This is a genomic window from Variovorax boronicumulans NBRC 103145 (genome assembly GCF_001591345.1).
In the GTDB taxonomy this organism is placed as follows: domain Bacteria; phylum Pseudomonadota; class Gammaproteobacteria; order Burkholderiales; family Burkholderiaceae_C; genus Variovorax; species Variovorax boronicumulans.
In genome coordinates, this window is record NZ_BCUS01000019.1 from 1 (window position 1) to 55,877 (window position 55,877).

Annotated in this window: 53 protein-coding genes and 1 pseudogene (1 of these 54 running past the window's edge); 32 read left to right on the forward strand and 22 right to left on the reverse strand. The window is 69.1% G+C overall.

Features of this window, described 5'->3' with window-relative positions; genetic code table 11:
• The 10 genes from VBO01S_RS07950 to VBO01S_RS07995 all read left to right on the forward strand — a co-directional run.
• Positions 1-775 (forward strand): amino acid ABC transporter ATP-binding protein (locus VBO01S_RS07950; protein WP_062472816.1); only part of this gene is annotated, 775 nt, incomplete at its 5' end.
• A 40-nt stretch (positions 776-815) separates the two neighbouring features.
• Positions 816-1,739 (forward strand): ABC transporter substrate-binding protein, encoded by a 924-nt coding sequence (locus VBO01S_RS07955; protein WP_062472818.1) that lies wholly within the window; start codon positions 816-818, stop codon positions 1,737-1,739.
• A 12-nt stretch (positions 1,740-1,751) separates the two neighbouring features.
• A complete protein-coding gene (locus VBO01S_RS07960) occupies positions 1,752-2,678 on the forward strand; it encodes an ABC transporter substrate-binding protein (RefSeq protein WP_062472820.1) in 927 nt (308 codons plus the stop codon).
• 19 nt (positions 2,679-2,697) lie between these two features.
• Positions 2,698-3,741, forward strand: coding sequence for an LLM class flavin-dependent oxidoreductase (locus tag VBO01S_RS07965; RefSeq protein ID WP_062472821.1), 1,044 nt, complete (start codon positions 2,698-2,700; stop codon positions 3,739-3,741).
• A gap of 119 nt (positions 3,742-3,860) precedes the next feature.
• Complete coding sequence (locus VBO01S_RS07970) at positions 3,861-4,811, forward strand: sulfurtransferase (RefSeq protein WP_062472823.1); 951 nt, start codon at positions 3,861-3,863, stop codon at positions 4,809-4,811.
• A 126-nt stretch (positions 4,812-4,937) separates the two neighbouring features.
• Positions 4,938-6,149: a YeeE/YedE family protein gene (locus VBO01S_RS07975; RefSeq protein ID WP_062472825.1), complete on the forward strand. Its 1,212-nt coding sequence runs from the start codon at positions 4,938-4,940 to the stop codon at positions 6,147-6,149.
• A gap of 164 nt (positions 6,150-6,313) precedes the next feature.
• Positions 6,314-7,903 (forward strand): ABC transporter substrate-binding protein, encoded by a 1,590-nt coding sequence (locus VBO01S_RS07980; protein WP_062472827.1) that lies wholly within the window; start codon positions 6,314-6,316, stop codon positions 7,901-7,903.
• A 9-nt stretch (positions 7,904-7,912) separates the two neighbouring features.
• A complete protein-coding gene (locus VBO01S_RS07985) occupies positions 7,913-8,878 on the forward strand; it encodes an ABC transporter permease (RefSeq protein ID WP_062472829.1) in 966 nt (321 codons plus the stop codon).
• A 20-nt stretch (positions 8,879-8,898) separates the two neighbouring features.
• Positions 8,899-9,840, forward strand: a complete 942-nt coding sequence (locus VBO01S_RS07990; protein WP_062472831.1) for an ABC transporter permease — start codon at positions 8,899-8,901, stop codon at positions 9,838-9,840.
• A complete protein-coding gene (locus VBO01S_RS07995; RefSeq protein ID WP_062472833.1) occupies positions 9,837-11,597 on the forward strand; it encodes a dipeptide ABC transporter ATP-binding protein in 1,761 nt (586 codons plus the stop codon). The genes VBO01S_RS07990 and VBO01S_RS07995 overlap by 4 nt, the downstream gene beginning before the upstream one ends.
• 7 nt (positions 11,598-11,604) lie before the next feature.
• Here VBO01S_RS07995 and VBO01S_RS08000 read toward each other — a convergent pair whose 3' ends face one another.
• The 3 genes from VBO01S_RS08000 to VBO01S_RS08010 are packed head-to-tail and all read right to left on the reverse strand — an operon-like array spanning position 11,605 to position 17,267.
• A complete protein-coding gene (locus VBO01S_RS08000) occupies positions 11,605-13,503 on the reverse strand; it encodes an esterase/lipase family protein (protein ID WP_062472835.1) in 1,899 nt (632 codons plus the stop codon).
• Positions 13,500-14,513: an Lnb N-terminal periplasmic domain-containing protein gene (locus VBO01S_RS08005; protein WP_062472837.1), complete on the reverse strand. Its 1,014-nt coding sequence runs from the start codon at positions 14,511-14,513 to the stop codon at positions 13,500-13,502. The genes VBO01S_RS08000 and VBO01S_RS08005 overlap by 4 nt, the downstream gene beginning before the upstream one ends.
• A 60-nt stretch (positions 14,514-14,573) precedes the next feature.
• A complete protein-coding gene (locus VBO01S_RS08010; protein ID WP_062472839.1) occupies positions 14,574-17,267 on the reverse strand; it encodes a bifunctional acetate--CoA ligase family protein/GNAT family N-acetyltransferase in 2,694 nt (897 codons plus the stop codon).
• 319 nt (positions 17,268-17,586) lie between these two features.
• Between VBO01S_RS08010 and VBO01S_RS08015 the strand changes: the two genes are divergently transcribed.
• Positions 17,587-18,948: a homoserine dehydrogenase gene (locus tag VBO01S_RS08015; RefSeq protein WP_062472840.1), complete on the forward strand. Its 1,362-nt coding sequence runs from the start codon at positions 17,587-17,589 to the stop codon at positions 18,946-18,948.
• Between the two features lie 7 nt (positions 18,949-18,955).
• Here the strand turns inward: VBO01S_RS08015 and VBO01S_RS08020 are convergent, their stop codons facing one another.
• From VBO01S_RS08020 to VBO01S_RS08035, 4 genes are read right to left on the reverse strand one after another with little or no spacing between them, the layout of a single operon-like run.
• Positions 18,956-19,663 (reverse strand): MOSC domain-containing protein, encoded by a 708-nt coding sequence (locus tag VBO01S_RS08020; RefSeq protein WP_062472842.1) that lies wholly within the window; start codon positions 19,661-19,663, stop codon positions 18,956-18,958.
• Complete coding sequence (locus VBO01S_RS08025; protein ID WP_062472844.1) at positions 19,660-20,352, reverse strand: glutamine amidotransferase; 693 nt, start codon at positions 20,350-20,352, stop codon at positions 19,660-19,662. The genes VBO01S_RS08020 and VBO01S_RS08025 overlap by 4 nt, the downstream gene beginning before the upstream one ends.
• 22 nt (positions 20,353-20,374) lie before the next feature.
• A complete protein-coding gene (locus VBO01S_RS08030) occupies positions 20,375-20,896 on the reverse strand; it encodes a peroxiredoxin family protein (protein WP_062472846.1) in 522 nt (173 codons plus the stop codon).
• A 31-nt stretch (positions 20,897-20,927) separates the two neighbouring features.
• Complete coding sequence (locus tag VBO01S_RS08035) at positions 20,928-21,476, reverse strand: carboxymuconolactone decarboxylase family protein (protein WP_062472848.1); 549 nt, start codon at positions 21,474-21,476, stop codon at positions 20,928-20,930.
• Positions 21,477-21,571: 95 nt separating this feature from the next.
• Between VBO01S_RS08035 and VBO01S_RS08040 the strand changes: the two genes are divergently transcribed.
• The gene (locus tag VBO01S_RS08040) at positions 21,572-22,456 is read left to right on the forward strand and encodes an AraC family transcriptional regulator (protein WP_062472850.1); all 885 of its coding nucleotides are present in this window, start codon (positions 21,572-21,574) and stop codon (positions 22,454-22,456) included.
• A gap of 4 nt (positions 22,457-22,460) precedes the next feature.
• Here the strand turns inward: VBO01S_RS08040 and VBO01S_RS08045 are convergent, their stop codons facing one another.
• Complete coding sequence (locus tag VBO01S_RS08045; protein ID WP_062472852.1) at positions 22,461-23,648, reverse strand: M20 aminoacylase family protein; 1,188 nt, start codon at positions 23,646-23,648, stop codon at positions 22,461-22,463.
• Positions 23,645-24,643, reverse strand: a complete 999-nt coding sequence (locus VBO01S_RS08050; protein ID WP_062472854.1) for a tripartite tricarboxylate transporter substrate binding protein — start codon at positions 24,641-24,643, stop codon at positions 23,645-23,647. Before VBO01S_RS08050 ends, VBO01S_RS08045 begins: the two co-directional genes overlap by 4 nt.
• 131 nt (positions 24,644-24,774) lie before the next feature.
• Here VBO01S_RS08050 and VBO01S_RS08055 point away from each other — a divergent pair, with 131 nt between their 5' ends.
• Positions 24,775-25,662, forward strand: coding sequence for a LysR family transcriptional regulator (locus VBO01S_RS08055; protein WP_062472856.1), 888 nt, complete (start codon positions 24,775-24,777; stop codon positions 25,660-25,662).
• An 11-nt stretch (positions 25,663-25,673) separates the two neighbouring features.
• Here the strand turns inward: VBO01S_RS08055 and VBO01S_RS08060 are convergent, their stop codons facing one another.
• The gene (locus tag VBO01S_RS08060; protein ID WP_062472858.1) at positions 25,674-27,992 is read right to left on the reverse strand and encodes an ATP-binding protein; all 2,319 of its coding nucleotides are present in this window, start codon (positions 27,990-27,992) and stop codon (positions 25,674-25,676) included.
• Positions 27,993-28,042: 50 nt separating this feature from the next.
• Positions 28,043-28,720 (reverse strand): response regulator transcription factor, encoded by a 678-nt coding sequence (locus VBO01S_RS08065; protein ID WP_218005385.1) that lies wholly within the window; start codon positions 28,718-28,720, stop codon positions 28,043-28,045.
• A 373-nt stretch (positions 28,721-29,093) separates the two neighbouring features.
• On the opposite strand from VBO01S_RS08065, the gene VBO01S_RS08070 reads away from it, so the two are divergent.
• The 6 genes from VBO01S_RS08070 to VBO01S_RS08095 all read left to right on the forward strand — a co-directional run bounded on the left by VBO01S_RS08070 (position 29,094) and on the right by VBO01S_RS08095 (position 35,662).
• The gene (locus VBO01S_RS08070) at positions 29,094-29,792 is read left to right on the forward strand and encodes a DUF1120 domain-containing protein (protein WP_157627307.1); all 699 of its coding nucleotides are present in this window, start codon (positions 29,094-29,096) and stop codon (positions 29,790-29,792) included.
• A gap of 134 nt (positions 29,793-29,926) precedes the next feature.
• The gene (locus VBO01S_RS08075) at positions 29,927-30,592 is read left to right on the forward strand and encodes a DUF1120 domain-containing protein (RefSeq protein WP_062472861.1); all 666 of its coding nucleotides are present in this window, start codon (positions 29,927-29,929) and stop codon (positions 30,590-30,592) included.
• Between the two features lie 275 nt (positions 30,593-30,867).
• The gene (locus VBO01S_RS08080) at positions 30,868-31,584 is read left to right on the forward strand and encodes a fimbria/pilus chaperone family protein (protein WP_255221077.1); all 717 of its coding nucleotides are present in this window, start codon (positions 30,868-30,870) and stop codon (positions 31,582-31,584) included.
• Between the two features lie 2 nt (positions 31,585-31,586).
• On the forward strand, positions 31,587-34,124 hold the full coding sequence (locus VBO01S_RS08085) for a fimbria/pilus outer membrane usher protein (RefSeq protein ID WP_062472863.1): 2,538 nt from the start codon (positions 31,587-31,589) through the stop codon (positions 34,122-34,124).
• Positions 34,121-34,702 (forward strand): DUF1120 domain-containing protein, encoded by a 582-nt coding sequence (locus VBO01S_RS08090; RefSeq protein ID WP_157627308.1) that lies wholly within the window; start codon positions 34,121-34,123, stop codon positions 34,700-34,702. The genes VBO01S_RS08085 and VBO01S_RS08090 overlap by 4 nt, the downstream gene beginning before the upstream one ends.
• A gap of 87 nt (positions 34,703-34,789) precedes the next feature.
• Positions 34,790-35,662 carry a winged helix-turn-helix transcriptional regulator gene (locus VBO01S_RS08095; protein ID WP_062472866.1) on the forward strand — a complete coding sequence of 291 codons (873 nt, stop codon included), beginning with the start codon at positions 34,790-34,792 and terminating at the stop codon, positions 35,660-35,662.
• Between the two features lie 16 nt (positions 35,663-35,678).
• On the opposite strand, the gene VBO01S_RS08100 is transcribed toward VBO01S_RS08095, so the two are convergent.
• Positions 35,679-36,641: a LysR family transcriptional regulator gene (locus tag VBO01S_RS08100; RefSeq protein ID WP_062472868.1), complete on the reverse strand. Its 963-nt coding sequence runs from the start codon at positions 36,639-36,641 to the stop codon at positions 35,679-35,681.
• Between the two features lie 199 nt (positions 36,642-36,840).
• On the opposite strand from VBO01S_RS08100, the gene VBO01S_RS08105 reads away from it, so the two are divergent.
• From VBO01S_RS08105 to VBO01S_RS33505, 7 genes and pseudogenes are all read left to right on the forward strand, one after another.
• Positions 36,841-38,172: an MFS transporter gene (locus VBO01S_RS08105; RefSeq protein WP_062472870.1), complete on the forward strand. Its 1,332-nt coding sequence runs from the start codon at positions 36,841-36,843 to the stop codon at positions 38,170-38,172.
• Positions 38,173-38,221: 49 nt separating this feature from the next.
• Positions 38,222-38,776, forward strand: coding sequence for a 2-oxo-4-hydroxy-4-carboxy-5-ureidoimidazoline decarboxylase (gene uraD, locus VBO01S_RS08110; protein ID WP_062472872.1), 555 nt, complete (start codon positions 38,222-38,224; stop codon positions 38,774-38,776).
• Positions 38,769-39,281 (forward strand): hydroxyisourate hydrolase, encoded by a 513-nt coding sequence (locus tag VBO01S_RS08115; protein ID WP_062472874.1) that lies wholly within the window; start codon positions 38,769-38,771, stop codon positions 39,279-39,281. The genes uraD and VBO01S_RS08115 overlap by 8 nt, the downstream gene beginning before the upstream one ends.
• Before the next feature lie 48 nt (positions 39,282-39,329).
• A complete protein-coding gene (uraH, locus tag VBO01S_RS08120) occupies positions 39,330-39,665 on the forward strand; it encodes a hydroxyisourate hydrolase (RefSeq protein ID WP_062472877.1) in 336 nt (111 codons plus the stop codon).
• A 19-nt stretch (positions 39,666-39,684) separates the two neighbouring features.
• A complete protein-coding gene (locus VBO01S_RS08125; RefSeq protein WP_062472879.1) occupies positions 39,685-40,176 on the forward strand; it encodes a nucleoside deaminase in 492 nt (163 codons plus the stop codon).
• A 100-nt stretch (positions 40,177-40,276) separates the two neighbouring features.
• Positions 40,277-40,447: pseudogene (locus VBO01S_RS33195) on the forward strand (TetR family transcriptional regulator); the annotation flags it as partial.
• Between the two features lie 21 nt (positions 40,448-40,468).
• Positions 40,469-41,023: an AMP-binding enzyme gene (locus tag VBO01S_RS33505; protein ID WP_370680604.1), complete on the forward strand. Its 555-nt coding sequence runs from the start codon at positions 40,469-40,471 to the stop codon at positions 41,021-41,023.
• Here the strand turns inward: VBO01S_RS33505 and VBO01S_RS08135 are convergent.
• Entirely contained in the window at positions 41,015-41,953 is a 939-nt protein-coding gene (locus VBO01S_RS08135) for a LysR family transcriptional regulator (protein WP_062472883.1), read from the reverse strand. The genes VBO01S_RS33505 and VBO01S_RS08135 overlap by 9 nt on opposite strands.
• A gap of 130 nt (positions 41,954-42,083) precedes the next feature.
• On the opposite strand from VBO01S_RS08135, the gene VBO01S_RS08140 reads away from it, so the two are divergent.
• Positions 42,084-42,494: a RidA family protein gene (locus tag VBO01S_RS08140; RefSeq protein ID WP_062472885.1), complete on the forward strand. Its 411-nt coding sequence runs from the start codon at positions 42,084-42,086 to the stop codon at positions 42,492-42,494.
• 252 nt (positions 42,495-42,746) lie between these two features.
• The gene (locus tag VBO01S_RS08145) at positions 42,747-43,349 is read left to right on the forward strand and encodes a hypothetical protein (protein WP_157627309.1); all 603 of its coding nucleotides are present in this window, start codon (positions 42,747-42,749) and stop codon (positions 43,347-43,349) included.
• Positions 43,350-43,362: 13 nt separating this feature from the next.
• Here VBO01S_RS08145 and VBO01S_RS08150 read toward each other — a convergent pair whose 3' ends face one another.
• The 6 genes from VBO01S_RS08150 to mltG all read right to left on the reverse strand — a co-directional run bounded on the left by VBO01S_RS08150 (position 43,363) and on the right by mltG (position 48,033).
• Complete coding sequence (locus VBO01S_RS08150; protein WP_062472889.1) at positions 43,363-44,043, reverse strand: ankyrin repeat domain-containing protein; 681 nt, start codon at positions 44,041-44,043, stop codon at positions 43,363-43,365.
• A complete protein-coding gene (locus VBO01S_RS08155; protein ID WP_062472891.1) occupies positions 44,040-44,846 on the reverse strand; it encodes a TatD family hydrolase in 807 nt (268 codons plus the stop codon). The genes VBO01S_RS08150 and VBO01S_RS08155 overlap by 4 nt, the downstream gene beginning before the upstream one ends.
• An 85-nt stretch (positions 44,847-44,931) precedes the next feature.
• Positions 44,932-45,315, reverse strand: coding sequence for a PilZ domain-containing protein (locus tag VBO01S_RS08160; RefSeq protein ID WP_062472893.1), 384 nt, complete (start codon positions 45,313-45,315; stop codon positions 44,932-44,934).
• Positions 45,312-46,334 (reverse strand): DNA polymerase III delta subunit-related protein, encoded by a 1,023-nt coding sequence (locus VBO01S_RS08165; protein ID WP_062472896.1) that lies wholly within the window; start codon positions 46,332-46,334, stop codon positions 45,312-45,314. The genes VBO01S_RS08160 and VBO01S_RS08165 overlap by 4 nt, the downstream gene beginning before the upstream one ends.
• Positions 46,331-47,002, reverse strand: a complete 672-nt coding sequence (tmk, locus tag VBO01S_RS08170) for a dTMP kinase (protein ID WP_062472935.1) — start codon at positions 47,000-47,002, stop codon at positions 46,331-46,333. Before tmk ends, VBO01S_RS08165 begins: the two co-directional genes overlap by 4 nt.
• 5 nt (positions 47,003-47,007) lie before the next feature.
• Positions 47,008-48,033, reverse strand: coding sequence for an endolytic transglycosylase MltG (gene mltG / locus VBO01S_RS08175; RefSeq protein ID WP_062472898.1), 1,026 nt, complete (start codon positions 48,031-48,033; stop codon positions 47,008-47,010).
• Positions 48,034-48,171: 138 nt separating this feature from the next.
• Here mltG and ygfZ point away from each other — a divergent pair, with 138 nt between their 5' ends.
• The gene (gene ygfZ / locus VBO01S_RS08180; RefSeq protein WP_062472900.1) at positions 48,172-49,098 is read left to right on the forward strand and encodes a CAF17-like 4Fe-4S cluster assembly/insertion protein YgfZ; all 927 of its coding nucleotides are present in this window, start codon (positions 48,172-48,174) and stop codon (positions 49,096-49,098) included.
• Between the two features lie 146 nt (positions 49,099-49,244).
• The gene (locus tag VBO01S_RS08185; protein ID WP_062472936.1) at positions 49,245-50,174 is read left to right on the forward strand and encodes a hypothetical protein; all 930 of its coding nucleotides are present in this window, start codon (positions 49,245-49,247) and stop codon (positions 50,172-50,174) included.
• Between the two features lie 10 nt (positions 50,175-50,184).
• Here VBO01S_RS08185 and VBO01S_RS08190 read toward each other — a convergent pair whose 3' ends face one another.
• The 3 genes from VBO01S_RS08190 to VBO01S_RS08200 are packed head-to-tail and all read right to left on the reverse strand — an operon-like array spanning position 50,185 to position 52,903.
• Positions 50,185-51,069 (reverse strand): YbgC/FadM family acyl-CoA thioesterase, encoded by an 885-nt coding sequence (locus VBO01S_RS08190; RefSeq protein ID WP_062472902.1) that lies wholly within the window; start codon positions 51,067-51,069, stop codon positions 50,185-50,187.
• Positions 51,066-51,980 carry an alpha/beta hydrolase gene (locus tag VBO01S_RS08195; protein WP_082818040.1) on the reverse strand — a complete coding sequence of 305 codons (915 nt, stop codon included), beginning with the start codon at positions 51,978-51,980 and terminating at the stop codon, positions 51,066-51,068. The genes VBO01S_RS08190 and VBO01S_RS08195 overlap by 4 nt, the downstream gene beginning before the upstream one ends.
• 50 nt (positions 51,981-52,030) lie before the next feature.
• Positions 52,031-52,903 carry a 2-keto-4-pentenoate hydratase gene (locus VBO01S_RS08200; RefSeq protein WP_062472906.1) on the reverse strand — a complete coding sequence of 291 codons (873 nt, stop codon included), beginning with the start codon at positions 52,901-52,903 and terminating at the stop codon, positions 52,031-52,033.
• 63 nt (positions 52,904-52,966) lie between these two features.
• Between VBO01S_RS08200 and gbd the strand changes: the two genes are divergently transcribed.
• Positions 52,967-54,103 carry a 4-hydroxybutyrate dehydrogenase gene (gene gbd / locus VBO01S_RS08205; RefSeq protein ID WP_062472908.1) on the forward strand — a complete coding sequence of 379 codons (1,137 nt, stop codon included), beginning with the start codon at positions 52,967-52,969 and terminating at the stop codon, positions 54,101-54,103.
• Positions 54,104-54,278: 175 nt separating this feature from the next.
• Positions 54,279-55,877: the 5' portion of a type VI secretion system Vgr family protein gene (locus tag VBO01S_RS08210; protein WP_062472910.1), read on the forward strand. 744 nt of this gene lie beyond the right edge of the window; only the first 1,599 of its 2,343 coding nucleotides appear in the window; its start codon is at positions 54,279-54,281; its stop codon lies beyond the right edge, outside the window.

A 55,877-nucleotide genomic window follows, 5' to 3' on the forward strand; every position in this document is an offset into this window, starting at 1 on the left:
CGGCTCGCGCGCCCCGGGCGGCGAGGTGACGATCCACGGCGTGTCCAAGCGCTTCGGCGCGCTGCAGGTGCTCGACGACGTGACCTTCACCGCGCCGCGCGGCAGCGTCACCGTGATCCTCGGCCCCTCGGGCTCGGGCAAGTCGACGCTGCTGCGCACCATCAACCACCTGGAGCGCGTGGACGACGGCTTCATTGCCATCGACGGCGAACTCATCGGCTACCGGCGCGATGCCGACACGCTGTACGAGCTGCACGAGAAAGACATCCTCACGCGCCGCGTCGACGTGGGCATGGTGTTCCAGAACTTCAACCTGTTCCCGCACCTCACGGTGCTGGAGAACATCGTCGAGGCGCCGCAGTCGGTGCGCGGCCTGCCGCGCGCCGAGGCCGAGGCGCTGGCCACCGACCTGCTGGCCCGCGTCGGCCTGGCCGACCGCAAGGACGCCTACCCGCGCCAGCTCTCGGGCGGCCAGCAGCAGCGCGTGGCGATCGCGCGGGCGCTGGCGCTCAAGCCCAAGGTGCTGCTGTTCGACGAGCCCACCTCGGCGCTCGACCCCGAACTGGTGGGCGAGGTGCTCGCGGTGATCGAGGAGCTCGCGAGCTCCGGCACCACGCTGCTCATCGTGACGCACGAGATCGGCTTTGCCCGCGAGGTGGCCGACACCGTGGTCTTCATGGAGCAGGGCCGCATCCTCGAAACCGGCACGCCCGAGCAGGTGTTCAACGCGCCGAGGCACCCGCGCACGGCCGAATTCCTGGCCAAGGTGCTCTGAGTTTTCTTTCCCTTTTCTCCTTTTTCAACCGACCGCTTTCATGACCCATCGACGCCTTCTCCTGTCCGTTCTCCTGGCGGCCTTGCTGCCGATCGCCGCGACGGCCCAGACCGCCCCGGCGCCCGACCTGAGCCCCGAGCAACCCGGTCGCCCGCGCGCGCAGAAGATCGACGAGGCCGTGCGGCTCGCGAAGGACTTCAAGTTCCTCAAGGAAGGCGTGCTCGTCGTGGGCACCACCACCGGCCGGCTGCCGTTCGCGGCCTACGCCACCGACACCAAGACACCCGTGGGCAACGCGCCCGACATCGCGCAGCTCGTGGCCGACAGCCTGGGGCGCAAGCTGGAGCTGGTGTCCACCGCCTGGGCCGACTGGCCGCTGGGCCTGCAGTCGGGCAAGTTCGACGTGGTGGTGTCCAACGTGACCGTCACCGAGGAGCGCAAGGAGAAGTTCGACTTCTCGACCTACCGCAACGACCAGCTGGGCATCTACGTGAAGTCGGACAGCAAGCTCGGCGCCATCAAGGAGCCGAAGGACATCGCGGGCCTGAAGCTCATCGTGACGGCCAGCACCAACCAGGAGCAGATCCTGCTGCGCTGGAACAAGCAGAACATTGCCGCCGGCCTCAAGCCCATCGAGATCCAGTACTACGACGACGATGTGGTGCAGCGCCTGGCCATCCAGTCGGGCCGCGCCGATGCGTACGTGGGCCCCAATGCCATCGCGGCCTACGAGGCGCGCGACGGCAAGACCCGGCTCGCGGGCCTGGTGTCGGGCGGCTGGCCGCTCAACGCCGAGATCGCCGTCACCTCGCGCAAGGGCTCGGGCATTGCCGAGGCCGTGACGCTCGCGCTGAACACGCAGATCAAAAACGGCAACTACGGCAAGGCGCTGTCGCGATGGAACCTGGCGTCCGAGGCCATCGAGGTGGCGCGCACCAACCCGCCCGGCCTGCCGAAGAACTGAGGGGAGGGGACCATGTCGCTCAAGAAGACACTGGGGGCGCTGGCCGCCCTCGGGCTGATGGCGTTCGCGCCGGCGCACGCCGCCGACGCCTTCGACTTCAGCCCCGAGCAGAAGGGCCGCCTGCACACCGGCAAGGACGCCGAGGCCGTCAACGCCATTCCACCGAGCTTCAAGTTCGTGAAAGAGGGCGTGCTCACCATCGCCATCGCGCCGTTCGCGCCGCCGATCTCCACCTATGCCACCGACGCGAAGACGGTGGTGGGCTTCGACCCCGACTTTGCCCATCTCATCGCCGAAGCGCTGGGCCTGAAGCTGGAGCTGCGGCCCGTCGCCTGGGCCGACTGGCCGCTGGGCCTGAGCTCGGGCAAGTACGACGCCGTGATCTCCAACGTGGGCGTGACCGAGCAGCGCAAGGAGAAGTTCGACTTCTCGACCTACCGGCTCGGCCTGCACGGCTTCTACGTGCGCACCGACAGCGCCATCCAGTCGATCAAGGAGCCGAAGGACGTGGCGGGCCTGAAGCTCACCACCGGCGCGGGTACCAACCAGGAGCGCATCCTGCTCGAATGGGACCGGCAGAACGTGGCCGCGGGCCTGAAGCCGGTGTCGATCCAGTACTACGACGACGATGTGACGCGCTGGCTGGCGGTGACGACGAAGCGCGTCGATGCCAACTTCAACCCCAACGCACCGCAGGCCTACGAGGCCGCGAAGAACGGGCAGCTGCGGCTGGCCGGCACCGTGAACGCGGGCTGGCCGCTGAAGTCGGACGTGGCCGTGGCCACGCGCAAGGGCAGTGGCCTGGCGGTGGCGCTGAGCACCGCGGCCAACAACCTGATCCGCAACGGCACCTACGCCAAGGCACTCGCGCGCTGGCGCCTCGCGGAAGAGGCGCTGCCGAAATCGGAGGTCAACCCGCCGGGGTTGCCGAAGTTCTGACCCTGCGAGCGACACGACCATGACCATCCAACACATCGGTTTTCTCACGCCCGGCAATTACGACGAGGCCGACCCGCACGCGGGCCTCGAGGCCGCGCTGCGGCTGTTCGAATTCGGCGAGCGGCGCGGCTTCGACAGCGCCTGGGTGCGCCAGCGCCACCTGGAGCGCGCCGTGTCGTCGGCACCGACCTTCCTGGCTGCCGCCACGCAGCGCACGCGCCGCATCGAACTCGGCGCGGCCGTGATCCAGATGGGCTACGAAAACCCGTTCCGGCTCGCCGAAGACCTGGCCACCGTCGACGTGCTCTCGCGCGGGCGCCTGCAAGTGGGCCTGAGCGCGGGTGCGCCGCCGCACGGCGCCTTGCTGGGCGGTCGCTTCCAGGACGCACCGCCGGCCACGGTCGACTTCACGCACAAGCGCGTGGCGCGGCTGCGCGCCAACCTCGAAGACGTGCTGCTGGGCGATGAAGACACGGTGGTCGAATCCGCCGGCGGGCGCGTGCGTCCGCGTGTGCAGCCTTATGCGCCCGGGCTGGTGGGGCGGCTCTGGTACGGCGGCGGGTCGCTGCGCTCGGCCGAATGGGCGGGGCGCAACGGCTTTCACTTGCTGCTGGGCAATGTGCTCACGGGCGAGACCACCGACGACTTCCTCGAGGCGCAGACCGGCCTGGTCGAACGCTACCGCGCCAGCGAAGTGCCGGGCGCGCGACGCGGACGGATCGCGCTGGGCCGCGTGATCGTGCCGCTCGACGGCGCCGATGCGGCCACGCGACGCCGCTACCGCGCGTTCGCCGCGGGCCGCGTCGAGCGCACGCTGTCGCCGCAGGGCGAACGCCGCACGCTGTTCGCCGGCGACCTCGTGGGCAGCGCCGACGAGATCCTCGAGCACCTGCACCGCGACCCGGTGCTGCCGCTGGTGAGCGAGCTGCGCGTGGAGCTGCCCTACAACTTCGACAGCGAGGCCTACGAGCAGATCCTGGACGACCTGGCGGTGCGCATCGCGCCCGAACTGGGCTGGCGCGTGCGCGCCGAGCTGCCACACGAAGCGCTCGCACTCGCCTGAGCCTCAGACGCTTTGCGCATGCGCTTATCGCAAACGCTTCGTTGGTGATCGCGTGCTGCCTGCCTAGAGTTCGCTCTGATCTGTTTCTGATGTCTTCCATTCAACACAAGGAGTCCCGCATGTCGATCTTCAGCAGATGGTGGCGCGCCGCGTCCCTCGCCACGCTGACCTTCCTGGCCACCGCACCGTCGGCCTTCGCGCAGGCCTCGGCCGACGGCAGCGGTCCGCTGGTCTCCACCGACTGGCTCGAGAAGAACCTGCGCAACCCGAAGCTGCGCGTGATCGAGGTCAGCGTGAACCCGGGCCTGTACGAGCGCGGCCACATCCCGGGCGCGGTGAACTTCTCGTGGCACAACGACCTCAACGACCGCGTGCGCCGCGACATCGTGAGCCAGGCGGAATTCGAGAAGCTGCTGTCGGCGGCCGGCGTCGACAAGGACACCACCGTCATCCTCTACGGCGACACCAACAACTGGTTCGCGGCCTGGGGTGCCTGGGTGTTCGACCAGTACGGCGTGCAGAACGTGAAGCTGCTCGACGGCGGGCGCAAGAAGTGGGAGGCCGAGAACCGCGTGCTCGACAACCGCGCGCCCGAGCATGTCGCCACGCGCTTCAAGGTGACGCAGCCCAACCCGCAACTGCGCGCGCGGCTGGCCGACGTGCTGGCCGTGGCCGAGGGCCGCTCCGATGCGAAGCTGGTCGACATCCGCTCGGCCGACGAGTACAGCGGCAAGATCTTCGCGCCGGCCGGCGCCGCCGAGCTGGCGGTGCGCGCGGGCCACGTGCCCGGCGCGGCCAACGTGCCCTGGGGCCGCGCGGTGAACGAAGACGGCACCTTCAAGTCGGCCGCCGAGTTGAAGGCGATCTACGCGGCCGTGGGCATCGACGGCAGCAAGCCGGCCATCACCTACTGCCGCATCGGCGAGCGCTCGAGCCACACCTGGTTCGCGCTGCACAAGATCCTGGGCTACAAGAACGTGCGCAACTACGACGGCTCGTGGACCGAGTACGGCAACGCCGTCGGCGTGCCGGTCAACAACCCGGCCGGCACGGTGTGGGCGTCCAAATGAATGAGTTGAGGTGAGATGAGTTCGAGGTGAGTCGGCGTTGGAGGGACCTCGCGGCCTCTCTGATGAGCGACATTGGGCGAGCCCTCGGGCTCGCTTTTTTTTGACCCAAAAAAGAGGAACCGGGGCATGTCCGCTTCGTCAATCCATGCGCCGCCCGCGCCGCTTTCTCGCACGGGCCTGGCCGCTGCAGTCGTCGTGTCGTTGCTGATCGCCGCCGGTGTTCATCTGCTCGGCGAGCGCAGCGGTGGCCGCGCGCTGGCTTTCGCGCTCGGGCTGGGCGCGGTGCTCGGCGTGGTGCTGCAGCGCTCGCGTTTCTGCTTCTACTGCCATGCGCGCGACTACTTCGAAGGCGGCGATGCACGCGGCCTGCTGGCCATCGTGGCCGCGCTGGCGGTCGGCACCGTGGGCATGCACGTCGTCATGACCGGCTGGCTGCCGGTGCCGCAGCCGGGCCGGCTGCCGCCCGATGCGCACATCGGGCCGGTCAGCGGCGCGCTGGTGCTCGCGGGGCTGGCCTTCGGCGCGGGCATGGTGGTGTCGGGCTCGTGCATCAGCGCGCACTGGTACCGGCTGGGCGAAGGTTCGCCGACCGCACCCTTTGCACTGCTCGGTGCCGGCGCGGGATTCCTGTTGGGGTTCAGCAGCTGGAACTGGCTCTACAGCGCCACCATCGCCACCGCGCCCGTGGTGTGGTTGCCGCATCACCTGGGCTATGCGGGCTCGGCGGCGCTGCAACTGGCCCTGCTCGCGGCGCTGAGTGCCTGGCTCTGGCGAAAGCTGCCGGCGGGCGAGGCACCGTCGCCCACGCCGCGCCGCTTCATCGACGCCGCGCGCCGCCTGCTGCACGGGCGCTGGCCGTATGCCTGGGGCGGCCTCGCGGTCGGCGCCATCGCCGTGATCGTGGTGCTGCGGCTGCGTCCCCTCGGCGTCACCGCCGCGTTGGGCAGCGCCGCGCGTGACTTCGGCAACGCGCACAGCCTGCTGCCTCAGCGCCTGGACGGGCTCGACGGCTTCGGCGGCTGCGTCACGGCGGTGGTCGAAAGCCTCTGGCAGACGCCCAACGCGTTGCTGGTCGGCGGCCTCGTGGCGGGTGCACTGGCCGCGGCGCTGGCGAGCGGGCAGTTCAGGCCCGCGTGGCCGACCGGAGGGCAGGTGGTGCGTGGCCTCGGCGGGGGTCTGCTGCTGGGGTGGGGCGCGATGACCGGGCTGGGCTGCACGGTCGGCAACCTGCTGTCGGGCACGATGGCCGGCGCGCTGTCGGGCTGGGTGTTCGGTGCGAGCGTGCTGCTGGCGGTGTGGGGCGGGCTGCGATTGAAGCGTCTTGCTGTGAGGGCGTGACCGCCATTCATCGCCGCGCGGCAGGCACCGCATTTCCATATGCGGAGTCCTTCTTTCGGGACGACGCGGGGCAGGGCACAGTCCCTCACGCACAGGCACAGGACAACGCCGCCCCGCGCGGTCGTCCGCCTGTCTTCTCTTCCAAAGAACACCCGAGGGATTCCATGCTCCGACCACTCCTGACCGCGGCCCTGCTGGCCGCCGGCCTGCTGCAGGCGCCTGTTGCCGCCGCCGAAACCGTGCGCTGGGCACGCAGCGCCGACCCTGCCACGCTCGATCCGCATGCGGTCAACACCGGCACCAACTTCGGGTTGCTGCACCAGATCTACGAACCGCTGATCCTGCGCGGCGCCGACAGCAAGCTGCAGCCCGCGCTCGCCACCTCGTGGAAGCTCACGGCCGACCCGACGGTGTGGGAGTTCAAGCTGCGCCCCGGCGTCAAGTTCCATGACGGCGCGCTGCTCACGGCCGACGACGTGGTGTTCTCGCTGCAGCGCGCACAGGCGCCGAGCTCGGCGCTCAAGTCGCTGCTGTCGTCGGTGGCCGAGGTGAAGAAGGTCGATGCGCTCACCGTGCAGGTCAAGACCAAAGGGCCGAACCTGATCTTCCCGAACAACCTCACGAACCTCTTCATCCTCAACGAGGCCTGGGCCAAGGCGAACAAGGCCGAGCAGTCGCAGGACGTGGCCAGCAAGACCGAGAACTTCGCCACCCGCAACGAGAACGGCACCGGCCCGTACGTGCTGGCCTCGCGCGAGGTCGATGCGCGCACGGTGCTCAAGCAGTTTCCGCAGTACTGGGGCCGCGGCCAGTTTCCGCTGGACGTGACCGAGCTGGTCTACGTGCCGATCAAGTCGCCCGCCACGCGCGTGGCCGCGCTGCTGTCGGGCGAGGTCGATTTCGTGCAGGACCTGCCGGCGCAGGACGTGGGCCGGCTCAAGGCCGACAAACGCCTGCGCGTGACCGAAGGGCCCGAGAACCGCTCGATCTTCCTGGGCCTGAACGTGGGCGCGAAGGAACTCAAGTACGCCGACGTGAAGGGCAGGAACCCGCTGGCTGACCCGAAGGTGCGCGAGGCCATCGGCCTGGCCATCGACCGCGACGCGATCAAGGCGGCGGTGATGCGCGGGCTGTCGAACCCCTCGGGCATCATCGCGCCGCCTTTCGTGCACGGCTACGAGAAGGGCTTTGCAGCCTACCCGAAGGCCAATGCCGCGCAGGCGAAGAAGCTGCTGGCCGAGGCCGGCTACCCGAACGGCTTTGCGATCACGCTGCACACGCCGAACGACCGCTACGTGAACGACGAGGCCATCAGCACGGCGGTGTCGGGCTTCCTCGGGCGCATCGGCATCAAGACCACGGTGGCGGCGCGCCCGATTGCGCTGCACAGCACGGCCATCAACTCGGCCGACACCGACTTCTACCTGTTCGGCTGGGGCGTGCCGACCTACGACTCGGCCTACATCTTCGATTACCTGGTGCACACGCGCGGCAAGGACGGCCGCGGCCCGACCAACGCCACCGGCTACAGCAACGCCGAGGTCGACGCGCAGATCGCATCGCTCGCGGCCGAGAGCGACAAGGCCAAGCGCGACGCCACCATCAAAGCTATCTGGCAGACGGTGCAGAAGGAGCGCATCTACATCGCGCTGCACGACCAGGTGCTCAACTTCGCCTCGACCCCGAAGCTGGACATTCCCGTCAGCCCCGACGGCAGCGTGTTCTTCAAGAACGTGAAGGTGGCGAAGCCCTGAGCACACGCCATGTGGGTTCATCTCTTGCGCCGGCTCGGCCAGTCTGTGCTGGTGCTGCTGGCGGTGTCGTTCGTGTCCTTCCTGGTGTTCCGTCACATCGGCGACCCGACCATCAGCCTGCTCGGCGAGGACGCCACGCTGGAAGAGCGCGCCGCGCTGACGGCCGAGCTGGGTTTCGACCGCCCGGTGCTGGTGCAGTACCTGCGCTACGTGGGCCATGCCCTGCAGGGCGACCTGGGCGTGTCGTACCGGCTCAAGCGGCCGGTGGTCGAGCTCATCGCCGAGCGCCTGCCGGCCACGCTCGAACTGGCGCTGGTGGCGGCCGTGCTGGCGGTGGCGGGCGGCGTGGCGCTGGGCGTGTACACCGCGATCCGGCGCGACAGCGTGGCCAGCCGCGCGGTCATGGCGGTGTCGCTGGTCGGCGTGTCGCTGCCCACCTTCCTGATCGGCATCGGGCTCATCTACCTGTTCGCGGTCGAGCTGCGCTGGCTGCCCTCGTTCGGACGCGGCGACACGGTGCAGCTGGGCGGCTGGAGCACCGGGCTGCTCACGGCCTCGGGTTGGGCCTCGCTGCTGATGCCCGCGTTGACGTTGGGCCTGTACAAGATGACGCTGATCATGCGGCTGGTGCGCGCCGAGATGCTGGAGGTGCTGCGCGCCGACTACATCCGCTTCGGCCGCGCGCGCGGGCTGCGCGAGCGCGACCTGAACTACGGCCATGCGCTGCGCAACACGCTGATCCCGGTCATCACCATCACCGGACTGCAGATCGGCTCGCTGGTGGCCTTTGCCATCGTCACCGAGACGGTGTTCCAGTGGCCGGGCGTGGGCCTGCTGTTCATCACGTCGATCCAGGGGGTGGACGTGCCGGTGGTGGCGGCCTACCTGCTGCTGATCGCGCTGCTGTACGTGGCGATCAACTTCATCGTCGACCTGCTGTATGTGCTGGTCGATCCGCGCCTGCGACGCGCCTGACTCCTTTCTTGTTTTTCCGAATGACGTTTCCTTCCCCGACGGGCGCCCCCGCGCCGCGCCGCTGGCGCAACGCCGAGTCGCCCGTGCTGCGCGCCTTCGCACGCTCGCGCACCGTGCAGCTGGCCGCCTTCGTGCTGTTGCTGGTCGCGCTGGCCTCGCTGTTCGCGCCGTGGATCGCACGGCAGGACCCCTTCGACCCAGCCGTGCTCGATCTGATCGACGCCTTCACGCCGCCGGGGCAGCAAGGCGCCTCGGGTGCGTTCTACCCATTGGGCGCCGACGACCAGGGGCGCGACGTGTTCTCGGCCATCCTCTACGGGCTGCGCATGTCGCTGCTGGTGGGCGTGAGCGCGGTGGGGTTGTCGCTGGCCATCGGCGTGCCGCTCGGGCTGGCCGCCGGTTATGCGGGCGGCTGGTTCGACACGCTGGTGATGCGCGTGGCCGACGTGCAGTTGACCTTTCCGGTGCTGCTGGTGGCGCTCTTGATCTTCGGCATTGCGCGCGGCCTGCTGCCCGAGGGCTACCGCGACGACATGGCGGTGTACGTGATCGTGGCGGCCATCGGGCTGTCGGAATGGGTGCAGTACGCGCGCACGGTGCGCGGCGCCGTGATGCTCGAGAAGCACAAGGACTACGTGGCCGCCGCGCAGATCATCGGCCGTTCGCGCACCGGCATCCTGGTGCGGCACATCCTGCCGAACCTGCTGGCGCCGGTGCTGGTGATTGCCACCATCAGCTTCGCGCTGGCCATCGTGGCGGAGTCGACGCTGTCGTACCTGGGCGTGGGGCTGCCGCCCACGCAGCCGTCGCTGGGCACGTTGATCCGCATCGGACAGGGCTTCCTGTTCTCGGGCGAGTGGTGGATCCTGCTGTTTCCGGCGCTGGTGCTGCTGGCGCTGGCGCTGTCGGTCAACCTGACGGGCGACTGGCTGCGCGACGCCTTGAACCCGAGGCTGCAATGAGCGCGCGCGACCCATCGCCATCGCCCCGCGGCGAAACGCCCGTGCTGCGCGTGCGCGGGCTCGACGTGGCCTTCGACACGCACCGGGGCACGGTGCAGGTGCTCGATGGCGTCTCCTTCGAGATCGCGCCGGGAGAAATCCTGGGCGTGGTCGGCGAGTCGGGCGCGGGCAAGTCGATGGTCGGCGCGGCCGTCATCGGGCTGGTGCCGCCGCCGGGGCGTATCGCGGGCGGCACGGTCGAGCTGCACGGCGAACGCATCGACACGCTGCGCGGCGAGGACATGCGCCGCGTGCGCGGGCGCCGCATCGGCAGCGTGTTCCAGGACCCGCTGACCAGCCTGAACCCGGTCTACCCGATCGGCCGGCACCTCATCGAAACCATCCGCACGCACCTGCCCGTGAGCGAGCCCGAGGCGCGCCGGCGCGCGCTGGCGCTGCTGGCCGACGTGGAGATTCCCGACCCCGAAAGCCGCATCGACCAGTACCCGCACCAGTTCTCGGGCGGCATGCGCCAGCGCGTGGCGATTGCGCTCGCGCTGTGCGCCGAGCCGCAGCTGCTGATTGCCGACGAGCCCACCACCGCGCTCGACGTGTCGGTGCAGGCGCAGGTGATCCGCGTGTTCCGGCGCGTCTGCCGCGAGCGCGGCACGGCCGCGATGCTCATCACGCACGACATGGGCGTGATCGCCGAGGCGGCCGACCGCGTGATGGTGATGTACCAGGGCCGCGTGCTGGAGACCGGTCCGGTGCGCCAGGTGCTCGACCGCCCGCGCGAGCCGTACACGCGGGCGTTGATGGCCGCCATTCCTTCGGTGCATGACAGGCTGCATCGGCTGCCGGTGCCGGAGATCGGCGCGGACATCAGCGTGGCCGCCGCGTTGCCGCCCGCGCAGGCCGAGACCGTGGCGCCGCCGGCCGACAGCCCGCCGCTGATCCGCGTGCAGGGCCTGTCGCGCGCGTTCGATCTTTCGGCCGGCTGGCTCGTGCGCACGCTCGCGCGCCAGCCGAAGAAGGTGCTGCACGCGGTCGACGGCGTGAGCTTCGACATCGCGCGCGGCCGCACCTTCGGGCTGGTCGGCGAGTCAGGCTCGGGCAAGTCGACCGTGGCGCGCATGATCGCCGGCCTCACGCGGCCCACGGCCGGCAGCGTGCATTTCGACGGCATCGACCGCTGGGGCGACGCCGCGCAGACGGCCGCGCTGCGGCGGCGCTTCCAGATGATCTTCCAGGACCCGCATGCCAGCCTCAACCCGCGCTGGCGCGTGGACCGGCTCATCGCCGAGCCGGTCGAAGTGCTGGGCCTGGCCGCCAGCGCCGACGAAACCGCCGAGCGCGTGGCCCAGGCGCTGCGCCGCGTGCGCATGTCGCCCGACGACGGGCGGCGCTACCCGCACCAGTTCTCGGGCGGCCAGCGCCAGCGCATCGCCATCGCGCGGGCCCTGGCCAGCCAGCCCGAGTTCATCGTCTGCGACGAACCGACCTCGTCGCTCGACGTGTCGGTGCAGGCCCAGGTGCTGAACCTCATGCGCGACCTGCAGGACGAGTTCGGCCTGACCTACCTGCTGATCAGCCACAACCTCGCGGTGATCCGCCACATGTGCGACGACGTGGGCGTGATGCAGCGCGGGCGGCTGGTGGAGCAGGGCAGTGCGGCCGAAGTGCTCGATGCGCCGAAGCACGCGTACACGCGGGCGTTGATGGCGGCGGTGCCGGACATGCGGCACGCACCGGCCGCTGCCGTGCTCGCCACGACATGAAGTGCCCTCAGGGCACGCGCTGCAGCTGCTCGCGCAGGATGCGCCGGATTTCCAGGATCGCCAGCGGGTGCTCCTGCACGCTGTGCGCCGACGGGATCACCAGCTCCGACACCGCGCCGTCGAGGTGCGCGCTGGTGTAGGGCACGATGCCGTCGCTCGACTCGGCCAGCGGCAGGCCCGGCGTGTCGTTGCCGATGATCGAGTGGTAGCGCACCTTCGGACTCAGCGGCAACCCGGACGACAGGCGCACGAACGCATCGCGGTCGCTGAGGTTGTCGATGCTGTTGGGAATGCGCAGCGGGCCCATGTCCTGCGAGCTGGGCGCCACGCGCATCAGCTCGCGCGAGATGTCGTTGAGCTGGCCCAGCATGGCCACCGGCAGCGTGATGAGATTGGCCACCCAGCGCGAGATGCGCTTGTTGGCGAACGAGGTGCCGCGGTGCGGCGACGCGATGAAGATGGCGTCGCTGACCTGGGGCAGCGGCTCGAAGCGCAGGTAGGGCCCCAGCCCTTCCTCGATGCGGCGGCGCTGCGCGGCGGGCATCGGGTAGCTCTCGCGCAGCGCGTCCCACAGCACGTCGCCCGACGACGACACCAAGAGGCGCGAGAGCACGCCGCCCATGCTGTGGCCGATGAGCGTGACGTTGCGCGAGGCCTCGGCGCGGCCCTGCGGATCGAAGTGCGCCAAGGTCTGCGTGATGGCTTCGCGGATGGCCAGGTTGTTCAGCGGCAGCGGCGCATTCGTGGGGTAGTACACCTGCCAGATCTGGTAGCGGCGGCGCAGCGTCTCGTCGCCCAGCACTTCGTTCGCCACGTTGATCCAGGCCTCGGGGCTGCTGGCCAGGCCATGCAGCATGACGATGGTGCGGCGCTTCGGGTCGTAGGGCTGCATCAGGTAGATGTGCGGCCGGGTCAGGCCCTCGGCGCCGCCGAACAGGCTGCGCAGCGCCTGCAGCGCGAAGTCGGAGCGGGCCAGCCACAGGCCGTAGCCCGAGGTGAAGTTGGCGGCCAGCGGAATCTCCTCGCCGGCCAGCTTGATCGTGCTGGTGCGGTAGGGGTCGAACACGGCGATGCGCAGCGTGCGCGTGGCCAGCACGTCCTGCAGGGTGGCGCCGTCGAACTGCAGCAGCGCGGTGAGGGCGGGGAAGGGCGTTTCGCTGAAGGGCGGGGCGTCTTCGTCGGCCTGTGCCGCGGTCGGACGGTCGTCGCCCGCAGCGACCAGCTCGGCGCCGAAGCCGTCGCGGCGGTAGATGTTGCGCAGGCCCGAGAAGGTCAGCGAGGCGGCGGGAATCAGCTCTTTGGGCGGGGGCGCGTCGGGTGCGAGCTGCAGTGCCGACAGGTCGGCGTCGATGCGCCAGCCGCTCACCTGCGGAATGGCGGCCACCGGCATGTCGCTCTTGCGGTAGCGGCTGAACAGGCCGGTGATGGCGCGCTGCACCGCGTAGTTGTAGTAGTCGCGCACCTGCGTCTGGCGGTCTTCGAAGGCGCGGTCGCGCGGCTTGCGCGCCGTATGGAACAGGTAGGCGTAGGCGTGGCGCGCGGTTTCCAGCCAGGCCTCGATGGCCTCGGGCGCCATGGGCTGCGCGGCCGAGCCGCCGTCGCCGCCCGCCAGCGCGAGCTGCAGCCACACCTCGGACAGCGCCGACATGCGTTGCTCGTCGTTCAGGCCGGCGGAGGTGGCGAGGTTCTGGCGGCAGGCGCGGCCGTCCTTGCGGCACTGGTCGGCATCGGAGCCGATGACGCGAAGCACCTCCTGCGCCGAGCTGCTGAGCTGGCCCGTGGTGAGCACGTCGCCGCGCCGCTGCGCCAGGTAGTCGGCCGGCGAGATGGTGCCGACCGTGACGCCGGCGCAGCCGGTGAGCAGCGACAGCGCCAGCAGCAGCGCGGAGAAGCCGATGCGCCTCATGGCGCAACGCCCGGCAGGCCGTTGCGGATCGCCTGCGAGAAGTTCACGCCGGGCTGCTGGTCGGTGGCAATGGCCCGGTCGGTGATGCGGCCGCCGGCGCGCAGCGCGTCCATGCTCAGGCCGGGCGTCAGGCCGCCCACGTCGTGCAGGTACTCGGGCAGGTAGCCCGAGGCCAGCAGGCGGTAGTCCATCGGCAGGCCGGGCACGACGTGCCTGGCGAGGCTGTAGACGATGGTCGTGCAGTTGGCGGTGAGCGTGTTGTAGAAGCTCGGCGCGCGCGCCAAGGCGTTGGCCTCGCCGACGTAGCCCAGGAACAGCGAACGCATCTCGGCCTGCGGCAGGTGCACGCGGTACATGTAGACGTCTTCGCCGCGCACGTTGGTGCGCACGCGCAGGATGTCGTGCTCGTCGGCGGCCACGAGGCTGTTCTCGAACTGCTTGAAGAAACCGCCCACGGACGAGAAGCTCTCGCCGCGCTCCTTGCGGATTTCGATGGAAAAGGTGACGTACTTTCCGTCGTCGAAGCCGAAGGACACCAGCGTGTGGGCGATGGCCGGGCCGGTCCAGTACGACAGCGACACGTCGACCGAGCGCAGGCGGTCCAGGTCGTAGCGGCGCGTGTCCCAGCGCACGGTGTAGTCGGTGTCGCTGCGCCAGTCGAAGTTGCGCACGTTCTCCATCGTGACCACGCTGCCCTCGACGCGCGGCGTCAGGTAGCGCGCCACGTCGTCGGCCCATTCGCGATGCTGGGAGGGCGCGATGGTGCCCCACCACTCGAGCAGCACGACGAAGCCGATGGCGTAGGCCAGCAGCGAGCGGCCGGCCTTGCCGCGCCACAGCAGCACGATCGCCGCCAGGCCGAAGAGGCCCCACAGCACCATCGCGCCGACCTTGACCGGCAGCGTCGCGGGCAGCTGATACCAGAGGGCCGCGCAGGCCCAGGCGGCCGACAGCAACACGGCGAAGCTCACCAGCAGACGGCCGAGGGAGCGCAGGAGGATTCGGAGCATGAAGAAACGCGGAGGTGGAGGGCGGCCGATTCTCGTCGAGTTGCAGCCGCCGCCGTCGGGCTACAGCGGGTAGGTCACGAGCTTGAAGTCCGGGTCCTCGGGGAAGGACTTCACCGAGAAGCCCAGCCGCCGCACCAGCTTGAGCATGTCGGGGTTGCCGGCCAGCACCAGCCCGTCCATCTCGGAAAGGCCGCGGTCGCGCGCCACGTCGATGATGCTTTCCATCAGGCGCGAGCCGATGCCCTTGCCGCTGAACTCGTCGGCCACCACGAGCGAGAACTCGCAGCTGGTCTGGTCGGGGTTGGTGATGTAGCGCGACACGCCCACGATGCGCTCGCTCTCGAGGATGCTGCCGTCGGGCGCGGTGCTGCGCTCCATCACGGTGGCGACCAGCGCCATCTCGCGGTCGTAGTCGATGAGCGTGAAGCGCGACAGCATCGACGGCGGCAGTTCGTGGAAGCGCGAGACGAAGCGGAACCACCGGCTCTCGGGCGACAGCCCCTGCACCAGCGCCTGCAGCATCTGCGCGTCGTTCGGATGCACCGGCCGCACGACGTACGCGCCGCCACCGGGCAGCGGCCATTCGCGCCGGTAGCGCGCGGGGTACGGCATGATGGCCAGGTGCTGGTAGCCGTTGCCCACCGGGCCCGCCACGGCCTGCGTGCTGCTGTCGACCACGATGCGCGCATCGACCGACACCGCGCCGTGCTCGTCCACGATGATGGGGTTGATGTCCATCTCGCGCAGCTCGGGAAGCTCGCACACCATTTCGGACACGCGCAGCAGCACGTCCTCGATGGCTTCCATGTTCACGGCGTTGGCGCCGCGCCATTCGCCCAGCGTCTCGGCCACGCGCGAGCGCTCGATGAGGTGGCGCGCCAGGAACTGGTTCAGCGGCGGCAGCTCCATCGCGCGGTCGTTCATGAGCTCGATCATGGTGCCGCCCGCGCCGAAGACGATCACCGGGCCGAAGGGCTGGTCGGTGACCAGGCCCACGTAGATCTCGCGCCCGCGCCGCGCGCGCACCATCTTCTGCACGGTCACGCCGTTGATGCGGGCATCGGGTGCCAGGCGCGCCACGCGCTCCATCATCTCCAGGTAGGTGTCGCGCGCGCTGGTGCCGTTCATCACGTTCAGCGCCACGCCCTCGACGTCGGACTTGTGCGAGATGTCGGGCGAGTCGATTTTCAGTGCCACCGGAAAGCCCAGCTGCGTGGCGATCATCATGGCCTCGTTGGCGCTGCGCGCAAGCAGGGTGCGCGTGATCGGGATGTGGAAGCACGACAGCAGCGACTTCGATTCCATCTCGGTCAGCACCTTGCGCCGCTCGGCCAGCACGCTCTCGATGAGCAGGCGCGCGCCGTCGATGTCGGGCTTGGCCAGTGCCGACAGCGGCGGCGGCGTCTGCTGCAGCAGCTGCTGGTTCTGGTAGAAGGCCGCGATGTTGCCGAAGGCACCGACGGCCGCCTCGGGCGTGCGAAAGCTCGGAATGGTGGCCTCGGCCAGCACGGCCCGCGCATTGCCCACCGAGGCATCGCCCATCCAGCACGACAAGAGCGGCTTGGGCATGGGGCGCGGAATGTCGGCCAGCGCGCGCGCCGTGGCGGCTGCGTCGACGCCGGCCTTGGGCGAGAAGATGGCGAGCACGCCGTCGATCTGGCTGTCGGCCGAGGCCGTGTCGATGGCGGCGCGAAAGTGCGCGGGCGTGGCGTCTTCCGACAGGTCGATGAGGTCGGTGAGCGAAGCCAACGCCGGCAGCGAGGGCTGCAGCGAGCGCTGTGCGGGGGCCGAGAGGCGGCCCAGGTCGAGCCCGATCTCGTTGATCCAGTCGGCCGCGAGCACGCCGGGGCCGCCGCCGTTGGTGACCACCGCCAGCCGCTTGCCCACCGGCCGGTAGCGCGAGGCCAGGCACTTGGCGGCCGAGAACAGCTCGACGAAGGAGCGCACCCGCACCGCGCCCGCGCGGCGCAAGGCGGCGTCGAACACGTCGTCGCTGCCCACGATGGCGGCGCTGTGCGTCTGCGCGGCCTCGTTGCCGGCCGGCTTGCGGCCCGCCTTGAGCACCACCACCGGCTTGGCGTGCGAGGCCGAGCGCAGCGCGCTCATGAAGCGGCGCGCATCGGCAATGCCTTCGAGGTACACGATGATGCTGTGCGTGCTCGAATCGTTGGCCAGGAAGTCGAGCACCTGCGGAATGTCGACCGAGGTGTGCGGGCCGAGCGACACCACGCTGGAAAAGCCCACGCCGTTCTGCCGCGCCCAGTCGAGCATCGAGGCCGTGAGCGCACCCGACTGCGACACCAGTGCCAGCGGCCCGGTGCGCGCGAGCGGGCCGGCCACGCTGGCGTTCAGGTGCAGCGGCGGGCGCTGGAAGCCCAGCGAATTCGGGCCCAGCAGGTGCACGCCTTCGCGGCGCGCGATCTTGCGCCACTGCGCGGCCTGCTCGGCGGCGATGCCGGTGGAGATGACCACCGCGGCCTTGCAGCCGATGCGCCCCGCAATCTCGAGGGCAGCCGCCACGTCGTGCGGCGCCAGCGCGATCAGCGCCAGGTCGGCATGCGTCTGCGCCAGCTCTTCGAGCGTGCCCTGGGTGCGCACGTCCAGAAAGCGCAGCGTGCCGTCGAAGCGGTCGGCCCGGAAGGCTTCGCGCAGCGTGCGGCCCAGGGCGGTCTGGCCCCCCGGATCGCTGGGCTGGCCGACGAAGGCCACGATCGACGCCGGGGCGAACAGGGGGGTCAGGAAATGCTTGTCCATGCCCTAGTTTGCCCGGATCGGGGCGTGCCGCAAGCACCGCGTGTACACTCGCCGGCTCATGTCGTGCCTTTCACTTTCCCCCGTTGCAGCATCCAGCGCCGCCGTTGTCGGCCGCACGATGCCGTTCGCCGCCTGCGTGCGAACAAGCGACGCAGTGAATGCACGAATGATTACCACCATGACCGCCGCGGCCCCCTGAGCACGCGCAGGGTGGCCGCTCCGGCAGCCACCTGGTGTCTCTTCTCCCGAATGAACGAAACCCAGCTGGCAGCTGGGTTTTTTTGTTTTTGTCCTGTTCGTTCGTTGTTTGGAGAAGCCCATGTACCGCGATCCCGTCTCGTCCTTCCTGCCCCAGCCCAGCCATCCTGCGGCCATTCGCCCCCTGCGCGTCGGCATGATCGGCATCGGCACCGTGGGCGCGGGCACCTTCCGCGTGCTGGCCCGCAACCAGGACCTCATCGCCGCCCGCGCCGGGCGCGGCATCGAAGTGACGGTGGTGGCGGCGCGCAACCTCGCGCGGGCCCAGGGCATCGTGGGCGAGGGCGTGGCGCTCACGGCCGATCCGATGCAGGTGGCCACCGACCCCGATGTCGACGTGGTGGTCGAAGTGGCCGGCGGCACCGGCCCGGCGCGCGACTGGGTGCTGGCGGCCATCGCCCACGGCAAGCACGTGGTCACGGCCAACAAGGCGCTGCTGGCCGTGCACGGCCCCGAGATCTTCGCCGCCGCCAGCGCGCATGGCGTGGCCGTGATGTACGAAGGCGCGGTGGCGGTGAGCATCCCCATCGTGAAAGCGCTGCGCGAGGGCCTCACGGCCAACCGCATCGAATGGGTGGCGGGCATCGTCAACGGCACCACCAACTTCATCCTGAGCAAGATGCGCGACGAAGGCCTGGACTTCGGCGACGCGCTCGCGCAGGCCCAGGCGCTGGGCTATGCCGAGGCCGACCCGGCCTTCGACATCGAGGGCGTCGACGCCGCCCACAAGACCGCGCTGCTGGCCGCCAATGCCTTCGGCATGCCGGTGCGCTTTGCCGATGCGCAGGTCGAGGGCATCACCGCGCTGCAGCGCCTGGACGTGGCCTGCGCCGAACAGCTGGGCTTTCGCGTCAAGCTGCTGGGCGTGGCGCGCCGACGTGAAGAAGGGGTGGAGCTGCGCGTGCAGCCCGCGCTGGTGCCCGCGACGCACCTGCTCGCGCAGGTGAACGGCTCGATGAACGGCATCATGGTCAAGGCCGACGCGGCGGGCGTCACGATGTACTACGGCGCGGGTGCCGGCTCGGAGCAGACCGCCTCGGCCGTGATCGCCGACCTGGTCGACGTGGCGCGCCTGGACGGCACCCACGCCGGCCAGCGCGTGCCGCACACGGGCTTTCATGCGCATGCGGTGCGCGAACTGCCGGTGCTGCCGCGCGCGGCCGTACGCAGCGCGCACTACCTGCGCGTGCCGGTGCAGGCGACGACCGACATCGCGGCCGTGGCCGAGCTGCTGGCCGCGCAGCGGCTGCCGGTGCGGCAACTGGTGCTGGCGAACGGGCCGGCGGAGGCGGCGCCGCAGGTGCTGGTGATCACCGAGTCGGCGTTGCAAAGCGCGGTCGATCTCGCCTTGCACGCGTTGCAGACGAGCCCGGTCGTGGCTGGCCCGGTGATCGCACTGCGCGTCGAAACGCTCGACGACTGAAGGGCGCTCAGGGGTCGGACGCGGGTGCGCGCAGCCGCGGCTCCCAGTCTTCGACGCGCCTCGCATCCACGCGCTTGCGAAACGTGGCACGCCAGCGCTCGGCCAAGGCGGGCAGGGCGGCGGCCTGTTCCCATTCGGGGGCGAAGCGCGCGTCGCGCGAGAACAGCAGCGCGATGAGGCGCGACAGCGGCCAGTCCGGGTGCGGGCGTTCCACGCGCGTGGCCATCGCGCCGGCCCGCACCCAGCCGGGTTCGAGCACGCGGTAGTACCAGCCCGTGCAGCCGCGCGCCTGCATCTCGCGCGCCATGCCGGGCCGGCCGAAGTGCGCGTCGAGCTTCCAGCAGGGCTGGCGGCCCTGCGACACCTGCACCCGCGCATCGCCGAGCTGCACGACGTCGCCGATGCACACGGTCGATTCGTCCCAGCCCGTGGTCGAGATGTTCTCGCCGAAGGCGCCCGCGTGCGCCAGCTGTTCGGTGCAGTGACCGCCCGCCGCCCAGCCGGCGTAGTGCTCGCGCGGGTAGTGGTGCACGGCCTTCTCGACACCGCCGTGGATGCGCAGGTCGGCCTGCGCGTCGCCCTGCAGGCCGGTGGGCGACAGCCACAGCGCATCGGCCGTAGACGTCTTGCGGATGCCGCTGCGTGTGCGGCCGTCGGGCAGAAGGGCCACGAGGCCGACCAACAGCGCGTCGATGGGCAGGACGGAGGGCGTCATGCGAGCTGATCCAGCCATGCCGCCAGCATGCGCGTTGCAGCATCGGAGCGCTTGTTGGCCAGCTCGGCGCTGCGGGCGCGCAGCGCGGGAATGTCGACGCCGGACGCGGCCAGTTCGTGGTGGTGCCCGATGAGCCAGGGTTCGATGCGCGCGGGGTCGGCCTCGGGGTGGAACTGCAGCGCCAGCGCATGGCGGCCGTGGCTGAAAGCCAGGTGCGGCGTGCGCGCGGTGCTGGCGAGCAGTTCGGCGCCGGGCGGCAGGTCGAAGGTGTCGCCGTGCCAGTGCAGCACAGGTTCGCCGTCCAGCGTCGCGAGGCACGAGGCCTGGCCCGCCGCGCTCAGGTCGACCGGCGCCCAGCCGATCTCCGTGTGCCCCGACGGGTACACGCGCGCGCCGAGCGCACGGGCCATGAGCTGCGCCCCCAGGCACAGGCCCAGCGTGGGGCGCTGCAGCGCCAGCCGTTCGCGCAGGCCGGCGATCGCTTCGGCGAGCCAGGGGTAGGTCGCCGTGTCGTAGGCCCCGATGGGGCCGCCGAGCACCACGACGAGGTCGGCGTGGCGCCACTCGTCGTCGCTGAGCGCGGACGGGCCCGCCTGCCGGTAGTCGATGGCGTGGCCGGCCTGGGTGAGCACGTTCGCGAAGCGCCCGAGGTCTTCGAAGGCGAGGTGTTGCAGGGCGATGCATGGCATGCGGCGAGTGTCCTTTCTTCGTTCAGGCGCGGCAGGCGGTGTCGTCGCACGGGCCGTCTGGCGATGCATCGTCTGCCGGTTGTGCAATGAGGTGCGCGGGCGCCTCTTCGGCCGCGAGCTGCCCGATGGCGGCGCCCAGCGCCATGTCGTCGAGCAGGCCGAAGTGGCTCATGCGCAGGCGCCCCTGCCGGTCGACCAGCACCGTGCTCGGCGTGCCCTGCCACTGGTAGTCGCGCATCGTGGCGGGGATGCCGCCGGTGGGCGAGGGCTGGTCGATGCCGATGGGAAAGCCCAGGCGGTACTCGCGCACGAAGGCGTCGAGCGCAGCGGGCGTCATGACGTCGTGGTGCTCGAACACCGAGTGCAGGCCGATCACCGCCACGTCTTTCGCAGCGAAGAGCTGCCGCGTCTTCTTCGCCTGCGGCAGGCCGTGCGACACGCAGGCCGGGCACAGCATCTGGAACGCGTGCAGCACCACGACCCGGCCGCGCAGCGACGCGAGCGTGACGGGCGTGTCGGTGTTGAGCCAGCGGGCGACCTGCAGCTCGGGCGCCTCGGGGCGCGGCTAGGCCATGTCAGGCCGCCTCGGTGCGCAGCTTCACCTGCGGGAAATCCACCGGCACCTGGAACGCCACGTTCACGTAGTTGGTGAACAGGTTCAGCGCGACGTGAGCCAGGATCTCGACGATGTGCCGGTCATCGAAGCCCACGGCGCGCAGGGCCTGCACGTCGGCGTCGTTGACCTGGCCGCGTGCATCGACGAGCTTGAGCGCAAAGCGCAGCGCCGCCGCCGTGCGCGGGTCGGCCGATTCGCCGGCCTGCGCGGCGGTCATGTCGGCCGCCGACACGCCCGCCTTGCGACCCAGTGCGGTGTGCGCCGCGAGGCAGTAGTGGCAGGCGTTGCGGTCGGCGACGGCCACGGCGATCTGCTCGCCGAGCTGCGCCGGAATGACGCCGCCGCCGAGCGCGCCGAACGATCCCCACAGGCTGCGCAGCGCTGCGGGCGAGTTGGCGACGGCGCGGAACATGTTGGGCGTGGCGCCGAAGGCACCGTGGATGTCGGCGAGCAAGGACTGGGCGTCGCCGGTGGCGGCGGTGTCGGTGACGAGGTTGACGCGGGGCATGAAGACTTCCTTTCGGTGATGACGATGGAGGCAGTGTCTTCCGGAAATCCGTATGATTTGAACGCTTTCATCCATTCAACATACCTTTTCGTCCAATGCCGAGCGCTCCGCCACCGCCGCCCATCGACAGGCTCTCGTCCCTGCTCGAACGCTTCCGCGTCCGGGCGCACCTGTTCCACACGGGGCCGCTGTGCGGCGTGACGCACTTCGCGGCGAAAGAGGGGCGCAGCTTCCTGCATGTGATGCGGCGCGGCGAGATGGTGGTCACGCATTCGGCGCCGTCGGTGCGCGCGGCCGGCGTGCCGCGCAAGCTGGTCGTGAAGGAGCCCAGCCTGCTGTTCTACCCGCGTCCGCTGGCGCACGACTTCCATAACGCGCCCACCGAAGGCTCGGATTTCGTCTGCGCCACGGTCGACTTCGACGGCGGCGAGGCGCATCCGCTGGTGCGCGCCTTGCCGCCGCTGGTGCAACTGCCGCTGCATGCGGTCGACGGCCTCGAAGCTTCGCTGGCGCTGCTGTTCGCGGAAACCGGGCGCGCGCTGTGCGGACATCGGCTGCTGGCCGACCGGCTGTTCGAGGTGGTGCTGATCCAGCTGCTGCGCTGGCTGCTCGACCATCCGCAGGAGAGCGGCGTGCCCGCCGGCCTGCTGACGGGCCTGGGCGATCCGCAGCTGGCGCGCGTGCTGGTCGTGCTGCACGAGCGCCCGGGCGAGCCGTGGCCGCTCGAACAGATGGCCACCGAGGCCGGCATGTCGCGCAGCGCGTTCGCGGCGCGCTTCAAGTCGGTGGTGGGCGCGACGCCCGCCGACTACCTGGCGCAGTGGCGCCTGACGATCGCGCAGGCCGAGCTGCGCACGGGCGCGTCGGTCAAGACGATTGCCGACAGCCTCGGCTACGCCAACGCTTCGGCGCTGTCGCGTCTGTTCGCGCAGAAGGTGGGCGTGTCGCCGCGCGAATGGCTCGCGCGGCAGTCGGCTTGAGCGCTCAACCCTCCGCGCGCAGGAAGCGCTCGGTCAGCAGCACCCAGTAGGCGCCGCCCACGGCAACGTTGCTGTCGTTGAAGTCGTAGCCCGGGTTGTGGACCATGCAGGCGCCATGCGCGTCGCCGTCGCCATTGCCGATGAGCAGGTAGCAGCCGGGCACGCGCTCCAGCATGAAGGCGAAGTCTTCGCTGCCCGGCAGCGGCGGCGTCTGCCAGGTGACCTGCGCGGGGCCCACGAGTTCTTCGGCCACGGTGCGCGCGAAGGCGGTTTCTTCAGGCGTGTTGACCAGCACCGCGTAACCGGGCCGCCAGTCGATCTGCGCCTGCACGCCGAAGCTCTCGGCCTGCGCGGCCACCAGTGCCTTGATGCGGGTTTCGATCTTCTTGCGCACCTCGCGGTCGAGGGCGCGCACGCTCACCTCGAGCACGGCGCCTTGCGGGATCACGTTGTTGGCCTTGCCCGCGTGGATGGCGCCCACCGTGACCACCGCCATCTGCAGCGGGTCGATGTTGCGCGAGACCACGCTCTGCAGCGCCATCACGATGCTGGCCGCGGCCACGATGGGGTCGGCCGCGCGGTGCGGCATGGCGCCGTGGCCGCCCACGCCGGTGAGGGTGATGGTGGCGTAGTCGGACGAGGCCATGGCCGGGCCTTCGCGCATCGCCAGCCGGCCCTGCGCCATGCCGGGCATGTTGTGCATCGCGAAGATCGCGTCGCAGGGGTAGCGCTCGAACAGGCCGTCGTCGATCATGCGCACCGCGCCGCCGCCGCCTTCCTCGGCGGGCTGGAAGATCAGGTTCAGCGTGCCGTCGAAGCGCCCGCGTTCGGCCAGGTGCTGCGCCGCCGCCAGCAGCATCGCCGTGTGGCCGTCGTGGCCGCAGGCGTGCATCACGCCCGTGTGTTCGCTGGCGTAGGCCAGGCCCGTGGCTTCGTCGATGGGCAGGGCGTCCATGTCGGCGCGCAGGCCGAGGCGGCGCGTGCCGCTGCCGCGCACCAGCCGGCCCACCACGCCGGTGCCGCCCACATGGCGCTCGACGGTGTAGCCCCAGGCCTGGAGCTTCTCGGCCACCAGCGCCGAGGTGCGGTGCTCGTCGAAGCCGAGTTCGGGGTGCTGGTGGATGTCGCGGCGGATGCCGATGAAGGTGTCGGCGCTGGCGTGCAGGTCGTTCAGGAGGGCGGTGGTGCTCATTGGGGTTCCAGTCGGATGGACTTGGCGATGTCGCGGTAGCGCGCGGTCTCGGCTTCGTAGAACTTCGCCGATTCGGCCAGCGTCGTCTGCGGCGAGGCCAGCTGCGTCTGGGCGGCGAGCTGCTCGCGCACGCTCGTTTCCTTCAGCGCCGCGCCGACGGCCTGGTGCAGCTTCTGCACCACGTCTTCGGGCGTGTTCTTGCGCACGAAGAAGCCGCTCCAGGTCTTGTAGTTGACGTTCTTCAGCTCCTTGCCTTCGCTGGCGGTGGGCACGTTCTTCAGCAGCTCCGAGCGCTGCCCGCCGAGCTGGCCGAGGATCTTCAGCCGGCCCTGGTCGGCCAGCGCGCCCATGGCGGCGCTGTAGACCAGCACGGCAAAGTCGACCTGGCCGCCGCCGATGTCCTGCAGCAGCGGCGCGTTGCCCTTGTAAGGCGCGTGCATGAGCTTCACGCCGGTGTCCAGCTGCACCTTCTCGAGGATCAGGTGGTACAGCGAGCCGATGCCCACGCTGCCGTACGACAGCGGCTTGTCGGGCGACTTGCGCGCCAGCGCAATGAGCTCGTCGACGCTGTTGGCCGGCAGGTCCTTGCGGGCGACGAAGACCATCACGGCCTCGGCCACCGGATGCACCATGCGGAAGTCTTCGGCCTTGAGCTTCACGGCCGCATTGGCCAGCGGCGCAAGAATGATCTCGTTGGGCGAACCCTGGAAGAGGTAGTAGCCGTCGGCCGGCGCGGCCAGCACCTTCTGCGCGGCCATGGCGCCGCTCACGCCACCCAGGTTCTCCACGACCACCTGCTGGCCCAGCGCCTTGCCCAGCGGCACGGTGAAGATGCGCGCGGTGGCGTCCGAGGGGCCGCCGGCCGGGTAGGGAACCATCAGGTTCACGGGCTTGGCGGGAAAACCGTCGGCACGGGCAGGGCCCGCGGCCGCCAGCATCAGCCCGCAGCCGAGCAGCAGCGCGGATCGGAAGAGCGAAGTCGTCGTCAAAGTCATGTCTCCTGGGGTGGTGCCGGCTCGTGGGGCCGGATGCAGGGGAATGCTAGGAGCGGCCCGACGCAACGTCCAATGCATTGTTGGCTGCATTAGCATGAGTCCAATGCATTCATGAAAACGAGGTTTTCGCCATGACGCTGGTTCAACTGAGGCACCTGATTTCGCTGGCCCACACGGGCTCGTTCAGCCAGTCGGCGCAGGCGCTGCACCTGACGCAGCCCGCGCTCAGCCGCAGCGTGCGTGCGCTCGAGGACGAGCTGGGCATGCCGCTGTTCGACCGCATCGGCCGGCGCAACGAGCTCACGGTCTTCGGGCGTGAGGTGCTGGAGCGCGCGCGGCTCTTGGTGTCGGAGGCCGAGGCGCTGCGCGACCGTGGCCGGCAGATGCGCGAAGGCGAGGGCGGCACGGTGCGCATCGGGCTGGGCTCGGGGCCGGGCGCGCTGCTGATGACGCCCTTCTTGCTGCACATGGCAACGCACCATCCGGCCGTGCGCACCGTGATCGCGCGCGGCAGCACCGACCTGCTGGCGCAGGCGCTGCGCGAGCGCAGCCTGGACGCGCTGGTGGTCGATGCGCGCGCGCTCAAGCCCGCGCCCGACCTGGTGCTGACCCACGTGTACGAGCTGCGCGGCGCCTTCCTGTGCCGCCGCGGCCATCCGCTCACGCGGCTGCGCAAGGGCGTGAGTTTCGAGGCGGTGCAGCGCTACCCGATCGCCTCGACGCCGCTGAGCGACGAGGTGGCGCGCGGGTTGGTCGAAACCTACGGCCCGCAGGCGCATCCAGCCAACTGCGTGACCCTGCAGTGCGAGGAGCTGCCCAGCATCGCCGACGTGGTGCGCCAGAGCGACACGGTGCTGCTCGCGGTGCACGAGTCGGCACCCGACCTGGTCGAATTGCGGATGGAGCCGCCGATGCGCGGCACGGCGCGCTTCGGGCTGGTGACCTTGCGCCAGCGCACCGAGGCGCCGGCGCTGGCGATTCTTCGCCGGTTGATGAAGGAGCGGATGGCAGGGTCGTAGGGCGCCGTCGCTCAGGACGCCGCCTGTGCCGACAGCGCAAGCTGGAGTTCGTCCAGCAGGTCCGCCACGCGCATGTGATCCGAAGCGGTTTCGCCGCGAGCGATTTCCTCCAACGCATCGGCGGGCGCTGCCACGGCCGCAGCGTCGACCATCAAGGCCGCGCCCCTGATCCGGTGCGCATGGTGCGCCGCGCTCGCGGTGTCGCCCGCAGCGAACGCCCGGCGCAGCGCCGCAAGATCTTCCGCCATGGCCTCGTGAAACTGCGGCGGCAAGGCCGTGTCGGGACGTTGCGGCGACGACGGCGCCCCGCCCAGCCAGAGCTGCAGCATGCTCGACAGTTCGTCTAGGCGCAGCGGTTTCTTGAGCACGCCGTCCATCCCGCTTTCCATGCATTCGTCGAGGTGCGCCGAGTCGGTCGCGGCCGAGATCGCGATCACGGGCAGATGGCCGGCACCGGCCTCGCGCTCGCACTCCCGGAGGCGGCGCGTCGCTTCGTAGCCGCTCATCCCGGGCATGTGGCAGTCCATGAGCACCAGCGCAAAAGGATGCGGCGGCGCGAGCGCGGCCAGTGCCGCCGCGCCGTCGGCCTCGATCCGGGCGTCGTAGCCCAGCATGCGCAACTGCTCCGCGATGATGAACTGGTTGCCCGGGTGGTCCTCCACGACCAGCACGGTGGCCGCAGGACCGGAGGGCGGTTTGCCATGCGCCGCAGCGGCATCCTTGGACGTTTCTTGTGGGGGCGACACAAGCTTCACCGGCAAGGCGAACTCGACCGAGGTGCCCGCACCGAGGCGGCTGGTCAACCGGATCTCGCCGCCCATCAATTCGACCAGCTCCTTGCAGATGGTCAGCCCCAGCCCGGTGCCGCCGAAGCGCCGCGTGGTCGAGTTGTCGGCCTGCGAATAGGCATCGAAGAGGGTGGCCTGCTGCGAGGGCGCGATGCCGATGCCGGTGTCGCTCACCGTGACCGTCAGCAGGCCATTCATGTCGCCATCGTCCAGAAGCTCCAGCGTCACGTCGATGCGCCCGCGCTCGGTGAACTTCACCGCATTGCCCAGCAGGTTGAGCAGCACCTGCCGCAACCGCGTGGGGTCGATCAGCACCTGCCGGCCCGACGGGTTGTGCGTGCGCACCGCGATGACCAGCGGCTTGTCCTGCGCGTTCACGCGCGCCACATGCGCCACCTTCTGCGCCAGCGCGTCGACGTCGGTGGGCACCAGTTCCAGCGCGAGGCGCCGGGCATCTAGCTTCGAGAGGTCGAGCACATCGTCCAGCAGCGACAGCAGGGCTTCGGCGGCCGCCGAGGCGGTGCGCGTGAAGCGCTTCTGGCGCGCATCCAGCGGCGTGTGCGCCAGCATCTCGATGGAGGCCAGCACCGCGTTCATGGGCGTGCGGATCTCGTGGCTCATCACCGCCAGGAAGTTCGACTTGGTGCGCTCGCTCTTTTGTGCGGCGCGCTGCGCCACGCGGGCGCGCCAGGCGAACCAGCCGAGCAGCACGACGCCGCCGAGCAGCAGCAACAGCTGCGGCAGGCGGTAGCGCACGATCGACAGCAGCGACGGTTCGCCGAAGTCGGTCTGCTCCAGCCACCGGTCGTTCATCTGGCCGGTCTCCGCCGCCGAGAGGCTGGCGAGCGACTTCTCCACGATGGAGTGCAGCAGCGGCAGGTCGGCGCGAACGCCCATCTGGGCCACGTACAGGAGATCGCCGATCGTGCCGGAGATGCTCAACTGGCGCGCATGCCTGCGGCGCATCATGGGAAGAAACACCGCGTCGGAGCCGATGGCGGCGTAGGCCTCGCCGGTGATCACCGCGTCGAGGCTTTCCATCGGTTCGCTGGTGGGGAGCACGCGCACGCCGGGGTAGCGCTCGGCGAAGACATGGGCGTAGGTGCCTCCGCCGCGCACGGCCGCCACCTTGCCGTCCAGGTCCTTCATGTGCAGGACGAAGGGGGCGTCGGTGCGCGTGACGATGATCGTTTGCGCCACGAAGAAGGGATCGGTCAGGCGCAGCCGGGCGCCGACCTCGCGCGTGGTGCGGTCGGCGCTGGCGTTCGGGAACATGTCGACCTTGCCGTCGAGGAAGGCCTGCTGGGCTTCCTGCCAGTCGGGGGTGGCGTGCAGCTCGAAGCGCAGGCCCGACTTGCGGGCGACCGCGTCGAGGTACTCCGCGATCAATCCCTTGTAGCGGCCGTGCTCGATGGACTCCAGCGGGCTCAGCCGCGTGTCGGCGGCATAGCGTACGACGGGGTTGGCCTTCATCCAGCGCTGTTCCTCGTCGGTGAAGAGGGGCTGTGCCTGCGCCCACGCGGCGCCGGCGGGGAGGGCCATCGCACTCCACATCGCCCACCGCACCGTTCGCCTGAATACGAGCCAAGGATTCATGTCTTGTCCAGCTGGTGGCGGATCTTGAACAGCTCGTTGTCCGTGCGGATGCCCAGCTTGCGGAATGCCGCGTGTTTCTGCGTGCTGATGGTGTTCACGTTGCGAGAGAACTTCGTGGCGATCTGCGTGACCGACAGGCCTTCGAGGCAGCAGCGCAGCACCTCGCGCTCGCGCGGGGACAGCTGCGGGTTCTTCGTGAGCGCCTCGGCGTCGGTGTGGGGCGACGCGGCCTCGGAAAGTGTGGCGATGTCCGCCGCCATGTCGGGATGCAGGTGGATGCGGCCCTTGCTCACTGTGCGCACGGCCGCCACGAGCTCGTCCAGTTCCTGGCTCTTGCCGACATAGCCGCGCGCGCCAGCCTTCAGCGCCAGTGCCACGGTGGCCGCGCTGTAGTGCGCGGAGATGACGATCGTCCGGCTGCGCGGGTGCCGGACCTTCAGCGCCCGCAGGAGGTTGAGCCCGTCGATGTCCGAAGGGCCGAGCGAGAAATCCACGAGCACGACATCGGCCGCCACGGCGGCCAGGGCATCGAGCAGTTCGCGGCTGGTGGCATGGCTGCCGACCACCGACAGGTCGGGCTCGTCCGCCAATCTTGCGATCAGGCCATGCCGGACGACCGCGTGGTCATCGAGCAGCATCAGGCGAAGCGGCTGCGCGGTGAGGTGGTGTGCCATGAGGACCCTCCCAGTGGGCGAATCGTAGGCGGCTCGCCCCCACGTCGACACCATCACAACGAGGGGATGCGTGAGCGCACGCCGCGCGAGCCCGCGCCGCCCCGGGTTCGAATTTTCGAACGATCCCTAAGTCGACCTCCCGGTTTTTCGTTGTATTTCTATATCGGGAAAAGCACCCGAAAAGAACAATCCATCGGAAGAAAACACGCCGCCGCTCACACGCTTTTCGTGCGCACTTTCAAGGGCACTCGCTGCCAGAGGCGCAAGGCCCTTGTAACGCGAAACCCGACGCATCGGCGGTTGGATTGGGTTCGTTGCGGTGCAGTCCAACGCATCGTTTCGAGGCCATGGGTGGGTTTCAACGAATCCTTCGTTGAACCTTTTTTTTGAAGTTCTTGAGGAAATACCAGTGAAGAAAATTGCAACCCTTGCCGCTGTCACCTGCGCGGCTGCCGTGATGTTCGTGCCCGGCCAGGCGAGCGCCGAAAGCGCCGAACTCCGGATCGCCGGCACCATCATTCCGGCCGCCTGCACGCCCGTTTTCACAGGCGGCGGCGTGGTCGACTACGGCAACATTCCCTCCGGCTCGCTGAATCCGACGGCCCAGACCACGCTCGCGGACAAGTCGACCCAGCTGACGCTGACCTGCGATGCGCCTGTGCTGTTCGGCTTCAAGGTGATCGACGAACGCGCTGCGACGGCGGTCGCCGCGTTGGAAACCATCCCGGGGTATGCCACGAATGCGAAGTTCGGCCTGGGCGCCGTGGATGGCAAGAACATCGGCGCCTATTCGTTGCAGATCACGAAAGAGACGGCCGATCAAGGCAGCACCAAACACATCAACAGCGTGGACGGCGGAGCCACCTGGTCGGACTTTGCCGGCGGCATGACCGGCGACGGCGGCACGCTCGTTGCGTTCGCCGCCAGTGCCACGGGAACGGTGCCAGGCGCCCACACCGCCATCACGGCCGACATCCGCGTGGTGACCGCCATCGACAAGGGCAGCAACCTGCCGCTGACCCAGCAGATCCCGCTGGATGGCCTGTCGACGTTCGAACTCGTCTACCTGTAAGCGGCGACTGACGAACAGTCCGTCGATTCATTTCCATTCCTGTTGCCTCTGCCGTCAAGGGCAGCGTTTCGGGATGGGGAGGATCTCAACGAATCCTTCGTTGAAACTTTTTTGAAGTTCTTGAGGAAATACGTGTGAAGAGAATTGCAACCCTCGCCGCCATCGCTGGCGCGGCCGCCGTGGCGATCGCGCCTGTCCCGGCGAGCGCCGAAAGCGCCGAACTGCGGATCACCGGCACCATCGTTCCTGCCGCTTGCACGCCCGCCTTTGCAGGCGGTGGCGTGGTCGACTACGGCACGATCCCCGCCAGCTCGCTGAACCCGACGGCCCAGACCACGCTTGCGCAAAAGTCGATCCAGCTGACCATGACCTGCGATGCGCCTGTGCGGTTCGGCTTCAAGGTGATTGACGAACGCGCCGCGAGCGCGGTCACTTCGCTTGAAACGATCCAGGGGGCCACCCCGAACATGAAGTTCGGCTTGGGCACTTCGGATGGCAAGAACATCGGCGCATATTCATTGCAAGTTGTGCGTGAGACCGTCAATGGTGGAGGCTTCTCGATTGCCCTTGAGAGCGGGGACGGCGGAATCAGTTGGGGGTTCCTCAACCAAAGGGGCCTGTGGGCTGATGGGAGCAAACTTGTTTCATTCAGCAACACCTCGTCAAATCAGCCGGGTGCCAACACGTCTGTCACGGCCGATATCCGTGTGACGACCGCCATCGACAAGAGCAGCAACCTGCCGTTGACCCACGCGATCCCGCTGGATGGCCTGTCGACCTTCGAACTCATCTACCTGTAAGCCGCTCGGCTGTATCGGGCGGACCTTCCGCCCGATACGGGGTTGTGCCGGGCAGGGCGCCTGGCGCAACCCTTTCCAGGACATCCCGTTCTCGAGCCCGCTGCGGCATTGAGCACCGGCCGGCATCGCGTCCGGACCGTTCGGGATCGACGCGGAGCCACCCCTGGGGCCACGGCTGGCGAACGGCCCGTCGGTCCCTCCCCATTTTTGATTCTTCTCGAAAGCGCCCCTTTCGAGACGGCGGACGCGCTCGTCCGACCACAGGAAAGAGAACCGTGAACTTCATCCCCGCCAGATTTGTTTTCGCACTGACCGCCTCGACCGCATGGATCGCGGGCCTTGCCCCGTTGCCGCTGCATGCCGCGGGCATGCTGCCGGAGACCTCGGTCGTCATCGTCAACGAGAGCGACGGCGAGGCCAGCATCAACGTCAAGAACACCGATGCCAAGCCGGCGCTCATGTTCACGTCGCTGACGGGCATTCCCGGGGACGACGACACCCTGCTGATCGTGACCCCGCCGGTCGCCCGGGTCGAGCCGGGTGAGACACAGCTGGTGCGTTTTCTGCTGCAGACCAAGGAGCCGCTGAAGACGCAACGCCTGCGGCGCGTCATCTTCGAAGGCATCCCGCCAAAGAACACCGAACCGGGCCTGCGCGTGACCATGAACGTGCGCCAGAACCTGCCGGTGCTCATCCACCCCAAGGGCCTGGCCAAGGACGACCAGCCATGGAAGCGACTGAAGTGGTCGGTCGGGACCGGCACGCTGCGTGTCGTGAACGACAGCCCGTACGTGGTGCGCCTGGCCACCGCGGTCCAGTTGCTCCCGTCGACCGCGACGGTCGACTTGCCGCGCCCCCACGTGCTGCCCGGCGAGACGGTGGAAGTGCCGCTGCCGGCCACGGCGAAGGGTGCCGCCACGGTGCGGATGGTGCCTGCGACGGTGTACGGCTTCACCGTGGCCAGCTACGACGTCAGGCTCGCGGCGCACTGACGATGGCTGGGCTGTCGTCCTTGCGCACCGTGGCCCCGGCGGCCGTCACGGGCGAGCGCGCGAAAGGCACTTCGGCCGGCCTGCCGGCGATGCTCTGCGTGCTGTTGGCTTCTCCGTCGGCCTTTGCGCTGGCCGGCGAGGATCGCGCCGACGTCATCGAGCAGTTCATTAAGGAAAAGCAGGGCGCCGGCTTCGACCTGGACGTGCTCAGGCAGCGCGGTATCGACCCGAAGCTGGCGGACTACTTCCGGCACGAGGCCCGCTTTCGCGCGGGGACGAGCGTGGTGACGCTGTTCGTCAACGGCGAGCGGCGCGGGCTGGTGCCCGCCACCTTCGATGCGGACGGCCGCCTGTGCTTCGACGAGACGTTGCGGGACAAGGCCGGCCTCGTCACGGGCCGCGGGGCGGACGACGCAGGTGCGGGCGCCACGGCCTGCGATGAATTCCAGCGCCAGTTCCCCGGCACGATCGTCGAGCTGCGCCCCGGCAGGGACGAGGTCCGCCTCATCGTGCCGACCGACGCGTTCCGGGCCCGCGAGCGCGCCGACACCTTCAGCAGCGGCGGCGTCGCCGGCCTGCTGAACTACGACCTGCTGACGATGGACAGCCGCCATGCCGGCGGCACCAGCAGCTTCCATTCGCTGGGCACCGAGGCCGGCCTGAACGTCGGCGACTGGATCTTTCGAAGCCGCCAGAGCTACACGTCGAACAACGGCAAGGAGAAGCTCCAGCACCTGTACGCCTACGGCCAGAAGACGCTGACTGGCCTGGGCTCGACGGTGCAGGGCGGCCAGATCACCATCGCCAGCTCGATCTTCCCGGGCGATCCGATCCTGGGCGTGCAGATCGTCCCGGAGGAGGCCCTGCGCGCGGACGCACGCGACAACGGCGCCGTGGTCGAAGGCATCGCCCACACGCAGGCCCGCGTCGAGGTGCGGCAGAACCAAGCGCTGATCTACTCGACGGTCGTCCCACCGGGGCCGTTCTCGCTGACGGGCCTGCCGTTGCTCAGCGGCGCGAGCGACCTGGAAGTCACGGTCATCGAGGCCGACGGTTCCCGGCGGCCGTTCACCGTGCCCGCCGCCGCCCTGGGCGCGACCGCGCTTCGCACGACGGCGGGCTATTCGTTCGCGGTCGGCCGCTACCGCCTGTACGGCCACGGCGAGCGGCAAGACAAGCCCTGGGTCGCGACCGGCACCGGCACCTGGGCACTGGACAAGCGCACGCACCTGACGGCAGGTGCCATGGCGGCCACGCGCTACCAGGCCGCGGCATGGGCCGTGAACCGCATGGTGGTGCCGGGCACGATGGCGGGGTTTCGCCAGGCTGTGTCCAACGCCACGGGCGAGGGCGTGCGTGGGACGCAGGTCGATGCCTCGCTGAGCAGCGTGATCTCGCCCGCCTTGTCGGCGTCGGTGAGTGCCACGCAGCAGACCCGGGGCTACCGCGCCCTGGCGGACACGATCAATCCGAACCTGTTCGACACCACCTGGACGCGCCAGCGCTACAAGGGCCAGTACACGGGCTCTGTCGGCTGGACCCACGCGAGCCTTGGCGGTTTCCGGCTGGCCTATTCGGCCTCCTCGAGCTTCGACGGACGCCACATCCAGCGCCTCATCGGCTCGTGGGTGAAGTCGTTCCCGCACGCCACGGTGTCGCTCAACCTGGAACGCAGCACCGGCGACCTGGGGCGCTTCGACAACCGGCATGCGGCCTATGTCACCGTGAGCATTCCGCTGGGGTCGAAGACGGTCAAGACGTACGTCAACCGCTACGACGACCGGACCCGCGCTGGCGTCACGCTCAACGAGCGCATCAACGACACCACGAGCTACCAGGTCTCGGCCGAGCGGGACAGCCGCGACGGGCGCAACGACTTCGCGGGGCGCCTGAGCCTGCTGCCGCGCTACACGCAGGCCAACCTGGGCTTCTCGCGCAACGGCGCGAGCACCACCTACAGCGGGCAACTGCAGGGCGGCATCGTCGCCCACAAGGACGGCGTCACGTTCTCGCCGTACCCCGTGCAGGACACCTTCGGCATCGTCTCGGTGGGGGGCGTGTCCGGCGTGCGGATCGGCACGCCGCAAGGCCCGGTCTGGACCGATGCCTGGGGGCGCGCGGTGGCCCCGCAGCTGTTCCCGTACCACACGAGCCGGCTGGAGGTCGCGACCCGGTCGCTGCCTCGCAACGTCGACCTGGTGAACGGCTACCAGGAGCTCGATGCGGGCCGCGGATCGGTGAACCACATCCGCTTCGGCGTGGTCAACGCCCGCCGGGTGCTGCTGAAGGCCGTCGGTCCCGCAGGGCAAGCGCTCGAGAAGGGCGGGGCGGTGGTCGATGGCGACAACCAGTACGTCACCTCGGTCGTCGACGGCGGGCAGGTCTTTCTGCCCGACGTGCGGGACGGCGCAGACCTGCGGGTCACGCTGTCGAATGGGGACACCTGCAGGCTCGTGTTTTCGCTGCCGGAAAAGCCAGACGCCTCCGCCTACTTTGAATCGGCCGATGCCACCTGCACGGCCATGGGAGCACACGAATGATCACGATGAAAAGCCTGCGCCGGGAAAGCGCTTTGTTCAGCATGGCGCTTGCCGCACTCTTCGCCCTTGCAGGAACGCCGGCGCATGCACAAGCCTCGGCACGCTGCGACGCGCAGCTGAGCGAGTCGCTCGTCGACTACGGACGGATGACCCGCGGACAACTGCTGGAGCGCCAGCCCGACCCCGCCCGGACCTCGCTGGGCAAGCGCCTCGTGACGCTCACGGCGGTGTGCGCCGAACGCACGGCGATGGCGCTGTCGTTCCAGGGCGCGGCGGCGGACGACACGGGTTTCCGGTTTGCCGCGAACGACCGCTTCACCCTTCGGGTCGTGCAGGCGCAGCTCGACGGCAAGCCGGTTCGCCTGGCCGCATCGCATGCGGATGCCACGGGCGCGGCCCCTTCGTCGTTCCTTCGGCCCGGCGACCGGATGTCGCCCATGGACGGCGGAGGCCTGGCCCAGGGCCAACGCCTGACGGTCCAGCTCGAGATCGAGCCCTTCGTGGGAACCGCCGCCACGCGCGTCGCGGCCGAAAGCACCTGGGAAGGCGCGGGGCGTTTCGAAGTTCTGGGCCGCTAGCCCGCCGTCCGGCGCACAGGCCACCCCGTCGACTTGCCCACAAGGCGATTCGACATCCGATCCATCCATCCACCTCTGGAGTGATCCTTGAAGCAGAGTCATTGCACAGTCCCTACCGCCATCCCTTCCACGCTGCGGCTGCCCATCCTGTGGGATGAGCCCGTGTGCGCCACCATTGCGGTGATCGACCCGGAACTGCGGCCCCGACAGCAGATGGGGCGGGCCATCCGCAGGCTCGGCCATTGGCCGCTGGTCTTCACCAGCGCACTGGAACTGATGCAGGCGTGCCGCTACCTCCACCTTCGCTTCGACGCCGTGGTCGTGGCCTGCCCGGTGGACGCCGGCGCCGCGGGCGCACTGATCGCCCAGGTGCGGGAGCAGGTGGGCCCGGCGTGCCCCCTGGTCCTGAGCGGCGGCAAGCGCGGTCTGCGTGAACTGGCGGTCCTGCATGCGCGCGAATCCGACCACGTGGAGGTGACGCCGGCTTCGTTCGAAGAGGCGTACCTCCTGATGCGGTGCTTCCTGCAATGGCACCGGGCACGGGTGGCGGGCCAGTTCGTCGAATGGGGTGCGTTCCGCTTCGACCTGTCCGCGGACAGCGCACAGGTGGCCGGCATCCGGGTCGAATTGACCCCCAATGAGTTCGACCTGGCCATCGTGCTGTTCAGGAACGTCGATCAGGTCTTGACCCACCACGCACTGCGCGCGCTGGTCTGGGACAGCGGCCACCGCTGCGGCTCCGGGGTGCTCTCCACGAACGTGTGCGGCCTGCGGCGCAAGCTCGGCCTGGGCGCCGGACGCCATGGGTTGGAACTGCAGGCCGTTCCGGGGCAGGGCTACCGGCTGAGCACCACGGCCAGCGCGCCGGAAGAGAACAGGCGCCGGCAGCGGGAACCCGTCCGAAGGGCAGGGGAACGCGCGTGGGGGAGCGCAGCCGCTGCGCCGGGTTCGGCCGCCTGAGCGAAAGGCAGTGAGCCTAGGCGCTTGCGGGTGCGGCAGCTTCCGCCGCGTCGGGCCGCGCCAGCCCCGACGCCACCGCCGCCAGGATGCCGCGCAGCCATCGGTGCGCCGGCTCGTGCTGCGAGCGGTCGTGCCACAGCTGGTAGAAGCGCATGCGCGGAAAGCCCTGCGGCGCGGGCACCGCCACCAGCGGCAGCGTGTGCACGAACTGCATCGCGAAATGGCGCGCGGTGGTGAAGACCAGGTCGGTGCCCACCAGCAGGTGCGGCGCCACGGTGAAGTAGGGCACGGCAATGCAGGCCTCGCGCGTCTGGCGCAAGGTGGCCAGGTGCGTCTCGACCACGCCGCGCTGCGACGCCGCATACGGCGTGGGCACCACGTGGCGCGCGGCGATGTAGCGCTCCATCGTCATGGCGCCCTTGGCGGCCAGCGGGTTGTTCTTGCCCATGAGGCACATCAGGTCGTCTTCGAGCAACAGCGACAGGTGCAGGCGGTCGGGCGGCTGCGGCCAGTTGCCGATGACGATGTCGAGCTCGCCCTGGGCCAGCGCGCGCTCGTAGTCGTAGGTGACGCTCAGCGGGTGCACCACCAGCCGCGCATGCGGCGCCTCGGCGCGGAACCGCGTGGTCACGTCGGCCAGGAAACTCATCGCCAGGTAATCGGGCAGCGCGAGGTGGAAGGTCATCGCGCTGGAGGCGGGCTCGAACTGCTCGGGGCCCGAGAGCATGCGGTCGATTTCGAGCAGCGCGCCACGCGCGCGGTCGCGCAGCTGCAGCGCCCGCTCGGTGGGCACCATGCCGCTGCGCTCGCGCACCAGGATGGGGTCGGCGAAGACCTCGCGCAGCCGGCGCAGGGCGGTGCTGATGGCGGGCTGGGTCTGGTTCATGCGCACTGCCACCCGGGAGACGCTGCGTTCGGCCACCAGGGCGACCAGCACGCGCAGCAGGTAGGTGTCGACGGGAGCGTGGGAGCGTGACATGGCGGAGAAAAGGGCCTCTGAGGGCGTTGCCGGCGGCAAGACCATCATGGCAAACCGTTATGCCGCACATTCTAGAGAGCGTGATCCGGGGCCGCGATATCTGCCTACAGTTCGCCACCAGCGGGAACGGCAGCCGCAAGCGGACCCACAGAAGGTCCCAGGCGGCGCGTCCCGTCCACACCTAGAAATGGAGACAACCATGAGCATGGACGCCACGATGGCGCCAGTCCGGGAACACACCGCCACGGCGGAACTGGACGGCATCTACCGCAAGATCATCTTCCGCCTGATTCCCTTCCTGATGCTGCTGTGGGTGCTGGCCTGGATCGACCGGGTCAACATCGGCTTCATCAAGCTGACGATGCTGGACGACCTGAAGTGGAGCGAAGCGGCCTACGGGCTGGGCGCGGGCATCTTCTTCCTGGGCTACTTCTTCTTCGAGGTGCCCAGCAACCTGCTGCTGCAGAAGATCGGCGCCAAGAAGACCATCATGCGCATCACGATCGGCTGGGGCCTGACCTCGATCGCCACGATGTTCGTGAAGAGCACCGAGATGTTCTACCTGCTGCGCTTCCTGCTGGGCGTGTTCGAGGCGGGCTTCTACCCCGGCATCATCCTGTACCTGACCTACTGGTTCCCCGACAGCCGGCGCGCCAAGGCCTTCGGCATGTTCATGTCGGCCTCGGCTTTCGCGGGCGTGATCGGCGGGCCGCTGGCCGGCACCATCATGAACAGCATGCATGGCGTGAACGGCTGGGCCGGCTGGCAATGGGTGCTGCTGCTCGAGGGCATTCCCTCGGTGCTGGCCGGCATCGCCACCTACTTCTACCTGACCGACCGGCCCGAGCAGGCCCACTGGCTCACGGCGCGTGAACGCCAGCTGGTGCACGACGACCTGGAACGCGACCGCAAGACCCTGGGCCACCGCGAGCACAGCATGCTGGCCTCGCTGAAGAACGGCAAGTTCTGGCTGCTGATCCTGATCTTCTTCTGCATCATCGCGGCGAACTCGTCGCTCACCTTCTACGGCCCGACGCTGGTGAAAGAGATCGGCTTCACCAACCCGCTGACCGTGGGCTGGATCATGGCCGGCGCCTACCTGTGCGGCGCGGCCGGGATGATCTGGAACGGCTTCCACTCCGACCGCCACCAGGAGTCGCGCTACCACTGCGCGCTGGCCGCGGCGCTGGGTTCGGGTGCGTTGCTGGTGGTGGCATTGTTCCTGCGCCAGAGCCCGGCCCTCGTGCTGGCGGGCCTCACGCTGGCCATCGTCGGCACCATGAGCGCGATCCCCGTGTTCTGGCAGATGCCCAACCGCTTCCTGGCCGGCACCGCGGCCGCCGGCGGCGTGGCGCTGATCAACTCGATCGCCAACCTCGCGGGCTTCGGCGCGCCGTGGATGCTGGGCCTCATCAAGACCGCCACCGGCAGCCTGGCACCGGGCCTGTACGTGGTCGCGGCGGTCGAGATCTGCGCCACCGTGCTGATCCTGCTGTTCGTGCCGCGCCTGCACAAGACGCCTGCGCGCTGATTCCTTCCCCCCTTCGTCCGACTGTCTGAATACAAAGGAGATGCTCTCCATGCCTTCCCACGCCCATCGTTTCGATCTCCAGGCGCTCAACGCCATGGACTGCGACGCGTTCGTCGCCGCACTCGGGCCGACTTTCGAGAACTCGCCCTGGGTCGCACGCTCGGCCTGGTCGCTGCGGCCCTTCGCCACCATCGACGCGCTGCATGAAGCCATGCTCGACGTGGTGCGCCGTGCGCCCGACGCCCAACAGCTGGCCTTCCTGTGCGGCCACCCCGAGCTGGCGGGCCGCGAAGCCCAGGCCGGCACGATGACCGTCGAGTCGGTCGGCGAGCAGGGCAGTGCGGGCCTGAATGCCCTGAGCCGCGAAGAGATGGCCGAGATCCAGCGGCTGAACCGCGTGTACCGCGAGCGGCACGGCTTTCCTTTCATCATCGCGGTGCGGCGCAGCACCAAGGGCCAGATCTTCGAGGCGCTGCGCAGCCGCGCCGCCGAGTCCACCGAAGCCGAGCGCCGCGCGGCGCTGACGCAGATCGGCCTCATCACCCGCGGGCGCATCGACACGCTGCTGGGTGCGTCCACCTCCCAAGGAGCGGTCCATGCCTGAGAAAGAAATTTCCCTGCCCGCACGCCGTCGCTTCGCGCTGTCGGGCCTCGCGCTCGGCGCCGCGGCCCTGGCGCCCCACGGGGCTGTTGCGCAAACGGCGGCACCCGCCGGCCCGGCCCAGGCCAGCGGCCCGATCGTGCTGCACGGCGTGAGCCCGCGCCTGACCGTGCATGCGCTGGACACCTTCCACGGCGCCGCGGCGACCAGCCTGCGCATCGACTTCTCGGTGCGCGAGGGCGACGGCTTCAAGCTGCTGCGCACCGTGACCATGAACGGCAACGGCCGCTCCGACGAGCCGCTCTTGATCGGCGACAGCTACCGCGCCGGCGACTACGAGCTGCTGCTGCACGTGGACGAGTACTTCGCGCGCAAGCAATCGCGCCTGCCCACGCCGCCCTTTCTGTCGAAGCTGCCGGTGCGCATCCGCGTGGCCAACGTGGCCGAGCGCATCCACCTGCCGATCCAGTTCGGCCCGTGGAGCTACACCTACTCGCGCGGCAGCTGAACAAGCAGGCCCCGTTCGTTCCCATCGTCTGCAAGGAGTTTTGTTCTCATGACCGGCATCACGACCCATGTGCTCGACATCACCACCGGCCGCCCGCTCGTCGGGCTGAAGGTCGACCTCTACGACGTGGCGACCACGCCGCCGACGCGCCTGAACAGCACGCGCACCAACGCCGACGGCCGCACCGACGCGCCCATGCTGGCCGCCGCCTCGGCGCGCACCGGGCAGTTCGAGCTGCAGTTCCACGTCGGGGACCACTTCAAGGCGGCCGATGCGCTGTCCGACGTGGTGCCCGTGCGCTTTGCCATCGCCGACGCCGCGCAGCACTACCACGTGCCGATGCTGTGCGCCCCCTGGTTTTTTTCCACCTATCGCGGCAGCTGACCGCGGGAGCTTTTCCTGAATGACAACATCCCATGACCCCCACGCAGGCGCGTACCTGCTCGACTCCATCCGCCTCGCCATGGGCAACATCCGCGAGCGCAAGACCTGGCCTTTCGGCGCCGTGATCGCGCGCGACGGCAAGGTGATTGCCACCGCCGTCAACGAGGTGGACGCCCTGTGCGACCCCTCGGCCCACGCCGAGATGCAGGTCGTGCGCGCCGCCGCCAAGGCCCTGAAGAGCACCGACCTGTCGGGCTGCACCGTGTACGCCAGCGGCTACCCGTGCTCGATGTGCCTGACGGCGATGTACCTGTCGGGCGTGAAGGAGGTCTTCTACGCCTACTCGAACCAAGACGGCGAGCCCTTCGACCTGTCGGCCGCACGCGGCTACGTCGAGATCGCCCGGCCGCTGGAGCAGCGCGAGATGAAGCTGCATTCGCTGCCGGTGCGCGATGAGGCCGATGAGGACTTGTACGAGGCCTGGAGCAAGGTGACACAGCCGGCGAGCTGACCCGGAGACGGCGCTGCGCCCGGGCCTGCCGGGCCGATGCTGCGTGCCATACTGCCCGCGTGTTCACGTGGCGCAGCAGCCATCGAGGAGAAAGACGCACATGGTCCAGCAGGCCAAGCGCAGCGCAACCACCGTCGGGGCCATCCTCGCCTCGGCGCGGCAGCTGTTCATCGAGCGGGGGTTTGCGGCGGTCAGCATCGACGACATCGCGGCCGGCGCGGGGATCGCCAAGGGCGGCCTGTATCACCACTTCCGCGCCAAGCACGATGTCTTCGAAGCCGTGCTCGATGCGGTGCAGGCCGAGCTCGCAGCGGAGCTCGGCACGCGCATCCAGCGCATCGAAGGGCACCGCTCGCCCCACACCATCGCGACCAACCTGCGCATCTACCTGGAAGCAGCCACGCAGGAAGGCCTGCGCCAGCTGATCCTGGTCGACGGGCCCGTGGTGCTCGGCTGGGAGCGCTGGCGCGGCATCGACGATCGCCACTTCATGGACTCGATCCGCACCGGGCTCGTGGCGATCATGCCGGCGGGTACGCCACCCGAAGAGATCGAGGCCGCCACGCGGCTCATCGCCGGCGCGGTGGCCGAAGCAGCGCTGGCGATCCAGGAGGCGTGCGTGATCGCGACACGGGACGCCTACCGCGGCGAATCGGTCAAGGCGCTGGTGGTGCTCAGGCCCGCGCAAGCGCCGGTGAGCGCGCAGGACATCATCGACTGGTGCGCCGCGAACATGGCGGCGTACAAGGCGCCGCGCGTGGTGCAGTTCGTCGACGCGCTGCCCAAGAGCGGCAGCGGCAAGGTGATGTGGCGGGCGCTGCAGGAAGCAGAGGCTGCGTCAACGTGAACCCGACGGGCCCGGGCGAACGACGACCGGCGCATGCTGCGCCATGAGCCCGGGGACCCACTCGATGAACGCGCGCAGCTTGGCGCTCACATGCCGGTTCGGCGCGAACGCCACGTACAGCGGCATCGGATCGAGCTGCCAGTCTTCGAACAGCGGCACCAGTTCGCCGCGCGCCCGGTGCGGCGCGGCCATGTAGTCCGGCAGCCAGAGGATGCCCAGGCCCGCCAGGCCCGCTGCGAGGTAGGCGTTGCCGTCGTCGACCGAGAGCACGTAGCGGCCCTGCACGTCGACGCGCTCACCGCCCCGGCGCATGGCGTATGGAAAGGTCTTGCCGTGGCGCGACCACAGGAAGCCGACGATGCGGTGGTGCGTGTCTTCCAGCTCGCGCGGGTGCGTCGGCGTGCCGGCCAGTTCGAGATACCCCGGCGCCGCATAGACCCCGAGCTGCAGGTCGCCCACGCGGCGGGCCATGAGCGAGGGGTCGGTGAGTTCGCCGCCGCGCACCACGCAATCGACGTTCTCGCCGATCACATCGACCATGCGATCGCTCACGCCCATGTCGAGCTGGATGTCGGGGTAGCGCGCATGAAAGGCCGGCAGCGCGGGCACCAGGATCATGCGGGCCAGCGGGCTGGGCACGTCCACGCGAAGGCGGCCGCGGGGCAGGGCGGCGGCGCTCGACAGGCTGGTCTCGGCATCGTCCAGGTCGGCCAGCAGCCGCACCGCACGCTCGTAGTACGCCGCGCCATCGGCCGTGACGTTCACCTTGCGCGTGGTGCGATTGAGCAGCTTCACGCGCAGCCGGGCCTCCAACTGCTGCACGAGCTGGGTCACGCTGGTCTTGCTCATGCGCAGCGTGTCGGCGGCCTTGGTGAAGCTGCCGGCTTCGACCACGCGGGTGAAGGCCTGCATTGCATCGAAACGGTCCATGGGAGGGCTCCTGCGCGGCGATTGTTTGGGATCTGCAAACAGTGATTGTTGGCTTTGCCCGTTTATCGATGGCGCGTGGCTTCCTAAAGTCCCTGCATCGTCCTCACTCACCGCAGAAAGAAAGCATCCCATGGCCTCCTCACGCGACGTCGTTTTTCCACCCGGGCGCCAGGCGCTCTACGAACGCAACCGCTATTCGCCGGCCGTTCGCTCCAACGGCTTCCTGTTCGTGTCGGGCCAGGTCGGCAGCCGCGAAGACGGTTCGCCGGAACCTGAACTGGAGGCGCAGGTGCGGCGCGCCTTCGACAACCTGAACGCCATCCTGAAAGCCGCGGGCTGCACCTTCGACGACGTGGTCGACGTGACGGTCTTCATCGTCGATCCGGAATCGAACTTCGAAACGATCTGGAAGCTGGTGCCCGAGTACTGGGGCGAAGCGCCGCACCCGACGCTGACCGGGATCGGCGTGACGTGGCTGTATGGCTTTCAGTTCGAGATCAAGGTGATTGCGAAGCTGCCGGATGGGAGCACGCCGAACTGATTCGACTCAGGGCAACTTCGCTCAGGCCTGAAATGAAGGGCTGTGCGCGAAGGCTGGAAGGGCATTTGGCTCGGGTCGAGGACTGCCAAGACTCTCTGGTTCATAGCGCCAAACGGTCCGCATCCACACAAGTAATTTTACATAATGCACATTGTGTTCAATGTGAAGGGGCTACCGTACAGTCGACGGAACTCAAGAAACCCAGGCAAGCATCTCGCAAGCCCAACCCGTCAAAAAAAGGAACGCCCACAAGTGACATCGAACGTCCTTGCCGGCCAGGAAGAAATGAGCCGCTGCTTCTGCTGGCGATCGAGCACGGAAGGATCGACCGCTTGTTCTTCCTTGCTGTTGGCAACCGCTGCCTCTCTGGCGGTACTCGCCATGGCCGCACCCGTCTATCTCCTCGGGCTCGGCTTGGCGAGCCTTGCCTCGCTCGCGAACGGCGTGAACCCGTTTTCATCCGGTGTGTTCGCAGATCCGGCAATTTGGATCCCGCTGTTCGGAACGAGCGGCCTCGCGGGTCTCATGCTGCTGGTCGCGACCTCAAGAAAAACAGTGATCGCTTTCAGCTTCAATTCGGAAACCAGGCAGCTCAGTTATGTCGAGACGGCGCCACTGCGAAAGCTGCGCACCACCGTGGTCCCGTTTGAGTCCATTCGCGCAGTGAACCCCACAGTGCTCACCAGCTATGCCACGGCGGGCTATCTGAGCGTGATCACGCGCGTGCCAGGACAGGATGAGAAGTCCCTATGGCTGGGCAACGATATTCCGGTGGAGAGCCTTCAGGCGCACTGCGCATGGTTGTCCAGATACCTGGGCGACCGTGTTCAACCTCTGCTGCGTCAGGATTGCTGAGGCCTGCGGGCGCTCACCACTTCCCATCCTTCGGCACCGCCTTCACCCCGTTCGCCTTCGCATCCCCAGCCGCCTTGATCAGCTCCGCAGACTCAGCCCGATTGGCCTTCACTGCAAAGTCGACCGCAGTCATGCCAAGCTGGTTCTTCATCGCCGTGTCCGCGCCTTCGGCCAGCAGCAGCTTCACGGCGTCGTTCGATCCGTACATCGCGGCCATCATCAGCGGCGTGGTGCCGTTGGGCGACTGGGCGTCGATGAAAGCGTGGTTCTCGAGCAGCAGCTTCATGATCGACAGTTGCCCGCTGCTGGCCGCGTAATGCAGCGGTGCCCAGCCGGTCTTGTTGACGGCAGCGTCGCGCTTGAGCAGTTGCACCACCAGGTCCTGCTGGCCCTTGATCGACGCCAGCATCAGCGGCGTTTCGTCCTTGGCATTGGCCAGATCGACGTTGAGCTGCGGCGACTCCATCAGCACCTGGATGACCTTCGGCGACGGCTCGCGCAGCGCGAGCATCAAGCCGGTCTGGCCGTGTTCGTCGCGCGTGTTCGGGTCGAAACCGCGGTTCAGCAGGGTGCGCACACCACTGGCGTTGTCGCCGCGCACGGCGCGGAAAAAGTCTTCGAACGAACCGGCATGCGCTGCAAAAGATGCAGCCATGACAACAAGATATATCGACTTCTTAAAGTGGTTTTTCATGATTTGACTTCCCTGAACAATGTTTCGAAGTTGTCGCTTGTCGCCTTGGCGATGTCCTCTACGGGCATTTGTCGCAGTTCGGCGATCTGTTGCGCCACGAAGGGCACGTACGACGGGTTGTTGGTCTTGCCGCGGTACGGCACGGGCGCCAGGTAGGGGCTGTCGGTCTCGATCAGCATGCGGTCCAGCGGCACGAAGGCCGCCACGTCGCGCAGGTCCTGGGCTTTCTTGAAGGTCAGGATGCCCGAAAAGGAGATATAGAAACCCAGATCGAGCGCGGCGCGCGCCACCTCGGCGGTTTCGGTGAAGCAATGGAACACGCCGCCGGCCGCCCTGCCCGCGCCGTCTTCGCCCTCCTCCTTGAGGATGGCCAGCGTGTCGGCCGAGGCGTCACGCGTGTGGATGATCAGCGGCTTGCGGGTCTGCTGTGCGGCACGGATGTGCACGCGGAAGCGGTCGCGTTGCCACTCCATGTCGGCGATGCTGCGGCCGCCCTTGCGCTCTTCCATCTGGTAGTAGTCGAGGCCGGTTTCGCCGATGGCCACGACACGCGGGCGCGCCGACAGGCGCACCAGCTCTTCCACGGTGGGCTCGGCGATGTCCTCGTTGTCGGGGTGCACGCCCACGCTGGCCCAGAAGTTGTCGTAGCTGGCGGCCAGCGCCTGCACGTCGTCGAATTCCTCGAGCTTGGTGCAGATGCACAGCGCCCGGTCGACCTTGGCGGCGGCCATGGCGGCGCGGATCTGGGGCATCTGGTCCGCAAATTCGGGAAAGGTCAGGTGGCAGTGGGAGTCGGTGAACATCGGAAAGGATGAAGTGCGGCGCGCCTGTGGGAGATCGCGCCGTGTCCGGAGTTCCGCGTCACGGGGACGGCGGCGGAGAAAGAACTCAGATGGTCTGGGTCGGGCGGTCGGAGGCCATGGAGCCACCGAGCGCGGCTTCGATGCGCGCCTTCAGCTGGCGCGACTTCTCGTCCGAGGGAAAGCGCACGCCGACGCCCGGCGCCCGGTTGCCGGCGGCGCGGGCCGGCGTGATCCAGGCGACCTTGCCGGCGACCGGATAGCGCTGCGGGTCTTCGGGCAGCGTGAGCAGCACGTAGACGTCGTCGCCCAGCCGGTATTCGCGCGTGGTCGGAATGAAGATGCCGCCCTCTGCAAACAGCGGGATGTAGGCCGCGTAGAGCGCGCCCTTTTCCTTGATGGCGAGCTGGATGACGCTCGGCCGGGCGGGCGTGGCAGACGAAGCGGCGGCGGGAGCGACAGGTTGGTTCATGGGCGGCGAGCGGCAGAGTTTAGGGTGCTTCGCGCCTCGCTCACAAGCGCTTCGAGCATGAGGCCCGCGTTGAACGGGTGCTCGGCGGTCCGCGCGGCGGCGGCGAGCGACTTCGACCAGCGCGCCAGCGCCAGTTTGTGCGGGGCCGGCGGCAGGTCGGCCGCATCGAAGAATCGGGGTTCGGCGCCGTGGCCCACGGCCATGAGGTCGTGGCAGAGCTTTTGCAGCGAGACCACGGCCTGGGCCGGCGCCTGGTCGGCCAGCGCGCCCACGTCGCCGCGCGACACGGCCTTGGGCAGCAGCGACCACGCCTTGGGTGACTGGCCTGAGCGCGCCAGCCGCAGCGCATCGCTGGGCCGTCCGCCCGCGGCACGCAGCAGTTGCGCGGCATCGGCGACGGGCACGTCTTGTGCCGCCAGCCAGGCCTCGGCCTCGGCGGTTTCGGGCCAGGGCAGCGTGAAGCCCAGGCAGCGGCTGCGGATGGTCGGCAGCAGCTGCCACGCGGCCTCGCTCGCGAGCACGAAGCGCACGTCGCCGACGGGCTCCTCGAGCGTCTTGAGCAGCGCGTTGGCCGTGATGGTGTTCATGCGCTCGGCCGGGTACACGAGCACGACCTTGCCGCGGCCGCGCGCGCTGGTGCGCTGGGCAAAGCCGACCGCGTCTCGCATGGCCTCGACGCGGATCTCGCGGCTGGCCTTGCGTTTCTTGTCGTCGATGTCGGACTGGGCCTTTTCGTCGAGCGGCCAGCCCAGTTCCTGCATCGCGACCTCGGGCATCAGCACGCACAAATCGGCGTGGGTGCGGACCTCGATGGCGTGGCAGCTCGCGCAGTGGCCGCAGGCGGCACCGCCCTCCTCCACCGGCTGTTCGCACAGCCAGGCGGCGGCGAGCGCCAGCGCGAGTTCGTACTGGCCGATGCCCGACGGGCCTTGCAGCAGCCAGGCATGGCCGCGCTGGCGCAGCAGCTCGGCCAAGGGCTGGCGCAGCCACGGAGTCAGCGTGTTCACCGGCTCGCTCATCGCGCGGCTCCCTGCGCCGGCGTCAGCACGCCACGTGCCACCAGCGCCGTGTCGATCTGCTGCCAGACCTGGTCGCGGGCCTGGCTCGCGTCGATGCGCACGAAGCGCGAGGCATCGGCGGCGGCGCGGGCCGCATAGCCCTGCGCCACGCGGCGGAAGAACTCGACGGGCTGGGCCTCGAACTTGTCGGGCACGCGCGCGCCGGCCAGGCGTTGGGCGGCGATCTCGGGGGCGAGGTCGAACCACACAGTCACTTGGGGTTGCAGCAGTTGCGACTCAGGCAAACTTGCCCGACCCGCCTGCACCCACTGTTCGAGCGTGGACAGCACAGAGGTGTCGAAGCCGCGTCCCGCGCCCTGGTAGGCGAAGGTGGCGTCGGTGAAGCGGTCACACAGCACGACCTCGCCGCGCGCCAGCGCCGGTTCGATGACCTGGGCGATGTGATCGCAGCGCGCCGCGAACACCAGCAGCGATTCGGTCAGCGGGTTCATCGGCTGTTCGAGCACCAGCCCGCGCAGCGTCTCCGCCAGCGGCGTGCCGCCGGGTTCGCGCGTGCGCACCACGGTGCGACCCTGCGCCTTGAAGCGGGCTTCCAGCGCGTCGAGGTGGCTCGACTTGCCCGCGCCGTCGATGCCTTCCAGCGTCAGAAACAGACCGCCATTGCTGATCGAACTCATTGGGTCGCCTTGGGTTGGGAGCTGCTGCCACCGCCTCGCTGGTAGCGGTTGACCGCGCGGTTGTGGTCGTCGAGCGAGCTGCTGAACTGGCTCGTGCCGTCGCCGCGCGAGACGAAGTACAGCGACTTGCTCTGCGCCGGCTGCACGGCCGCCAGCAGCGCGGCCTTGCCGGGCATGGCGATCGGCGTGGGCGGCAGGCCGCCGCGGGTGTAGGTGTTCCAGGGCGTGTCGGTCTGCAGGTCGCGCTTGCGCAGGTTGCCGTCGAAGGCGGTGCCCATGCCGTAGATCACGGTCGGGTCGGTCTGCAGCGGCATGCCGATGCGCAACCGGTTGGTGAAGACGGCGGCAATCTCCGCGCGGTCGTTGGCCTTGCCTGTCTCCTTTTCGACAATGCTGGCCAGAATAAGCGCCTCGTCGGCCGATTTGAGCGGCAAATCGGCCGCTCGCGCCGCCCAGGCAGCCTCGAGCTTCTTGTCCATGGCCCGCATGGCGCGCTGCAGCAGCGCGATGTCGGTCGAGCCCTTCGAGTAGGTGTAGGTGTCCGGGAAGAAGCGCCCTTCGGGGTGCAGGCCCGGCTTGCCCAGCGCGGCCATCAGCGCGTCTTCGCTCATGCCCACGCTTTCGGGCTTGAGCTGCTCGGCCTTGGCGAGCGCGGCGCGCACCTGGCGGATGTTCCAGCCTTCGACCAGCACCACGCTGCGCGTGGCTTCCTCGCCGCGCACCAGGACGTTGAGCAGCAGCTTGGGCGTGACACCGCGTTCCAGTTCGTAACTGCCGGCGCGCATCTGGCGGTCTTGCCCCGAGACGCGGAACCACAGGTACAGCAATTGAGGCTGCACGTCGACACCGGTGTCGGCCACGGCCTGCGCGATGCCGCGCGGCGTGGTGCCGGGCTCCACCGACAGGTCGACGCTGGGCGTCGGCAACTTGAGCGGCTGGTGCACCCACCAGAGACCGGCGCCGCCGAGCGCCAGGACGGCCAGGGCCACGAGCAGGAAGAGCGTGAGGAAGAAGCTGCGCACGAATCCGAGGAAAAGACGGAGGAAGAAAAAGGGCTGGCAAGCAGATGGACACCGACCCGCGGGAACGGCCGGCCCCGTCGCTGCGACGGGGAATCCCTGCCGCCCCGAAGGAACAGGCACGGCCATGATAATTCAGCGATGACCACAGTCGTTCTCAACGGGGTGAGCACCCTGCCCCACCTCGGCGTGATCCGCGCCGAAGGCCCCGATGCCGCCAGCTTCCTGCACGGCCAGCTCACGCAGGATTTCTCGCTGCTCGGCGCCACCGAAGCCCGCCTGGCGGCGCTTTGCACGGCCAAGGGCCGCGTGATCGCCAGCTTCATCGGCATCCGGCCGCAACCCGAACTCATCCTGCTGGTGTGCAGCCACGACATCCTGGCGGCCACGCTCAAGCGCCTGTCGATGTACGTGCTGCGCGCCAAGGTCAAGCTGACCGACGCCACCGAGCAGTTCGCGCTGCACGGCGTGGCCGGCACCGCCCTGACCGCCAACGGCCTCGACGCGGCCCTGCCGCCCGGTCGCCGCACGGCCATCGGCGAAGACATCAGCGTGGTGTCGCTGTACCCGGCCGACGGCGTGCCGCGCGCGCTGTGGATCGCGCCGGCCGACCAGAAGGCGCCCGTGGGCCCAACGCTCGACGCCGCCCTGTGGCCCTGGAGCGAGGTGCGCAGCGGCATCGTCACGCTGACCACGCCGGTGATCGAGGCCTTCGTGCCACAGATGATCAACTACGAGTCGGTGGGTGGCGTGAACTTCAAGAAGGGCTGCTACCCCGGCCAGGAAATCGTGGCCCGCAGCCAGTTCCGTGGCACGCTCAAGCGCCGCACCTACCTCGCGCAGACCGATGCCCCGCTGGCCGCGGGCCAGGAGGTGTTCGCAGCCAACGACGCCGAACAGCCCGTGGGCACCGTGGCGCAGGCCGCGCCCGCGCCCGATGGCGGCTGGTCGGCGCTCATCTCCATCCAGATCGCCGCGCTCGAGGCCGGCGGCCTGCATGCGGGGGCGCCCGGCGGGCCGGCGCTGTCGGTCGAGCCACTGCCCTACCCGCTGCTCGAAGACATCTGATTTCCCCTGCGTCCCTGCCTTCTTTCCGGGGGCGCTTGGCGCTGTCTCACCGACAGCGCCATTTTTTTGCGCGACGCTTAACCCCGTTCGCGAGGCCCCGCCGTAGAAGCCTGCATCGATCCACTCCTGGCAAGGAAGCCACCATGATGCAGCGCAGACTTCTCCTCACCACTGTCCTGGCCCTGACCGCGCTGTCGGCGGGGGCGGAAAACCCGATGCGGCCGTACCCCTCCGGTGCCAGCCGCATCGGCGGGCTGATGAACATCAGCATCGTCGACCGCACGAGCGGCGCCGAGCTGCCGATCTACCGCCACCGCGGCGAGTACTGGGTGGCCGGCCGCCCTGGCGCGCGCTATGCGATCCGGGCGCGCAACGCGATGGGCGAACGCATCATGGCCGTGATGTCGGTGGACGGCGTCAACGTCGTCACGGGCGAAACCGCCGGCGTCGGCCAGAACGGCTACGTGTTCGGCCCGCGCGAGCGCAGCGACATCGCGGGCTGGCGCAAGAGCGATTCGCAGATCGCGGCCTTCGAGTTCGCCGCCGCCGGCAACTCCTACGCGAGCCGTACGGGCCGCCCCGACGACGTGGGCGTGATCGGCGTCGCGATGTTCCGCGAGCGCCGGCCGGAACCGCCGCCGCCGGTCGTGACGCCCTATCCGTCGCGCGACGAGTACAGCGGCGGCAACAGCAGCCGTGAACGGCGCAGCGAGGCGCCGCCGGCACCGTCGTCGATGGGCGATGCGCGCGTCAAGGCGGCCCCACCCGCAGGCAGCGCCGGCAATGCCGACATGGCCGCCGAGTCGTCGGCCAGCGCCATGGCCCGCCAGTCGGCGCCCAGCCCGAGCCTGGGCACGGCCCACGGACGGCGCGAGACCTCCTACGTCGGCAAGACGACCTTCGAGCGCGCCAGCTCGCAGCCTGACGAGGTGATCCGCATCCGCTACGACAGCCGCGAGAACCTGGTCGCCGCGGGCGTCATCCCGGTGCCGCAGCGCTGGCCGCGCCCCTCGGGCCCGTCGCCGTTCCCCGGCTCGGACCCCGGCTACGTGCCGGACCCGCCGGCCCGCTACTGATCGGGAGCGCTCAGCGCAGCGCGCGCCGCATCTCGATGTGCGCGATGCCGGCTTCCTCGAAAGGCTGGCCGTGCACTGCGTAGCCCAGCCGTGCATAGAAGCGCTCGGCGCTGCGCTGCGCATTAAGCGCCACCTCGCGGTCGCCGCGTGCGCGGGCCGCGTCTTCCAGCGCCTGCACCACGGCCGCGCCGTGGCCACCGCTGCGCAAGGTGCGGTGCACCGCCATGCGGCCGATGTGCGAGACGCCGTCCTCGGCGGGCAGCAGCCGGCCGGTGCCGATGACCTGGCCGAGCCGGTTGCGCGCCACCGCATGCAGCACGACCGCGTCGTGCGCGTCCCACTCCAGTTCCTTGGGAATGTTCTGTTCCTCGATGAACACGGCGCGGCGCAGCGCGCTCGCGCCTTCGCCGAGCGTGGCCCAGTCGCCGGTCTCGACGGTGCGCATCGGCTCGCCGGCCTCGAAGGCCGTCAGCGTCTCGCGCAGGGCCGCGGGCACCGGCTTCGAGGTCTGCGTGGCCGGGTCGGCGAACACGTAGACGAGCTCGCAGCCCACCAGGAACTCGTCCTGGCGGAACAGGCCGCCCTGGAAAATGATCGACGAGTTGCCGATGCGCGCGCACTTCATGCCCACGTCGATCACGTCGTCCATGCGGGCCGAGGCGCGGAAGTCGATGGTCGCCTTGCGCACGTACAGGTCGCCGCCCAGCGAATGCATCGCCTCTTCGTAGGGCAGCGCCATCGCGCGCCAGTAGTCGGCGATGGCGGTGTCGAAGTACATCAGGTAGTGCGCGTTGAAGACGATCTTCTGCATGTCCACCTCGGCCCAGCGCACGCGCAGGCGGTGGAAGTAGTGGAAGTCCTCGCGGTGGACCGGGGTGTTGTTGTTCTCGCTCATGGATTCAATGCCTCTTTCAGTGCGCGGGCCGCGTCGTTCTGCGCTTGCAGCGCCTCGGGAATCGCGCGGCCCATCTTGATGAATTCGTGGATCACGCCACGGTAGATTTCCAGGTCGACCGCCACGCCCGCGGCGCGCAGCTTGTCGGCGTAAGCGATGCCTTCGTCCACCACCGGGTCGGCCTCGGCCAGCCCGATCCAGGCCGGCGCCACATCGTCGACGTCGTCGGCCAGCAAGGGCGCGAAACGCCAGTCGTCGCGGTCGGCGGGCGTGTTCACGTACTGGGCGAAGAAGAAGTCGATCATGGCCTTGGTCAGCAGCGGGCCGTCGACGTGGCGTCGGTGCGACTCGGTGTCCTGGTGCGCGGCCATGCCCGGGTAGATGAGCAGCTGCAGCGCCACCGGCAGGCCGGCATCGCGCGCCAGGATGGCGCACACGGCCGCCAGCGTGCCGCCCGCGCTGTCGCCGCCCACCGCCAGGCGCGTGCCGTCGAGGTCGAGGCTCGCGCCCTGCGTGGCAACGAACTGGAACGCGTCCCAGGCATCGTTCGACGCGGTCGGAAACTTGTGCGCGGGCGCGAGCCGGTAGTCGACCGACACCACCGCGCAGCCGCTCTTGAGGCTGAGCACGCGGCACAGCGTGTCGTGCGTGCGGATGTTGCCGACCGTGAAGCCGCCGCCGTGAAAGTACACGAGCACCGGCAGCACCTCGGCCGACGGCGCGTACAGCCGCGCGGGCATCGCGTGGCCGTCGCGCGCGGCGATGTGGAAGTCTTCGATGCGCGCCAGTTCGGGCTTGGGCACCTCGAGCACGCCCGCGCCCTTTTCGTACGAAGCCTTGGCTTCGTCGGGCGTGAGCTGGTCGAGCGGCGGATGGCCCGCGCGCGCCATGCGCTCGACCACGCCGGCCATCTTCGGGGTGAGCGCGGGTTGCGCGAGGCGGTTCGCTGTCGTGGTCGTGCTCACTTGAAAGACACCACCACCGGTTGCATGCGCGACAGCCCTTCGTAGCTCACCACCACCGTCTGCCCGGCCTTGGGCGGCAGCAGCGGCGAGAACGAGCCCAGGCTGATCAGGTCGCCCGGCTTCAGCGCGATGCCTTCCTTGGCCAGCGCGCCGGCCAGCCACACCACCGCGTTGAGCGGGTGCTCGAGGATGTCCGAGCCCTTGCCGGTCGCCAGCTCCTTGCCCTGCCCGTCCTTCATGACCACGCGCATGTCGCGCAGGCTTTCGAGCATCCAGGACTGGCCGTCGGCCGTGGTCGGCACATCGACCGGCAGCCCGCGCACGCCGAGCCGCGCGCCGACGTTGATCGCCGCCACGCCCGGGCCGTTGAGCTTCGAGGGCGTCTGCACCGCGAGGTCGGGCAGCTCGATGAAGGGAATGAGCTGGTCGATGTTGGCCAGCACCTCGGCCGGCGTCTTCGCCTTGTGGATGTCGGCGCTCTTCACGCGCACCAGCATGTCGGCTTCGAACAGTGGCCGCGCGCCGAAGGCCGCATCGACCACCGCGCCGCTGTCCAGCAGCATGCGCTGGTAGAGAACGCCCCACACCGGCTGGTCGTAGTTGAAGCGCTTCTGCACCGCGGGGTTGGTCAGGCCCGCCTTGTAGCCGACCACGTCACCGAGGTTGCGCGCATGCAGCACGTTGAGCTTGGCGCGCGTGCAGGCCGCGTCGGCCTCGCTGAGGTTCTCGATGTCGGCGGCGGGCGTGCGCGCCGCCTGCGCGGCGGCGAAGTCGGCCACCTGGGTGTCGCTGAGGCAGGCGGCCTGGGCCGAGGCGGCCAGCAGCGCTGAGCCCAGTGCGACAGACGCAAGGGTTTTGTTGGTGGGCAAGAATGTCCCCTCTTGTTAGATTCGAACGGTCAGCAATCGTACTGCCCTCGGGCGTTCCCCCTCATGGCCCTCATCCAATACCTCACCCAGATCCAGTTCGAATTCGGCGCCATCAAGCTCCTGTCGAGCGAGTGCGCGCGCATCGGCATCAACCGCCCCCTGATCGTCACCGACGCCGGCGTGCGCGCGGCCGGCGTGCTGCAGAAGGCGCTCGACGCCATCGCCGATCTTGAGGTCTCGGTGTTCGACCAGACACCTTCCAACCCGACCGAGGCCGCGGTGCGCGCCGCCGTCGAGCTGTACCGCAGCGGCCGCTGCGACGGCCTCATCGCCGTGGGCGGTGGCTCGGCCATCGACTGCGCCAAGGGCGTGGCCATCGCGGCCACGCACGAGGGCCCGCTCAAGACCTACGCCACCATCGAAGGCGGCTCGCCCAAGATCACCGAGCGCGCGGTGCCGCTCATTGCCGTGCCCACCACCAGCGGCACCGGCAGCGAGGTGGCGCGCGGCGCCATCGTCATCGTCGACGACCACCGCAAGCTGGGTTTCCACAGCTGGTTCCTGATGCCCAAGGCCGCCATCTGCGACCCCGAGCTCACGCTCGGCCTGCCGCCCCGGCTCACGGCCGCCACCGGCATGGACGCCATCGCGCACTGCATGGAAACCTTCATGTCGGCCGCCTTCAACCCGCCGGCCGACGGCATCGGCCTCGACGGCCTGGAGCGCGCCTGGGGCCACATCGAGCGCGCGACGAAAGACGGCAGCGACCGCGAGGCGCGCCTGAACCTCATGAGCGCCTCGATGCAGGGCGCCATGGCCTTCCAGAAGGGCCTGGGCTGCGTGCACTCGCTGAGCCACAGCCTGGGCGGCGTCGATCCGCGCCTGCACCACGGCACGCTCAACGCCCTCTTCCTGCCGGCGGTGATCCACTTCAATTCGGGTGCCGAGTCGGTGCAGAAGGAACAGCGCCTGCAGCGCATGGCGCAGGCCATGCACCTGGACTCGGCCGGCGACCTCGGCCACGCGATCCGCGACATGAACGCGCGCCTGGGCCTGCCCAAGGGCCTGGCCGAGGTGGGCGTGACGCCCGCGATGTTCGAACAGATCATCGACGGCGCCATGGCCGACCATTGCCACAAGACCAACCCGCGGCTGGCCACGCGCGACGACTACAAGGCGATGCTCGAAGCGTCGATGTAAAACCTTTGCGTCACTCCTGCTGCGCAGGCGTGCATTCGCTTTCACAAAAGGCCGTTTCGACGGCCTTTTGCATGTGACGCGTCATGGATGTGACACGCGGCGTTTTCATACTGGCTTGGCCCCATCTGCAGAGGCTTCGCATCCGTGAAAGCCCGAGGGGTCAGGGAAGTGTCGAATGCCGCGTACCGTCCAAGTCCATACAGTCCTGAGCGCCGAGCAGCTCAAGTTCCGCGCGATGCGGGGACACGAAGGACTCTCGCAACTCTTCGAGTTCGAGGTCGACATGGTCAGCACCAGCTTCAACCTCGACCTGAAGCGCCTACTCGGCACCTCGCTCACGCTGGCCATTGCCGACGACGGCGCAACGCGCCACCTCAACGGCACCGTGGTGCGCTTCGAGCTGGTCGGGCGCGCCAACGAGACCGGCCGCCACTACATCTACCGCGCGCTCGTGCAGCCCTGGCTGTGGTACCTCACGCGCACCACCGACTGCCGCATCTTCCAGAACCAGAGCGTGCCCGAGGTACTCGACGCGGTGCTGGGCAAGTACGGCTTCCAGTTCGAGAAGCGCCTCACCGGCAGCTACCGTCCGTGGGAGTACTGCGTGCAGTACCAGGAGAGCGACTTCGCCTTCGTGAGCCGCCTCATGGAGCACGAAGGCATCGCGTACCACTTCGAGCACAGCAACGGCTCGCACCTGCTGGTGCTGGCCGACGATGCGGGCGGCTACGCCAAGCTGCCGGGCCACGCCCGCATTCCCTACCGCCCGCGCGACCGCGTGGTGAATGCGCTGGAGCCCTGCATCGACCGCTGGCGCGTGGCCGAGCAGATCACCTCGGGCCGCGTGATGCTCGACGACTTCGACTTTCGCAAGTCGCGCGCCTCGCTGCAGAGCGTGCAGCAGGACCCCAAGGGCCACGACCACGCGACCTACGAAGTCTATGAATGGCTCGGCGGCTACAGCGAGCACCAGCAAGGCGACGCCTACGCGAAGATCCGCCTGCAGGAGCTGCAGTGCGCGCACGAGCTGGCCTCGGGCCACACCAACGTGGTGGGCATGGCGCCGGGCCATCTGTTCGAGATGACGCACTGCCCGCGCGAGGCCGACAACCGCGAGTACCTCGTCACCGGAACGCGCTACGACCTGCGTGAGCCCGAGTACTCGACCGGCGGCAGCAGCGAATCGGTGTGCGAGTTCGACTTCACCGTGCTGCCCTCGGCCGTGCCCTACCGCCCCGTGCGCACCACGCCGCGCCCGCGCACCAACGGCCCGCAGACCGCCACCGTGGTCGGCCCCGAAGAGATCTGGACCGACCGCTTCGGCCGCGTGAAGCTGCAGTTCCGCTGGGACCGCTACGGCCAGTCGGACGAGAACAGCTCGTGCTGGGTGCGCGTGTCCAGCAACTGGGCCGGCGCCAACTACGGCACCATGCACATGCCGCGCGTGGGCCAGGAAGTGATCGTCGATTTCATCGGCGGCCAGCCCGACCGCCCCATCATCACCGGCCGCGTCTACAACAGCGACCAGATGCCGCCGTGGGAGCTGCCCGCCAACGCCACGGCCAGCGGCATCCTCACGCGCTCCAGCACCGGCGGCGCGGCCAACCAGGCCAACATGCTGCGCTTCGAGGACCGCACGGGCGCCGAGCAGATCCTGCTGCACGCCGAGCGCAACCTCGACGTCGAAGTGGAAGCCGACGAGACCCACACCACCGACGGCACCCGCACCACCCTCATCAAGGGCCACGAGTCGGCCACCTACCAGGACGGAGAA

Bases quoted from the DNA above. Each gene is read 5' to 3' on its own strand.
- VBO01S_RS07955 (WP_062472818.1), top strand. From the start codon at position 816: ATGACCCATCGACGCCTTCTCCTGTCCGTTCTCCTGGCGGCCTTGCTG.
- VBO01S_RS07960 (WP_062472820.1), top strand. From the start codon at position 1,752: ATGTCGCTCAAGAAGACACTGGGGGCGCTGGCCGCCCTCGGGCTGATG.
- VBO01S_RS07965 (WP_062472821.1), top strand. From the start codon at position 2,698: ATGACCATCCAACACATCGGTTTTCTCACGCCCGGCAATTACGACGAG.
- VBO01S_RS07970 (WP_062472823.1), top strand. From the start codon at position 3,861: ATGTCGATCTTCAGCAGATGGTGGCGCGCCGCGTCCCTCGCCACGCTG.
- VBO01S_RS07975 (WP_062472825.1), top strand. From the start codon at position 4,938: ATGTCCGCTTCGTCAATCCATGCGCCGCCCGCGCCGCTTTCTCGCACG.
- VBO01S_RS07980 (WP_062472827.1), top strand. From the start codon at position 6,314: ATGCTCCGACCACTCCTGACCGCGGCCCTGCTGGCCGCCGGCCTGCTG.
- VBO01S_RS07985 (WP_062472829.1), top strand. From the start codon at position 7,913: ATGTGGGTTCATCTCTTGCGCCGGCTCGGCCAGTCTGTGCTGGTGCTG.
- VBO01S_RS07990 (WP_062472831.1), top strand. From the start codon at position 8,899: ATGACGTTTCCTTCCCCGACGGGCGCCCCCGCGCCGCGCCGCTGGCGC.
- VBO01S_RS07995 (WP_062472833.1), top strand. From the start codon at position 9,837: ATGAGCGCGCGCGACCCATCGCCATCGCCCCGCGGCGAAACGCCCGTG.
- VBO01S_RS08000 (WP_062472835.1), bottom strand. From the start codon at position 13,503: ATGAGGCGCATCGGCTTCTCCGCGCTGCTGCTGGCGCTGTCGCTGCTC.
- VBO01S_RS08005 (WP_062472837.1), bottom strand. From the start codon at position 14,513: ATGCTCCGAATCCTCCTGCGCTCCCTCGGCCGTCTGCTGGTGAGCTTC.
- VBO01S_RS08010 (WP_062472839.1), bottom strand. From the start codon at position 17,267: ATGGACAAGCATTTCCTGACCCCCCTGTTCGCCCCGGCGTCGATCGTG.
- VBO01S_RS08015 (WP_062472840.1), top strand. From the start codon at position 17,587: ATGTACCGCGATCCCGTCTCGTCCTTCCTGCCCCAGCCCAGCCATCCT.
- VBO01S_RS08020 (WP_062472842.1), bottom strand. From the start codon at position 19,663: ATGACGCCCTCCGTCCTGCCCATCGACGCGCTGTTGGTCGGCCTCGTG.
- VBO01S_RS08025 (WP_062472844.1), bottom strand. From the start codon at position 20,352: ATGCCATGCATCGCCCTGCAACACCTCGCCTTCGAAGACCTCGGGCGC.
- VBO01S_RS08035 (WP_062472848.1), bottom strand. From the start codon at position 21,476: ATGCCCCGCGTCAACCTCGTCACCGACACCGCCGCCACCGGCGACGCC.
- VBO01S_RS08040 (WP_062472850.1), top strand. From the start codon at position 21,572: ATGCCGAGCGCTCCGCCACCGCCGCCCATCGACAGGCTCTCGTCCCTG.
- VBO01S_RS08045 (WP_062472852.1), bottom strand. From the start codon at position 23,648: ATGAGCACCACCGCCCTCCTGAACGACCTGCACGCCAGCGCCGACACC.
- VBO01S_RS08050 (WP_062472854.1), bottom strand. From the start codon at position 24,643: ATGACTTTGACGACGACTTCGCTCTTCCGATCCGCGCTGCTGCTCGGC.
- VBO01S_RS08055 (WP_062472856.1), top strand. From the start codon at position 24,775: ATGACGCTGGTTCAACTGAGGCACCTGATTTCGCTGGCCCACACGGGC.
- VBO01S_RS08060 (WP_062472858.1), bottom strand. From the start codon at position 27,992: ATGGCCCTCCCCGCCGGCGCCGCGTGGGCGCAGGCACAGCCCCTCTTC.
- VBO01S_RS08065 (WP_218005385.1), bottom strand. From the start codon at position 28,720: ATGGCACACCACCTCACCGCGCAGCCGCTTCGCCTGATGCTGCTCGAT.
- VBO01S_RS08085 (WP_062472863.1), top strand. From the start codon at position 31,587: ATGGCTGGGCTGTCGTCCTTGCGCACCGTGGCCCCGGCGGCCGTCACG.
- VBO01S_RS08090 (WP_157627308.1), top strand. From the start codon at position 34,121: ATGATCACGATGAAAAGCCTGCGCCGGGAAAGCGCTTTGTTCAGCATG.
- VBO01S_RS08100 (WP_062472868.1), bottom strand. From the start codon at position 36,641: ATGTCACGCTCCCACGCTCCCGTCGACACCTACCTGCTGCGCGTGCTG.
- VBO01S_RS08105 (WP_062472870.1), top strand. From the start codon at position 36,841: ATGAGCATGGACGCCACGATGGCGCCAGTCCGGGAACACACCGCCACG.
- uraD (WP_062472872.1), top strand. From the start codon at position 38,222: ATGCCTTCCCACGCCCATCGTTTCGATCTCCAGGCGCTCAACGCCATG.
- VBO01S_RS08115 (WP_062472874.1), top strand. From the start codon at position 38,769: ATGCCTGAGAAAGAAATTTCCCTGCCCGCACGCCGTCGCTTCGCGCTG.
- uraH (WP_062472877.1), top strand. From the start codon at position 39,330: ATGACCGGCATCACGACCCATGTGCTCGACATCACCACCGGCCGCCCG.
- VBO01S_RS08125 (WP_062472879.1), top strand. From the start codon at position 39,685: ATGACAACATCCCATGACCCCCACGCAGGCGCGTACCTGCTCGACTCC.
- VBO01S_RS08135 (WP_062472883.1), bottom strand. From the start codon at position 41,953: ATGGACCGTTTCGATGCAATGCAGGCCTTCACCCGCGTGGTCGAAGCC.
- VBO01S_RS08140 (WP_062472885.1), top strand. From the start codon at position 42,084: ATGGCCTCCTCACGCGACGTCGTTTTTCCACCCGGGCGCCAGGCGCTC.
- VBO01S_RS08150 (WP_062472889.1), bottom strand. From the start codon at position 44,043: ATGAAAAACCACTTTAAGAAGTCGATATATCTTGTTGTCATGGCTGCA.
- VBO01S_RS08155 (WP_062472891.1), bottom strand. From the start codon at position 44,846: ATGTTCACCGACTCCCACTGCCACCTGACCTTTCCCGAATTTGCGGAC.
- VBO01S_RS08160 (WP_062472893.1), bottom strand. From the start codon at position 45,315: ATGAACCAACCTGTCGCTCCCGCCGCCGCTTCGTCTGCCACGCCCGCC.
- VBO01S_RS08165 (WP_062472896.1), bottom strand. From the start codon at position 46,334: ATGAGCGAGCCGGTGAACACGCTGACTCCGTGGCTGCGCCAGCCCTTG.
- ygfZ (WP_062472900.1), top strand. From the start codon at position 48,172: ATGACCACAGTCGTTCTCAACGGGGTGAGCACCCTGCCCCACCTCGGC.
- VBO01S_RS08185 (WP_062472936.1), top strand. From the start codon at position 49,245: ATGCAGCGCAGACTTCTCCTCACCACTGTCCTGGCCCTGACCGCGCTG.
- VBO01S_RS08190 (WP_062472902.1), bottom strand. From the start codon at position 51,069: ATGAGCGAGAACAACAACACCCCGGTCCACCGCGAGGACTTCCACTAC.
- VBO01S_RS08195 (WP_082818040.1), bottom strand. From the start codon at position 51,980: ATGGCCGGCGTGGTCGAGCGCATGGCGCGCGCGGGCCATCCGCCGCTC.
- gbd (WP_062472908.1), top strand. From the start codon at position 52,967: ATGGCCCTCATCCAATACCTCACCCAGATCCAGTTCGAATTCGGCGCC.